This is a genomic window from Mesorhizobium escarrei (assembly GCF_935825525.1).
Lineage (GTDB): Bacteria > Pseudomonadota > Alphaproteobacteria > Rhizobiales > Rhizobiaceae > Mesorhizobium > Mesorhizobium escarrei.
In genome coordinates this window covers 130,568-178,449 of record NZ_CAKXZT010000136.1, presented here as the reverse complement: position 1 = coordinate 178,449, position 47,882 = coordinate 130,568, and the positions used below count along the sequence as shown (strand labels likewise).

General features: G+C 62.3%; 50 protein-coding genes and 1 pseudogene (1 of these 51 cut by a window edge). 25 read left to right on the top strand and 26 right to left on the bottom strand.

Annotated features, from left to right (window positions below; translation table 11 throughout):
• Positions 1-201: 201 nt before the first annotated feature.
• Positions 202-1,008, bottom strand: coding sequence for a hypothetical protein (locus NMG80_RS21425; protein ID WP_254019952.1), 807 nt, complete (start codon positions 1,006-1,008; stop codon positions 202-204).
• A gap of 28 nt (positions 1,009-1,036) precedes the next feature.
• Between NMG80_RS21425 and NMG80_RS21420 the strand changes: the two genes are divergently transcribed.
• The 4 genes and pseudogenes from NMG80_RS21420 (at position 1,037) to NMG80_RS21405 (ending at position 2,903) form a co-directional block, all read left to right on the top strand.
• Complete coding sequence (locus tag NMG80_RS21420; RefSeq protein ID WP_254019951.1) at positions 1,037-1,348, top strand: c-type cytochrome; 312 nt, start codon at positions 1,037-1,039, stop codon at positions 1,346-1,348.
• 132 nt (positions 1,349-1,480) lie between these two features.
• Entirely contained in the window at positions 1,481-1,870 is a 390-nt protein-coding gene (locus tag NMG80_RS21415) for a PepSY domain-containing protein (protein ID WP_254019950.1), read from the top strand.
• A gap of 72 nt (positions 1,871-1,942) precedes the next feature.
• A pseudogene (locus tag NMG80_RS21410) lies at positions 1,943-2,697 on the top strand (COG4280 domain-containing protein).
• Positions 2,694-2,903, top strand: coding sequence for a hypothetical protein (locus NMG80_RS21405; RefSeq protein ID WP_254019949.1), 210 nt, complete (start codon positions 2,694-2,696; stop codon positions 2,901-2,903). The pseudogene NMG80_RS21410 and the gene NMG80_RS21405 overlap by 4 nt, the downstream one beginning before the upstream one ends.
• 86 nt (positions 2,904-2,989) lie before the next feature.
• On the opposite strand, the gene NMG80_RS21400 is transcribed toward NMG80_RS21405, so the two are convergent.
• The 5 genes from NMG80_RS21400 to NMG80_RS21380 all read right to left on the bottom strand — a co-directional run bounded on the left by NMG80_RS21400 (position 2,990) and on the right by NMG80_RS21380 (position 7,343).
• A complete protein-coding gene (locus NMG80_RS21400; protein ID WP_254019948.1) occupies positions 2,990-3,757 on the bottom strand; it encodes a COG4705 family protein in 768 nt (255 codons plus the stop codon).
• Between the two features lies 1 nt (position 3,758).
• Positions 3,759-3,986, bottom strand: coding sequence for a hypothetical protein (locus NMG80_RS21395; protein WP_254019947.1), 228 nt, complete (start codon positions 3,984-3,986; stop codon positions 3,759-3,761).
• Between the two features lie 428 nt (positions 3,987-4,414).
• Positions 4,415-4,954, bottom strand: a complete 540-nt coding sequence (locus NMG80_RS21390) for a cytochrome b (RefSeq protein WP_254019946.1) — start codon at positions 4,952-4,954, stop codon at positions 4,415-4,417.
• Positions 4,955-5,440: 486 nt separating this feature from the next.
• On the bottom strand, positions 5,441-6,286 hold the full coding sequence (locus NMG80_RS21385; protein WP_254019945.1) for a fumarylacetoacetate hydrolase family protein: 846 nt from the start codon (positions 6,284-6,286) through the stop codon (positions 5,441-5,443).
• Positions 6,287-6,356: 70 nt separating this feature from the next.
• The gene (locus NMG80_RS21380; RefSeq protein ID WP_254019944.1) at positions 6,357-7,343 is read right to left on the bottom strand and encodes an aldo/keto reductase; all 987 of its coding nucleotides are present in this window, start codon (positions 7,341-7,343) and stop codon (positions 6,357-6,359) included.
• 161 nt (positions 7,344-7,504) lie between these two features.
• On the opposite strand from NMG80_RS21380, the gene NMG80_RS21375 reads away from it, so the two are divergent.
• The 5 genes from NMG80_RS21375 to NMG80_RS21355 all read left to right on the top strand — a co-directional run bounded on the left by NMG80_RS21375 (position 7,505) and on the right by NMG80_RS21355 (position 12,181).
• Entirely contained in the window at positions 7,505-8,725 is a 1,221-nt protein-coding gene (locus NMG80_RS21375) for an ABC transporter substrate-binding protein (RefSeq protein WP_254019943.1), read from the top strand.
• A gap of 87 nt (positions 8,726-8,812) precedes the next feature.
• Complete coding sequence (locus NMG80_RS21370; RefSeq protein ID WP_254019942.1) at positions 8,813-9,694, top strand: branched-chain amino acid ABC transporter permease; 882 nt, start codon at positions 8,813-8,815, stop codon at positions 9,692-9,694.
• Positions 9,691-10,731, top strand: a complete 1,041-nt coding sequence (locus NMG80_RS21365; RefSeq protein WP_254019941.1) for a branched-chain amino acid ABC transporter permease — start codon at positions 9,691-9,693, stop codon at positions 10,729-10,731. Before NMG80_RS21370 ends, NMG80_RS21365 begins: the two co-directional genes overlap by 4 nt.
• On the top strand, positions 10,728-11,453 hold the full coding sequence (locus NMG80_RS21360; protein ID WP_254019940.1) for an ABC transporter ATP-binding protein: 726 nt from the start codon (positions 10,728-10,730) through the stop codon (positions 11,451-11,453). The genes NMG80_RS21365 and NMG80_RS21360 overlap by 4 nt, the downstream gene beginning before the upstream one ends.
• Positions 11,450-12,181, top strand: a complete 732-nt coding sequence (locus NMG80_RS21355; RefSeq protein WP_254019939.1) for an ABC transporter ATP-binding protein — start codon at positions 11,450-11,452, stop codon at positions 12,179-12,181. Before NMG80_RS21360 ends, NMG80_RS21355 begins: the two co-directional genes overlap by 4 nt.
• 8 nt (positions 12,182-12,189) lie before the next feature.
• Here NMG80_RS21355 and NMG80_RS21350 read toward each other — a convergent pair whose 3' ends face one another.
• A complete protein-coding gene (locus tag NMG80_RS21350; protein ID WP_254019938.1) occupies positions 12,190-12,936 on the bottom strand; it encodes a FadR/GntR family transcriptional regulator in 747 nt (248 codons plus the stop codon).
• Between the two features lie 108 nt (positions 12,937-13,044).
• Between NMG80_RS21350 and NMG80_RS21345 the strand changes: the two genes are divergently transcribed.
• Positions 13,045-13,971, top strand: a complete 927-nt coding sequence (locus NMG80_RS21345; protein WP_254019937.1) for an NAD(P)-dependent oxidoreductase — start codon at positions 13,045-13,047, stop codon at positions 13,969-13,971.
• An 83-nt stretch (positions 13,972-14,054) separates the two neighbouring features.
• Here the strand turns inward: NMG80_RS21345 and NMG80_RS21340 are convergent, their stop codons facing one another.
• Together NMG80_RS21340 and NMG80_RS21335 are read right to left on the bottom strand one after the other, a co-directional pair.
• Positions 14,055-14,858: a FadR/GntR family transcriptional regulator gene (locus NMG80_RS21340; RefSeq protein ID WP_254019936.1), complete on the bottom strand. Its 804-nt coding sequence runs from the start codon at positions 14,856-14,858 to the stop codon at positions 14,055-14,057.
• A 3-nt stretch (positions 14,859-14,861) separates the two neighbouring features.
• On the bottom strand, positions 14,862-16,304 hold the full coding sequence (locus tag NMG80_RS21335) for an FAD-binding oxidoreductase (RefSeq protein WP_254019935.1): 1,443 nt from the start codon (positions 16,302-16,304) through the stop codon (positions 14,862-14,864).
• 161 nt (positions 16,305-16,465) lie between these two features.
• On the opposite strand from NMG80_RS21335, the gene gloA reads away from it, so the two are divergent.
• On the top strand, positions 16,466-16,876 hold the full coding sequence (gene gloA / locus NMG80_RS21330) for a lactoylglutathione lyase (protein WP_254019934.1): 411 nt from the start codon (positions 16,466-16,468) through the stop codon (positions 16,874-16,876).
• An 86-nt stretch (positions 16,877-16,962) separates the two neighbouring features.
• On the opposite strand, the gene NMG80_RS21325 is transcribed toward gloA, so the two are convergent.
• From NMG80_RS21325 to NMG80_RS21310, 4 genes are all read right to left on the bottom strand, one after another.
• Complete coding sequence (locus NMG80_RS21325) at positions 16,963-17,931, bottom strand: ABC transporter permease (protein ID WP_254019933.1); 969 nt, start codon at positions 17,929-17,931, stop codon at positions 16,963-16,965.
• A 4-nt stretch (positions 17,932-17,935) separates the two neighbouring features.
• The gene (locus NMG80_RS21320) at positions 17,936-19,438 is read right to left on the bottom strand and encodes a sugar ABC transporter ATP-binding protein (protein WP_254019963.1); all 1,503 of its coding nucleotides are present in this window, start codon (positions 19,436-19,438) and stop codon (positions 17,936-17,938) included.
• A gap of 5 nt (positions 19,439-19,443) precedes the next feature.
• Positions 19,444-20,427: an ABC transporter permease gene (locus tag NMG80_RS21315; RefSeq protein ID WP_254019932.1), complete on the bottom strand. Its 984-nt coding sequence runs from the start codon at positions 20,425-20,427 to the stop codon at positions 19,444-19,446.
• A gap of 159 nt (positions 20,428-20,586) precedes the next feature.
• Entirely contained in the window at positions 20,587-21,669 is a 1,083-nt protein-coding gene (locus NMG80_RS21310; protein WP_254019931.1) for a sugar ABC transporter substrate-binding protein, read from the bottom strand.
• Positions 21,670-21,869: 200 nt separating this feature from the next.
• Between NMG80_RS21310 and NMG80_RS21305 the strand changes: the two genes are divergently transcribed.
• From NMG80_RS21305 to NMG80_RS21275, 7 genes are all read left to right on the top strand, one after another.
• The gene (locus NMG80_RS21305) at positions 21,870-23,519 is read left to right on the top strand and encodes a GMC family oxidoreductase (protein ID WP_254019930.1); all 1,650 of its coding nucleotides are present in this window, start codon (positions 21,870-21,872) and stop codon (positions 23,517-23,519) included.
• Between the two features lie 33 nt (positions 23,520-23,552).
• The gene (locus NMG80_RS21300; protein WP_254019929.1) at positions 23,553-24,599 is read left to right on the top strand and encodes an aldo/keto reductase; all 1,047 of its coding nucleotides are present in this window, start codon (positions 23,553-23,555) and stop codon (positions 24,597-24,599) included.
• Between the two features lie 61 nt (positions 24,600-24,660).
• On the top strand, positions 24,661-24,813 hold the full coding sequence (locus NMG80_RS21295; RefSeq protein ID WP_254019928.1) for a hypothetical protein: 153 nt from the start codon (positions 24,661-24,663) through the stop codon (positions 24,811-24,813).
• Positions 24,814-25,089: 276 nt separating this feature from the next.
• Positions 25,090-25,536 carry a thiosulfate oxidation carrier protein SoxY gene (locus NMG80_RS21290; protein WP_077376537.1) on the top strand — a complete coding sequence of 149 codons (447 nt, stop codon included), beginning with the start codon at positions 25,090-25,092 and terminating at the stop codon, positions 25,534-25,536.
• Positions 25,537-25,551: 15 nt separating this feature from the next.
• Positions 25,552-25,878: a thiosulfate oxidation carrier complex protein SoxZ gene (gene soxZ, locus NMG80_RS21285; RefSeq protein WP_254019927.1), complete on the top strand. Its 327-nt coding sequence runs from the start codon at positions 25,552-25,554 to the stop codon at positions 25,876-25,878.
• Positions 25,879-25,932: 54 nt separating this feature from the next.
• Positions 25,933-26,283: a c-type cytochrome gene (locus NMG80_RS21280; protein WP_254019926.1), complete on the top strand. Its 351-nt coding sequence runs from the start codon at positions 25,933-25,935 to the stop codon at positions 26,281-26,283.
• Positions 26,280-27,548 carry an NAD(P)/FAD-dependent oxidoreductase gene (locus NMG80_RS21275; protein ID WP_254019925.1) on the top strand — a complete coding sequence of 423 codons (1,269 nt, stop codon included), beginning with the start codon at positions 26,280-26,282 and terminating at the stop codon, positions 27,546-27,548. Before NMG80_RS21280 ends, NMG80_RS21275 begins: the two co-directional genes overlap by 4 nt.
• An 8-nt stretch (positions 27,549-27,556) precedes the next feature.
• On the opposite strand, the gene NMG80_RS21270 is transcribed toward NMG80_RS21275, so the two are convergent.
• From NMG80_RS21270 to NMG80_RS21235, 9 genes are all read right to left on the bottom strand, one after another.
• A complete protein-coding gene (locus tag NMG80_RS21270) occupies positions 27,557-29,683 on the bottom strand; it encodes a heavy metal translocating P-type ATPase (protein WP_367185982.1) in 2,127 nt (708 codons plus the stop codon).
• Positions 29,684-29,739: 56 nt separating this feature from the next.
• Positions 29,740-30,468 (bottom strand): sulfite exporter TauE/SafE family protein, encoded by a 729-nt coding sequence (locus NMG80_RS21265; RefSeq protein WP_254019923.1) that lies wholly within the window; start codon positions 30,466-30,468, stop codon positions 29,740-29,742.
• Between the two features lie 30 nt (positions 30,469-30,498).
• A complete protein-coding gene (locus NMG80_RS37070; RefSeq protein WP_023798301.1) occupies positions 30,499-30,621 on the bottom strand; it encodes a hypothetical protein in 123 nt (40 codons plus the stop codon).
• Positions 30,622-30,774: 153 nt separating this feature from the next.
• The gene (locus NMG80_RS21260) at positions 30,775-30,999 is read right to left on the bottom strand and encodes a hypothetical protein (protein ID WP_254019922.1); all 225 of its coding nucleotides are present in this window, start codon (positions 30,997-30,999) and stop codon (positions 30,775-30,777) included.
• A gap of 151 nt (positions 31,000-31,150) precedes the next feature.
• Positions 31,151-32,815 carry a cbb3-type cytochrome c oxidase subunit II gene (locus tag NMG80_RS21255; protein WP_254019921.1) on the bottom strand — a complete coding sequence of 555 codons (1,665 nt, stop codon included), beginning with the start codon at positions 32,813-32,815 and terminating at the stop codon, positions 31,151-31,153.
• Positions 32,812-34,254, bottom strand: coding sequence for a cbb3-type cytochrome c oxidase subunit I (locus NMG80_RS21250; RefSeq protein WP_128168550.1), 1,443 nt, complete (start codon positions 34,252-34,254; stop codon positions 32,812-32,814). Before NMG80_RS21250 ends, NMG80_RS21255 begins: the two co-directional genes overlap by 4 nt.
• 126 nt (positions 34,255-34,380) lie before the next feature.
• Complete coding sequence (locus tag NMG80_RS21245; protein WP_254019919.1) at positions 34,381-34,845, bottom strand: c-type cytochrome; 465 nt, start codon at positions 34,843-34,845, stop codon at positions 34,381-34,383.
• 11 nt (positions 34,846-34,856) lie between these two features.
• Positions 34,857-36,002 (bottom strand): metallophosphoesterase family protein, encoded by a 1,146-nt coding sequence (locus tag NMG80_RS21240; RefSeq protein WP_254019918.1) that lies wholly within the window; start codon positions 36,000-36,002, stop codon positions 34,857-34,859.
• Between the two features lie 90 nt (positions 36,003-36,092).
• A complete protein-coding gene (locus NMG80_RS21235; RefSeq protein ID WP_436798647.1) occupies positions 36,093-36,758 on the bottom strand; it encodes a hypothetical protein in 666 nt (221 codons plus the stop codon).
• 343 nt (positions 36,759-37,101) lie between these two features.
• On the opposite strand from NMG80_RS21235, the gene NMG80_RS21230 reads away from it, so the two are divergent.
• The 4 genes from NMG80_RS21230 (at position 37,102) to groL (ending at position 41,039) form a co-directional block, all read left to right on the top strand.
• Entirely contained in the window at positions 37,102-37,587 is a 486-nt protein-coding gene (locus tag NMG80_RS21230) for an SCO family protein (RefSeq protein WP_254019916.1), read from the top strand.
• Between the two features lie 80 nt (positions 37,588-37,667).
• Positions 37,668-37,910 (top strand): hypothetical protein, encoded by a 243-nt coding sequence (locus NMG80_RS21225; RefSeq protein WP_254019915.1) that lies wholly within the window; start codon positions 37,668-37,670, stop codon positions 37,908-37,910.
• A 173-nt stretch (positions 37,911-38,083) separates the two neighbouring features.
• A complete protein-coding gene (gene hemA / locus NMG80_RS21220; RefSeq protein ID WP_254019962.1) occupies positions 38,084-39,340 on the top strand; it encodes a 5-aminolevulinate synthase in 1,257 nt (418 codons plus the stop codon).
• 55 nt (positions 39,341-39,395) lie between these two features.
• On the top strand, positions 39,396-41,039 hold the full coding sequence (gene groL, locus NMG80_RS21215) for a chaperonin GroEL (RefSeq protein ID WP_254019914.1): 1,644 nt from the start codon (positions 39,396-39,398) through the stop codon (positions 41,037-41,039).
• A 544-nt stretch (positions 41,040-41,583) separates the two neighbouring features.
• Here the strand turns inward: groL and NMG80_RS21210 are convergent.
• Positions 41,584-42,360: an alpha/beta hydrolase gene (locus NMG80_RS21210; protein ID WP_254019961.1), complete on the bottom strand. Its 777-nt coding sequence runs from the start codon at positions 42,358-42,360 to the stop codon at positions 41,584-41,586.
• 431 nt (positions 42,361-42,791) lie between these two features.
• On the opposite strand from NMG80_RS21210, the gene NMG80_RS21205 reads away from it, so the two are divergent.
• On the top strand, positions 42,792-43,193 hold the full coding sequence (locus tag NMG80_RS21205) for a hypothetical protein (protein WP_254019913.1): 402 nt from the start codon (positions 42,792-42,794) through the stop codon (positions 43,191-43,193).
• Positions 43,194-43,309: 116 nt separating this feature from the next.
• On the opposite strand, the gene NMG80_RS21200 is transcribed toward NMG80_RS21205, so the two are convergent.
• Complete coding sequence (locus NMG80_RS21200; RefSeq protein ID WP_254019912.1) at positions 43,310-43,744, bottom strand: DoxX family protein; 435 nt, start codon at positions 43,742-43,744, stop codon at positions 43,310-43,312.
• A gap of 208 nt (positions 43,745-43,952) precedes the next feature.
• Entirely contained in the window at positions 43,953-44,576 is a 624-nt protein-coding gene (locus NMG80_RS21195; RefSeq protein ID WP_254019960.1) for an SDR family NAD(P)-dependent oxidoreductase, read from the bottom strand.
• Positions 44,577-44,972: 396 nt separating this feature from the next.
• Here NMG80_RS21195 and NMG80_RS21190 point away from each other — a divergent pair, with 396 nt between their 5' ends.
• Complete coding sequence (locus NMG80_RS21190; protein ID WP_254019911.1) at positions 44,973-45,953, top strand: LysR family transcriptional regulator; 981 nt, start codon at positions 44,973-44,975, stop codon at positions 45,951-45,953.
• Between the two features lie 186 nt (positions 45,954-46,139).
• On the opposite strand, the gene NMG80_RS21185 is transcribed toward NMG80_RS21190, so the two are convergent.
• Positions 46,140-47,054, bottom strand: a complete 915-nt coding sequence (locus NMG80_RS21185; protein ID WP_254019910.1) for a LysR family transcriptional regulator — start codon at positions 47,052-47,054, stop codon at positions 46,140-46,142.
• Positions 47,055-47,168: 114 nt separating this feature from the next.
• On the opposite strand from NMG80_RS21185, the gene NMG80_RS21180 reads away from it, so the two are divergent.
• Positions 47,169-47,882, top strand: the 5' portion of a protein-coding gene (locus NMG80_RS21180) for a pirin family protein (protein WP_254019909.1). Its footprint extends 192 nt past the window's final position; the window shows 714 of its 906 coding nt (coding positions 1-714); it begins with the start codon at positions 47,169-47,171; its stop codon lies off the right edge, out of view.

The window sequence follows — 47,882 nt, the reverse complement described above, 5'->3', positions numbered from 1 at the left end:
GGGGCGCATTGCCGCCCGCCAGCCTTTTGGGGCCGGGAGCAGATGGTCGGCTATGGAGCGAGCTTGGTAGATAGCCGACGTTCGGCAAACGAAATCAACTCGGACATTCCAATGTCTATTACGGGTTCACAAGAGCCTCCGCTCGTAACGCAACGGCCTCCTGCAGGATGAGTCCGTTTCTGGAATATCCTCCCAAGAGAGTTATGTGTTTGAATAGATTGCAAACAGCTCGCGAAAAAATCGATCATAGCTTGCTGCACGAGGATCCCGCTGCACCGATGCTCGAAGGCTAATGATTCGCTGGCCCGCGACACGCCTTCGCCTGGTGCCATAACTTCGAGACCACCTGTCTCCCCAAACTTCACCGACAACGGAAACGGTGTTCGCATCGAGTGCAACGTAGCACCAGACTTGGGCCCAGACGTTCGGCCACAGATTCGTCGGAACTATCATCCTGCTGTTCTTAATCTCGACGATTACCACCTTCGACAGCTCAACGTTATGGTAAACTAGGTCAGGCGACACCCGAAGCGGAACACCATTGACCCGCAGGTGTTCGATTTCGAAATACGGAGCTGATCCTTCTGACTGTGGTTGAATGCCGTTATGAACCAGCCGCCAATTTAGCTGCATTGCGCGCAGAAAACTGCTGTCATTACATGACGCGGCGCGTCGCCTTCGCTCCAGGACCTCCTGCTCGACTTCCTTCCCGCGTTCTCGATCGTCCGCATCACCATACGCACCGCCGTACAGCGAATATATCCAGGCGGCGAATCCGGACGCCGTCGCGAGCGCTTCCATCGGTCGATTCCCGCATGCCTTCGCCATGAATAGCGATGGCACGAGCTGAAGTGTTGCCGCGCCGGCGGTGCTCAACGCTATCTTTGCCGCAACTGGCCAGCGCGTCCGCGACTGCCGGTCAAGAACCACAAGTTTGAGAACATCTAAGGCCGTCACCTCGGCCCAATGAGGAAACATGCGACTTCGATCGCTTGCCTTCGCCGCCATTGCATTGGCTCTTCCCGCTTCGCCCGCCATGGCGGACGGCGACGCAGCCCGCGGTCAAAAGCTGTTCACGCGATGTAGTGGCTGCCACACCACCACTGGCGAGAACAAAGCTGGTCCTTCTTTGGCTGGCGTGTTCGGGCGCGCCGCCGGCAAAGTCGACGGCGCCAGATACTCGCGTGCGATGGCAAGCTCCAACATCGTCTGGGACGACGTTTCGATCGACGCCTACCTCGCCGGTCCGACCAAATTCCTTCCAGGCACAACGATGGCGATCGGCGTGCCGAATGCCAGCGATCGCGCAGACATCATTGCATACCTGCGCTCGCTCGGCCCCGGTTAGGATTACCGGCACGTGCCACCGCCCAACGCGACATTACCGAACCGTATTGTTCCGGACAGGCGCTCGACAGGGTGCGCGGTCACCTTCCAGATCGAGCGGAGCGTGGTGCTCCCTCGACCAAGGAGACAGTGAATGAAGTACAATATCCTCTGCGGCACGCTGCTCGCCACCAGCCTTGTCGCGGGCGGCAGCGCTTGGGCCGAGAACAATGGCGGAGGCGACGAAGCGGCAGACGCGAACGCTTTGCTCGCAGCTAAGGTCACCGCAGTCCAGGCCGCACAGGCCGCGGAAGCCAAAATCGGCGGCAAGACATCCTCCGTGTCCTTCGAGAGGCACGCGGGAACGGCCACCGCGCCCTTCTTCCACGTCGAGGTGGTGACACCCGACGGTGCGCAGCAGGAGGTTGCCGTCGACGCGGCTTCCGGCGAGGTCGTGAGGGTCCTCGCGCTCGAGCATGACGAGAACGGCGAAGCCGGGGATGGCGAAGGTCAGGACCCGGACGGCGACGGCATTGCCGATTAAGAGGTAGTGCCTATATCAGAGCGAGGCGCCGCATCCGCGGCGCCTCGTTTTTGTTCTTGCTTTCGCGAAATCATGACGAGCCTGACGGCGGTATTCTCCACGGTCACCGCGGCCTTTCTCGCTTCGTTCGTCGAAGTGGTCGAGGCCTTCACGATCGTGCTCGCGGTAGGCGTCACCCAGAGCTGGCGGCCGGCCCTGATGGGACGGGCGCGGCGCTGGCGGTTCTCGCCGCCCTGGTCATTGCGATGGGACCGTTGCTCGGCCTGATACCCATCCACGTCATGCAATACGTCATCGGCGTCCTGCTGATCCTGTTCGGCATGCGCTGGCTGCGCAAGGCAATCCTGCGTTCCGTCGGGGTCGTGGCCCTGCATGATGAAGAGAGGGCCTTCGCCGAAGAAACCGAGGAAAGCCAGCGGCGCGCCAGAGACCAGCGCGCCGACTATCTGGCCGGCATCGCGGCGTTCAAGGCGGTGCTGCTCGAAGGCGTCGAGGTCGTCTTCATCGTCATTGCTGTCGGAACCGCGCACCAGATGACCGGCTACGCCGCCCTCGGCGCACTCGCGGCAGCCATCCTTGTTCTCGCAGTCGGGTTCGCGCTGCGCCGCCCGCTCTCGCAGGTGCCTGAAAATGCGCTCAAGTTTGTCGTCGGCCTGATGCTGACGGCGTTCGGCGTTTTCTGGACGGGCGAAGGGATCGGAGTCGAGTGGCCGGGCGCGGACCTGTCGCTGATCGGCATCTTCCTGTTTTTCACGGCCGTAGCCCTGGCGCTGGTACGGGTGTTGAAGAGATCGGCGGCCATCGACCAAGCGGAGGTCGCGCGATGAACATGCTGCGTCTTGCCTTCAGGGAGATCGTCGGCATGTTCGTCGACGACGGAGCCCTTGCGCTTCAGTCGCTGCTGCTGATCGCCGTCGTCACGATCGCGGTCGAGGTCCTTGCCGCCCCCAGCGGTTGGGCCGGCGCCGCGCTGATCGGCGGATGCGCTGCCATCCTCGCGAGCAGTGTTTACCGCGCCGCGCGCCGCCGGTAGCGATCACAACGGAAATAGCTGGATCGACGTCCGAGACGCCAATCCAGCTATGTCGGAATTTGCCCGCCACCGGCGGGCGCGACAGGTCATGCGTTCAAAGGCTTTAGACTTCTCGCTCTGCGAATGCGGGACGAGAGCAGTACAACCGCCACGAGCAGGCCCATCGCGACGAGGGACGTCTCCAGCGTTCCAAGTTCAAGTCCGCCCCTGGCGTGCTCCTTCGTGAGGAAATTCCCGAACGTCGCGCCGAAGGGCCGGGTGAAGATGAACGCCGCCCAGAAGAGAAGGACGGAGTTGATCCTGGTGAGGTAGTGCAGCAGGAGCACGACACCGATTACACCTGAGCAAACCACCGCGCCCTGCACGAAGCTCATCCCGATCGGATCGATCAAGGCGTCGCCGAATGCAGTGCCGAGACTGTTGGAGAACACCACGGCAATCCAGAACAGCAGTTCGCTGTCCTTCTCGACGATCGGTTCAACACTGAGTGTCCGCTTCCGATAGTACCAGATGGCCAGCGTCGCGGCCAATCCGGCGAACAGGACGCTCGAGCCGAGTACGTATCCGAACCCGAAAGTCCGATCCATCATATCGGAGATCTCTGTGCCAGCCGTCGTCGTCGCGACGATCGCTGCCCAGAAGAGCGTCGGATGATAGGCGTTGGCCCGAATCTGGACGACCAGTATGCCGACCAGGAGCACCACCGTCACGAAGAAGCCGACGACGTAACCAAGGCCCAGCGTTTGGGCTATGAAGTCGCCGCCGGTCTCACCGAGTGTCGTCGCGATGATTTTCGCTATCCAGAAGGACAGAGTTATCGCCGCGACTTTATTTAGAGTACGAGATTCAATCATCTTAGCTGACCTTGAATGTGCCCTTGGGCGAAAGCGCAACGTCCACGTTGCGGTTGATTGGATTGGCTCCTGTGACCTCGGCTAATTGCTGCCGAGGCCCCTTGGATTGGAGCGTGGAAAGCGAGCCTTCGCCTGGGAAGGCAGGCTCATTCGCGTCGGCCGCCTTTTGCGGCGCCTTGGATGCTGTCTGTCCGTAGGATTTTCGTAGCGCCGCGATCAGTGCTGCCAAGGCCGTGCTGGGATCGGCCGCATCAGGTTGACATAGGCCGAATGGCGGGTGCGACGACGGGGAGGCAAGGATAGGGAGGCGAGGGGCTTTTTCATTGTGATCTCCTGTTTAGCGCAGATCGACGATCTCACGCCTGGAGACGATGCCAGCTCGGCCTTGCAACGACTTTGCCGTCTGCATACAAATCCGTAAGTGGCCGAAATATCTACGTGCGGGACGTGTCGATGTCTGCTTGTAACGGTGGTGGACTTGCGCCATCGCGCGCTCGAATGCGGAAAATTGCCGCGACGAGCGCTGTTGAGCACAAAGCGGACCTTCGATTGCCCCGCCTTTAGCCACTGGTGACCGCGTGACGCTTGGCACCCGATGCGGAAAACTTGTAGTGCGAGGATGGTCGTGAACGGAAGTTGAGCGAGGACGTAAGTTCGCTAGTGGGCTTCTGGCAGCATCCGCTCCAGGATGTCGTCTTTTCGGATGAAATGGTGCCACAAAGCAGCCAAGGAGTGAATTCCAGCAAGGATCAAAATCCCGTTGGCGCAGAGGCCATGAAGCTCCTGGATAGTTCTCGCGGTATCTTTGTCCTGCTGGAACGGGGCCGGTATCGTAAACAGGTCAAAGAAACTCAGCGGATCGCCCCTCAGCCACGTCAGAAGAATTCCCAGAATAGGGATTGCAATCAGCAGCGTGTACAGCGCCAGGTGGCCAACCTTAGCCAAGGTGCGCTCCATACTTGTCATGGATGTTGGAAGCGGAGGAGCTCCTTTCCTAAAACGCAACAAGACGCGCCAAACCACCAAACCTGCTAGCAGCAGGCCGAACGAGATGTGAAGCCACCAAATAGTGGTTCGATTTGGATCGCCTCGCTCGAACAAGGCCTCCCCGTAGGTGAGTCCATAGAGGCCCAAAACCAAAATGAATAGCAGCCAATGCAGCGCTTTTTGCGTTGATGAATAGGCATTGGCCGACATCGGGGTAGCTCCAGTTTGTTATCGTGATGCACACCTCCCGGCCAAATGCTGGGTGAAGCCGCGGCCCGTGGCAACAGCTTTTTTCTTACGGATTCGTAATGCTGAGACGCCTGCCTGCGGGTAGTCCGCCACTGGAGTGCCCCGTTCGCAAAAGAAGCCCATATCGGACTCTTTATGTCATGCGGGAACCAGTCGATCGAAGCTCCTGGATCGTTGTAGTGGGGCGCTCGGATGTCCCTGATCGAGCTTCGATCACCTTGTCGATAGGTCAAACCTTCGAAGAGCCGCGATGCCCATTATTTAGTACTGGCCATCGACCCTTCATCACACTCTCCTTTTCCATGACGCTTGATTTATCACAACGTCCGGAGAGGTGAATGTAAAGTGCCATCGGCATGGCGTAGGGCGCCAGAGTATAATGGCGTGCAATTCGGCGGGTCGCCGAGTGCCTTATCGAGTGACACAAAAGCCTCGCGAGGGAGAGCCCTACAAATCCGCCTTGAACGCCTGCTTCTGTTGGCCGAGCCCCTCGATGCCCAATTCCACCACATCCCCCGCCTTGAGGAATACCGGCGGCTTCATGCCCAGCCCAACGCCGGGCGGTGTGCCGGTCGAGATGATGTCGCCAGGATGCAGCGACATGAACTGGCTGAGATAGGAAACCAGATAGGCGACGCCATAGACCATGGTCCTGGTCGAGCCGTTCTGCATCGTCTTGCCGTTGACCTTCAGCCACATAGGGATGTTCTGCGGATCCTGGACCTCGTCCTTGGTCACCAGCCACGGCCCGATCGGCCCGAACGTGTCGCAGGACTTGCCCTTGGTCCACTGGCCCTGGCGCTCGGCCTGGAAGGCGCGCTCGGACACGTCATGCGCGACGCAGTAGCCGGCGACATAATTTAGCGCCTCGGCCTCGGTGACGTACTTCGCGGTCTTTCCGATGACCACGCCAAGCTCAACTTCCCAGTCGGTCTTGACCGAGCCGCGCGGGATCAGCACGTCGTCGTCGGGGCCGATAATGGCCGAGCTTGCCTTCATGAAAATGATCGGCTCCGGCGGCACGGTGGCGCCGGTCTCGGCGGCGTGGTCGGAATAGTTGAGCCCGATACAGATGAATTTGCCGGTGCCGACGACGCAGGCGCCGATGCGCGGCTTGCCGGAAACCGCCGGCAGCGATTTCGGGTCGAGCTTCGACAATTTATCCAGCGAGGCCGGATGGAGCACCGTGCCGGCAATGTCGGCGACATAAGCGGAGAGGTCGCGGATCGTCCCATCCGCATCGAGCAGGCCGGGACGTTCGCTCCCCACCTCGCCATAACGCAGCAGTTTCATGCAGTCTTTCTCCTGATTACTCGGCGAACAGGCAGCAAACTGCCCTATCGATTGCGGACAGGGGTGTTGATCACCAGCGTTGATGCACGTAGGGCTTGATATCCCGATCGTAGATGTTCCGGATCTCGCCCATGAGTTCATCGGACAGCGGTGGAAGGTCCGCGGCCTCGGCATTGGAACGCGCCTGCGCCGGATTGCGCGCGCCCGGTATGACCACGGTGACAGCGTCGAACATCAGGATCCAGCGCAAGGCAAATTTCGCCATCGTCGCGTCGCCTGAAACAAGTGGCCGGATGCGCTCGACCGCCGCCAGGCCGACCTCAAAAGGCACGCCCGAAAAGGTCTCGCCGACGTCGAAGGCTTCGCCGTTGCGGTTGAATTTGCGGTGGTCGGTATCCTCGAATTTGGTGTCAGCTTTGAACTTTCCCGACAGCAATCCGCTCGCCAGCGGTACGCGGGCGATGATCGCCACATTGTTCTTCTTGGCCAGGTCGAAGAACAGCTCCGCCGGCCGCTGGCGGAAGGCGTTGAAGATGATCTGCACGCTGACGACGCCGGGATATTGCATCGCTTTCAGCGCCTCTTCGACGTGCTCGACGCTGACGCCGTAGTTGCGGATCTTGCCTTGCTCGACGAGACGGTCGAGCCGCTCGAACACTTCCGGATGATAGTAGAGGTCGGTCAGCGGGCAATGCAACTGCACCAGGTCCAGCGTGTCGGCCTCGAGATATCTCAGGCTGCGATCGATCCAGTCGGTCAGGTTCTCCTGAGAGAAGCCTTCGACCGTCTGTGTGGGTAACCGTTTTCCGGCCTTGGTAGCGATGAACGGCCGCTCGCCGCCGCGCTCCTTCATCACCCTGGCGATGAGCTTCTCGGAGCGGCCGTCGCCGTAGACGTCGGCGGTGTCGATGAAGGTGACGCCGGCGTCGAGGGCTGCATGAAGGGCGGCCACCGCTTCGTTGTCATTGACCTCGCCCCAGGCGGCGCCGATTGCCCATGAGCCAAAGCCGATCTCGCTGACCTCGCGGCCAGTGCGGCCGAATTTCCGTGACTGCATGTCTTGTTCCTCATTCTGGCTGCGTGCGATTCGCATCCTGTCCGCGGCATCTAGCCGAATGATGACGCGATTGACATCCGCTCTCGATAGATTTAACAGATTACAGGGTTGTATGACAACCCGGTAAGACTGCAAGGTTTTTGGAGTCGGGAGGATCTCAAATGAAAACCGTTCTGAAAATGGGCGTGTCGGCAGCATTCTGCCTTGGCACGCTTGCCAACCCCGCATTCGCGCAGGATGCGGACAACATCGTCAAGATCGGCGTCGTCGCGGCGGAATCAGGCTCGTTCGTCTCCGCCGGCCACACCTTGCCGGCGGGTGTCGGGCTCGCCGTGAAGCAGATCAACGACGCCGGCGGCATCAAGGTCGGCGGCAAGGTCTACAAGCTGGAAATGGTCAAACGCGACGATCGCACCGACATCGCAACCGCCATCGCCGCCACCCAGGAACTGGTACGCGACGTAAAGGTACAGGCGATCTTCGGGTCGGAGACTCATGACTTCACCCTGGCGATGGCCAAGATCACGCAGCCGGCCAAGATCGTCCATTTCGCCGGCAATTCGACACTGGCAAAGATCCTGACGCCGGATACGGTGAAGGCGGGCGGCGAGGATCACTATCTCTTCCAGTCGGAGCCGCAGGAGTTCCAGCGCTCCGGATCGACCGCGCGTGGCGTCTTGACCTTGCTTGAACCATTGCTCGGCTACAAGCCGAAGAAATCGGTCATGATCGTCGGCAACGACGCCACTGGCCAGTTCCTGTCATCCTATTATTTCAAGGCCCTCAAGGCCGAGGGACAGGACGTTCCAGACATCATCTTCTACCCGCCTGATACGACCGACTTCTCGCCTTTCCTGACCCGAGCCAAGAGCCTCAATCCGGATATCATCCATTTCTGGTACAATGGTGATTCAACGCTGACCGCATTGCCGCAGGCGCTCGAATTGGGTGCTGCCAAGAGCTACTTCCTGTTCGGCGTCGATCCTGGCATCTGGAAGGAAAAGGCGCTTTCGGCCGACGTGCCGGTAGCGATGAGCTGTGTGCCGGTCTGCTGGGGCGAGTCGTCCAATCCGAAGGCCAAGGCCTATTTCGACGCCTATTTCGCGGCCGGCGCTCCCCACGGCGTGACCTCGTCGGTGTCGCTGCTCTACCACGACTACGTCCACTTCCTGGCCGAAGCATGGGAAAAAGCCGGCAGCTTCGATCCGGACAAGACGGTGGAAGCCTTGCTGTCGATCCACCACCAGGGCGTGGTCTCGGACGATTTGACTTTCAACCCGACCCACCAGGTGACTCACGCCACCGAGGTCTGCGCCGCAGCCCCCGGCGGCGACATCTCCTGCTCGATGCAGCAGCCACCGGCGGATGCACCGAAGAGCTGACCTCCGAAGTCGTATTGGCGGTACTGGTTGCGCCGCCAATACTGACTGCCGGACAAGTCTGACCGCCGGCCCCCACGTCAACAGCGGATGCGCGCCGTGGACATCTTCATACAGCAGATACTCAACGGGCTTTCGATCGCCAGCGTCATCACGCTGATCGCCGTTGGTGTGACCCTGATCTTCGGCCTGACCGGCATAATCAACTTCGCCCATGGTGAATTCCTGATGATCGGCGGCATCGTCACCTGGCTGGCCGTCAGCGCCGGCCTCAGCTTCCCGCTGGCGGCCGTGCTGGCAATACTGGCGGTAGGGCTGATGGGCTATGGGCTCGAGCGCGGCATTTTCCGCTTTACGCTGGAGCGACCGACCAATGGCTTCATCGTCTCGCTCGGCCTCATCGTCGTCCTGCAGCACGTCGTCGTGCTGTTCTGGAACCCCAATCAGAAAAGCATCCCGCGTCCGCTCACGACTGTCTGGGAAGTCGGCGGCGTACGCATCGCTTCCGTGCGCGTCATGGTCATCCTGATCACCATCGCCGTGGTGGCGCTGAGCTTCAGGATGATCACGGCCAGCCGCTACGGCCGGGCGCTGCGGGCAAGCGTCGAGGACCGCGATACCGCGGCATTGATGGGCATTCCGGTGCGCCGCTACATCACCGGCGTTTTCGTGCTCGGCAGTGCGCTGGCCGGGCTCGGCGGCGCGCTGTTGATCGCGCTGTTTCCGATCACGCCGTTCACCGGCGGCACCATGGTCATGAAGGGATTCGCGGTCGCCCTGATCGGCGGGCTCGGCAACATCTATGGCGCGGTCGCCGCCGGCCTCATCCTCGGCATCGTTGAAGGCTTCAGCGCCGGCTACGGCTTCTCGCAGTGGACCGACGCCTATTCCTTCGTCCTCATGATCCTGGTGCTTCTCTTCCGGCCGCACGGCCTTTTCGGCGGCACCAGCGGACCCAGGATGGCGTCATGATTGCAGGCGCACAGCCAAACGGCCCGGCAAACGCCGCCTTGCGATCCCTGCTGCCGGTGCTGGCAGTGCTGGTGCTGATCGCCCTTGTACCGCTGCTTTCGCCCAGCAACCGCTTCCTGTCGCTGGCGATCTCGGCCGGCATCAACGTCATTGCGCTTTACGGGCTGTCGGTGCTGTTCGGTCAGACCGGCATCCTGTCGATGGGCCATGCCGCCCTCGTCGGCGTCGGCGCCTACACCGCGGCGATCCTGTCGCGCGACTATGGCATCGGCTTCTGGCTGGCGCTTCCGGCAGCAGCACTTGCCAGCGCCGTGTTCGCGATGATCGTCGGCATTCCGTCGCTGCGGGTCGGCGGTCATCATTTCGTCATCATGACCTTCGCCTTCGGCCAGTTGCTTGCCATCGTGCTCACCAATGGCGGCGACTATACGGGCGCGGCGACCGGCCTCGACCTGACTGGTCCCGTCACGCTGTTCGGCGCCGATATGAGCGACTTGACGCGCTATTACCTGATGGTGGTGGCTTTCGTGGCCGCCGCAGCGGTGGCGAGTTGGGCGATCATCAATTCGCCCTATGGCCGAACGCTCCGCGCCATCAGGGAGAACGAAAGACTTGCCGCCTCGCTCGGCATCAATGTCGGCCGGCACAAGATCGGCGCCTTTGTCGTAAGCGGCGTCTTTGCCGGGATTTCCGGCGTTCTGCTAGCGCATTTCCTCGGCCACATCTCGCCAACCCAGTTCGCGTCCTTCCCCAGCATCTACCTGGCGCTGATGGTGATGATCGGCGGCGCTCGCCTGATATCAGGTCCGCTCGCCGGCGGCATTCTCGTCGCCTTCCTGCCGGAGGTGCTCAATCTAGACCCGGTGCAGTCGCGCATCGTCTACGGCGCCTGCCTGATCGCCGTCATCCTGCTTCTCCCGGAGGGGCTGATCGCCGGCGCCGTGCAGGCATTTCGCCGGCTGCTGGCGCGCAAGCCCAAGCAGGAGCGGGAAGACCCCGACACGACGTGCACGACGCCCTCGGAGGCACGGCGATGAGCCCGATCCTCGAAATTCGCGGGCTGAGCAAGCAGTTCGGGGGCGTCACGGCGCTGTCGGGCGTCGACCTCGCTATCGAGGAAGGTGAAATCCTCGGTGTCGTCGGCCCAAACGGTTCGGGCAAGACGACCTTGTTCAACGTCGTCACCGGCGTCCACAAGCCCAGTGGCGGCAGCGTGTCGTTTCGCGGGCACGACATCACCGGTCTGGCGCCGCATGCCATATCGCGGGCAGGCATCGGCTACACGTTTCAGCAGGCGATGGCTTTCGCCGGGCTATGCGTGCTGGAGAACGTGCAGATCGCGGGCGAGCATGTGCGGGTGAACGCAGGCGCCGGCCAACCCTGGTCGACGCCGCAGGCACTGCTCGACTTCGTCGGCCTTGCTGCGCTTGCCGATGAGAGGGCAGGGGTGTTGCCGTTCGGCAGCTTGCGCCTGCTCGGCCTTGCGCTGGCGCTCGCCACGCAGCCAGCGCTGCTGCTGCTCGACGAACCCGCCGCCGGCCTCAACGATCGGGAGACCGCCGCTCTCGTCGGGCTCGTCCGCCAGCTTCCCGGCCATGGCATCACCGTGTGTGTCATCGACCACGACATGAAGCTGATGCAGATGCTGTGCCGGCGCCTCGCCGTGCTCGACTTCGGCTCCAAGATCGCTGATGGCCCGACCGGCGCGGTGCTCGCCGATCCCAAGGTCCTGGAAGTCTATCTGGGAGGCGATTTGTGAGCCTGCTCGCCGTTTCCGAGATCGTCACCGGCTATGGTCCGACGATCGTCAACCGCAACGTCTCGCTGACCCTGGCCAAGAGCGAGATCGTCACCATCCTCGGCCCGAACGGCGCCGGCAAGTCGACGCTGCTCAAGGCGATCGCCGGGCTGGTCAGGCCGCGTGCTGGAAGCGTCAGTTTGGATGGCACGGACGTGACAGGGCTTTCCGCCGATGTCATGGCCAGGCGCGGCGTCGTGCTGGTGCCGGAGGGCAGGAAGATATTCGTCGACATGACGGTCGAGGAAAATCTCCGTCTCGGCGCCTATTCGCGCAACGACGATGACGCCGTCGAGGCTGATTTCGCCACCATGCTGGCATTCTTCCCGATCCTCGCCACCAAGCGGCGCGACAAGGGCGGTTCGCTGAGCGGTGGGCAGCAGCAGATGCTGGCCATCGCGCGCGGGTTGATGACCAGGCCGCGCGTGCTTCTGCTCGACGAACCATCGCTCGGCCTGTCGCCGCTGCTGGTCAAGGAGATCAAGGCGATCATTCTCGGCATCGGCGAGCGTTTCGGTGCCTCGGTCCTGCTGGTCGAGCAGAATGCCGGCCTTGCGCTGGCCGTCGCTTCGCGCGGCTATCTCATGCAGAACGGCCGCATCGTCGTCTCCGGGCCGATCGCCGAACTGCGCGACATGTCGTTGATGCGGGATCTCTATCTCGGCGGCGTCGCGGAAGCCACGACATGAGCCGGTGTTCATTCGTGTCCGGCCTTGTCGCGCAGCTTCTCGAAGCGGGCATAGCTCTTGGTCAGATGGCTACGCATGGCACGGCGCGCGGCATTGACGTCCCTGGCCTCGATCGCGGCGAGAATGGCACGGTGCTCATGCTGCATGCGGGCCAGGTATTTTTCCCGCTCGGCATCGGTCATCCGGTCGAGGCGTGTCCATTGGCGCGGGATCATCGCACTGCCAAACGTGTCGAACAGCCGCGTGAAATTGGGATTTTGCGTTGCGGCGAGAATGGCGCGGTGGAAACCGAAATCCTCCTCCGAGCCGGACCCGCCGGCGCGAATCGCAGCTTCCAGCGCATTGAGGCGCGAACCCATCTGCTCGAGCGCGGTGTCGCTGCGCCGTTCGGCGGCAAGACCGGTCGCTTCCACCTCGATGCCCATGCGCAGTTCCAGCACGCGCAGCACCTCGTCGATCGATTCGAGATCGTCGGGCAGGATGGAAAAGGTCCTCGGCAGCGGGTCCTTGGCGACGAAGGCGCCGAGGCCCTGGCGCGTGGTGATCAGGCCCCTGGCGCGCAGCGCGGCAAACGCCTCGCGCACCACCGTGCGGCTGACGCCGGTCGCCGCGACGATCTCCTGCTCGGTCGGCAGCCGCTGGCCCGGCGCCAGATCGCCGGATTCGATCTGCGCGATCAGCGTGTTGATCAGCCCGGTCCTCAGATTGGGCGCTTGCGGTATGGCGTCGAAAAGCATCGTCTCGTGATCCGCCATCGGGGGATGCAATCTCCGATTCTCTGGCGAAGGATTGCATCGACGCATGCTCGCCGCAAGGTGACGAAATGCGGACCTGCAGGCGCAGGATCGTGATTGGAGGGTTGCATGAAGGAATGCATTGGCTTCATCGGATTGGGCAGCATGGGCGCTGGGATGTCCGCCAATCTGCTCGAAAAGGGCTGGCCGCTGACAGTCTGGGTGCATCATAGCCGCGATGCCGCCGACCGGCTGGTCGCGGCTGGCGCCACGGAGGCAGACAGCCCCCGCGCGCTCGCTGCCGCCTGCGACATCGTCATCCTGTGCGTTACCGGTTCGCGCGAGGTGGAAGCGCTGGTGAAGGGGCGGGATGGTCTTGCCGCCGCTGCGGACGGACGAGCCGCAGCCAGCAAGCCGCTGCTCATCATCGACTGCTCGACCTCCAATCCGTCTTCGACCACGGCACTTGCGGCCGAGCTCGCTTCCCAAGGTGTGACGCTGATCGACGCGCCGCTGGCGCGGACGCCGAAGGAAGCGGCCGAAGGCAAGCTCGATGTCATGGTCGGCGGTCCGGCCGACGCTGTCGCCCGGGCGCGGTCGGTACTCGAAGCCTTCGCCGCGCGCATCGTGCATACCGGGCCGACCGGCAGCGGCCACACCATGAAGCTGCTCAACAATTTCGTCTCGATGGGCTATTCAGCCATCTATTCGGAGGCGCTGACGCTTGGCGCGAAGGCCGGGCTGACGCCGCAGGTGTTCAACAGCGTCATCTCGGGCAGCCGCATGGATTGCGGCTTCTACCAGGCGTTTTTCGATTTCGTGCTGAACCGCAACGAGAACGCGCAGCGTTTTGCGATCGTCAACGCGTTGAAGGACATGACCTATCTCGCGTCCTTCGCTCAGGCGGGCGGTGTCGCCAATCCGATCGGCGCCGCGGTGCGCAACGGCTTCGCCACCGCGGTCGCGACCGGCCATGGCGAGAAGTTCGTGCCGGCATTGTCGGATATCGTCGCCGGCCTGAACGGCGTCTCGCTGGTCGAGCCGCTGAAGATGTGAAATCGCGTATGGCGCTCCCCGGCGCTGCTATATGCGATTAGCCCGGTTGAGCGCGTATTACAGATAAAGGCGGAGCGAAATCGCTATCCGGCGGCCTGCTTGCGGATAGCCTTCCGCAGCCTTGAATGCCGTACCGGAGAGGCTGCCTCCGGCACCGGAGCTGGCTCCGCAACCGCATCACTCTCGTGCAGTCCAACGCGCAGCGCAGCACCGGCCAGATGGTCGCGCATGGCCATTTGCGCCGCCTCGGCGTCGCTCGCGCGGATGGCGGCCAGGATGCGTTCGTGCTCGCCCAACGTGATGCGCGCCATGTCGTCCGATTTCTGCTGGTTGCCCGCCGCCAGAATGCTTTCGCGCACGCGCTCAGACACGAAAACCAGGAACTGGCCCATATAGGTGTTGCGCGTCGCCGCCGCGACGCTGCGGTGGAACTCGAGGTCGCTGCGCAGCCAGGCGACGCTGCCATAGGGTGCGGCCCGCATGCCGGCCAACGCCTCGCCCATCGCGGCGAGATCGGCATCGCTGCGGCGCCTCGCGGCAAGTGCGGCGGCCTGCACTTCGAGGATGCCGCGCAACTCGAACAGGCTGCGGAAGGAATCGGCCCGCTGCAGCGCCTCGTAGTCGATCGTCAGCACGGTCGGGTTGTTGGCATCGGTGACGAAGGCGCCGCGCCCCTGCTGCGACCAGATGCGGCCTTCCGAGCGCAGCCGCGCGATCGCCTCGCGCACGACGTTGCGGCTAACCCCGAAAGTGGTCGCCAGCGCCTGCTCGGTCGGCAGCTGGTCGCCGGGCTTCAGCCGCCCCTGCGCGATCTCCCGCGAGATCGAACTCGCGACCAGAGTGGAGAGATGCGGACCACGATTGACCTTGTCGAGCTTCAGCGTCATCGCTCACCTATAGTCCAGCGAGGATTTCGGCGCCAGAATGCGGCCATTGCTCAAGATGTGGCGCGGGTCGAGCGCGTCCTTGATGCCGGCCGCAAGGTCGAGCGCCACGGGATCGATGCGTTCGAGAAATGCCTTCTGCTTGACCCGGCCGATGCCGTGCTCGGCGCTGATCGAGCCGCCATAGCGATCGACGACCGCGAAAATCAACGCTTCCGCCTCCTCGAACAGATGCTCGACCTCTTCGGGGGCCATGCCTTCGGGCGGCACGACGTTGAGGTGGATGTTGCCGTCGCCGACATGGCCATAGGTGACGGCGAGCGCATTGGGGCGAGTTCGCTCCAGCTCAAGCAGCGCATCAGTGACAAAATCGGCGAGCTTGGAGATCGGCACCGAGACATCGGTGCGCAAATAGCGGCCGCCGCGTCCCTGGCGCTCGACCATGATCTCACGGTAGAGCCATAGCCGCTCGCCCTGCGCCCGCGTTGATGCCACCACGCCATCCTCGACGAGGTCGTTGGCGCCGGCCAGAAAATCCAGCAGCATGGCGGACAGGTCGATCAGCCCGCCGGCGGAGACCTCGACCAGGACGTAGACCGGGTATGGCCTAGCGAGCGGATCGGCGAAGTCCGGCCGGGCCTGCAGCGTGATCTCGATACCGCCGCGCAGGATCAACTCGAAGGCGGTCAGCAGGTCGCTGCAGTCGCGCCGCGCCCGAGCGTAGAGCGCCATGGCGTCCTCTACCGAGCGCAGCCCGATCAGCGCGGTTTCGATCTTGGTCGGCTTGGGATAGAGCTTCAGCGCCGCCGCGGTGACGATGCCGAGCGTGCCTTCGCTGCCGATGAAGACCTGCTTGAGGTCATAGCCGCGATTGTCCTTGCGCAGCACCTTTAGTCCGTTCCACACCCGCCCGTCAGCGAGCACCACCTCCAGCCCAAGCACGAGGTCGCGCGTCATGCCGTAGCGCAGCACATTGAAGCCGCCCGCATTGGTGGCGACGTTGCCGCCGATGCGGCAGCTTCCCTGAGCCCCGAACGTGATCGGCAGCAGGCAGTCGTTTTCTTCCGCAGCGCGCTTGGCGTCTTCGAGGACGCAGCCGGCCTCGACCACCATGGCGAAATCGATCGGGCTGACGGAGCGGATCCTGTTCAAGCGTTCCAGCGAGATCACCACTTCACCGCTGTCGGCTGCCACCGCCGCGCCGACGAGACCGGTCAGGCCGCCTTGCGGCACGACCGGAATGCGCTCCTCGTGGCAGCGCCGCATCAGCGCCGACATCTCCTCGACCGAAGCCGGACGCGCTACCGCCAGCGGGCGGCCGAAATGGTCGCCCGACCAGTCGCGGCTGTAGCGCGCCAGGTCTTCCTCCTCGGTCAGCAATCCGCCATTCGGCAGCACGCCGGCAAGGGCTGATATCAGCGATGCGGAAGTGGGCGGCACGACATTCATGAATTGACTCTGAACACCAGGGGAAAACGACTGGACAACCACCGTTCTTGTCGTGTTATCATACAACCCTGATTTAGAACATCAAGCGAAGCCATATCCCCGCCAACCGTTTGATGGGGATGGTCAGACCAGCAAATCACTGAATTCGGAGGACTTTCCCAATGAGCGACGCCCGGGGCTTTCGCTATATGCACACCATGATCAGGGTTCTCGACCTCGACAGGTCGATTGCCTTCTACACCGAGGTTCTCGGCATGACCTTGCTGCGCCGCGACGACTATCCCGGCGGCAAGTTCACCAATGCCTTTGTCGGCTACGGTCCGGAAGACAAGGAGGCCGTCGTCGAACTGACGCTGAACTGGGGCAGGGAAGAGCTCTATGAGATCGGCACCGGTTTCGGTCATCTGGCGCTCGGCGTCAACGACATCTACGCCGTCTGCGCCGAACTGGAAAAGCGCGGCGCCAAGGTCCCGCGCAAGCCCGGGCCGATGCAGCATGGAACCACCCATATCGCTTTCGTCGAGGACCCGGACGGCTACAAGATCGAACTGATTGGCCTCGACACGATGTAGGGACTTCAGGCGGGACCGCATCGGCTTGGTGCCGATGCGGTCCCGTCCTGTCCGCGCTTGCTTGGGAGGCGGTGCGGAAAGCTCTGTCACTTGATGACCGCCATCTTGCTGCGGTCGATGGTGATGGCAACGGCGGCGATGAGCACCGCGCCGAACACCATGTTTTCCAGGAAGATGTTGACGCCGACGAAGGTCATGCCGATGCGCACGATCGAGATGATCAGCGCGCCGACCGCCGTGCGCGCGACGCCGCCCAGCCCGCCGGTGATGGCCGTGCCTCCGACGATGACGGCGGCGATGGCCGGCAGCAGCAGCTGATTGGCTAGAACCGGCGAGCCGCTCGACAGGCGTGCCGCCAGCACGACGCCGGCGACCGCGGCCAGCATGCCGGACGCCGCAAAAGCGATGATCTTGGTGCGGTCGACATTGATTCCCGCCGCCCAGGCTGCGGGTTCGCCGGCGCCGACGGCGATCGCCTGGCGGCCAAAGCGCGTGTAGCGCAGCGCCAGAAAGGCGGCGATGCCGATGACCGCCGAAATCAGCACCACCACCGGCAGGCCGGCGATCGTTGCATTGATCCAGGCGGTGTTTTCGCGGCCGCCTTCCTCGATGGTGATGGCGCGCCCGTCGGAGACCCACAGCGCGATGCCGGTGACGACGCCGCCGGTGGCCAGCGTCGCCACGAAGGACGGCACGCGCAGCTTGACATGGACGATGCCGCTCAACGCGCCGAAGGCGAGCCCGGACAGGATCGCCACCGGAAAGGCGGCGAGGCCGAGCGAGGGCAGCAATTGCGCCAGGATCACACTCGCCAGCGAGGCGACCGCCTGGATCGACAGGTCGATGCCGCCGAGCAGGATGGCGAAGGTAACGCCCGTCGCCAGGATGAAAAGCACGGCGGTGTTGGCGAACAGCAGAGCCACGGTCTCGCCGGTGAGAAAGCCGGGCGCGGCGATCTCGATGATCAACAGCAGGGTAACAAGCAGGACCAGCGGAATGGCGCCTTGCGTCCACTTGCCTTCGAAGATGCGCTTGATGGAAAAAGCTTCATTCATCGGCTCACACCATGGCCCGCAAAAGATCGACCTGGTTCGGCTTGTTGCCCGGGCTGGCATCGAAGCGCGCGGTGATCTCGCCGTCGCGCATCACCAGCACCTGGTGCGACAGGCCGATGGTTTCCTCCAGTGTGTCGGAAATCAAAAGGATCGCGACGCCTTGCGCGGAGAGGTCGCGCACCAGTTCGTAGACCTCCTCCTTGGCGCCGACATCGAGACCGCGCGTCGGATGGTCGAGCACGAGAATGCGCGAACCCGCCGTCATCCAGCGCGCCAGCACCACCTTCTGCTGGTTGCCGCCGCTGAGCTTGCGGCAGGCGGCGTCAGGGCCCGGCGCCTTGATGCGCAGCCGCTTGATCCAGTCGGCGGCGAGACGGCGCTCCTTGCCATAGTCAATCGCACCATGGCGCATGACGCTCGACAGGTCGGCCAGCGAAATGTTTTCCGCAATCGACAGGAACATCACCAGCCCTTCGAGCCGCCGCTCGCGCGGCACATAGCCGATGCCCTTGCGCACTGCGGGTTCCGGCGAGCCGAAACGCACCGTGTCGCCGTCGATTTTCATTTCACCCGCATCATGCTGAAGGAAGCCGCCGATCGTGCGCGTCACTTCCTCGCGCCCGGAGCCGACGACACCGGCAATGCCGACGATCTCGCCAGCCCTGATCTTGAGATCGACGCCATGATAGGCGCCGTTCGCACCCAATCCTTTTGCCTCGACCATGACCGTCTCGCGCGGCGCCTGCTGGCGGACCTCGCGGTAATACTCCGCCTGCAGTCCGCGCCCGACCATGATCTCGTGCAGCTCCGGCGCGGTGACATCTGCCGCGCGATGTTCGGCAACGACCGCACCGTCCTTCATCGTGTAGACGCGGTCGGAGATCGCCAAGACCTCGTCGAGACGGTGCGAGACGAAGACGAAGCTGGCGCGCGATTTGAGCGATCGCACGCGCGCGAACAGCACCTCGATATCGGCGGCGTTGAGCACCGAGGTCGGCTCATCGAGCAGGATGAGCAGCGGCCGCTCGACCATCTCCTCCAGAGTTAGCGCCTTGGCCAGCTCGACCATCTGGCGCGCCGCGAAGGTGAGTTCGGAGGTGCGCGCCGTGACATCGATGTCGATACCGATCTTGGCCAGTTGGCGGCGCGCCGCCGCGTTCATGGCGCGCCAGTTGACGATGCCGAAGCGGGTAAAGCGGTCTTCCTCGCCGAGATAGATATTTTCGGCGACCGTCAGATTGAGCACCAGCGACTGTTCCTGGAACACCATGCCGATGCCGTGCCGTGCCGCGTCGCGCGGGCTGCGCATGCGCAACTGCTCGCCGTCCAGCGTCAGGCTGCCGCCATCCGGCCGGTAGCTGCCGGCCAGCACCCGCATCAGTGTCGACTTTCCGGCGCCGTTCTCGCCGATCAGCCCTACCACTTCGTTCGGCCGGACCTCGATGCTGACGTCGCGCAAGGCATGCACGCCGGGAAAATTCTTGATGATGCCGGATGCCTTTAGCATGACGTTCACTTGACTATCTTCAGGCGCATGCGGTCGAGCGACAGCGCCACCGCCGCGATGATCATCAGGCCCTGGACCGTTTGCTGGATGTAGGGCGAAATGCCGAGCAGGATCATGCCGTTGGCGAGCACGGTGACGATCAGCACACCGATCAGCGTGTTGACGACACCGCCTTCGCCGCCGGTCAGCGCCGTGCCGCCGACCACGACGGCGGTGACCGCGGCGAACAGCCTGCCGTCGCCGATGACGGCGTGCGACTGACCGAGCTGGGCGGCGGCAAGAACGCCGGCTATGCCAAAGAAGAAGCCGGCCAGCGCGAAGGCGGTGACGCGCACTCGCGCGACATTGACGCCGGAGAGCTTGGCCACGTCCTCGTCGCCGCCGATCGCCAGGATATGGCGGCCGAGCCTGGTGTAGTACTGGATGATGGCGGCGACCAGGAATGCCCCGGCGGCGACCCAGACCGCCAGCGGCAGGCCGAGCAGCCGGGTGAGCGCCAGCTCGCGGATCGAGGCGTCGTTGAGCCGGATCGCCGAGCCGCCGAGCATGTAAACCGAGAGCCCAAGGCCGATAAACCACATGCCGAGCGTCGCCATGAAGGAAGGAATCCGCAGCACGGTCTGCACGAGGCCGCTGACAAGCCCCATGGCGGTGCCGGCCGCAATAGCCGCCAACACGGCCAGCCAGCCATAATCATTGCCGTTGCTGTCGTTGGCGGCGAGCAGCACCACCACCATCGCCGCCACCGACAGCGTGCCTTCGACCGAAAGGTCGATGCTGCCCATCAGGATGATGAAGGTCAGCCCCATTGCCAGCGTCAGCGGCACGGCCGCGGAATTGGCGACGCGCACCAGGTTGCGCAACTCGATGAAATTGGGATTGGCGATTGTGATCAGCACGCATAGTGCGATCAGCACCGCCAGCGGTGCCAGGCTGCGCCAGCGCCTGCCGCCGAACAGGGCGGCGATACGGCCGGGGAGGAGTGTCATAAGCGTTGTCCGCTCGATGTCCGAAACGGACTTCAGGGGTTCTGTACTGATTGTCAAGAAACCGCTTCCTGTCTGGGTGATGACAGGTGCCGAATGCAATGTACGACACCTGAAAAAGGGGAGCGGGCTGCCAGGGAGAAAGCAGGCCCGCTCCGGTGGTCAGGTACGGATGGCTCCGGTCACCCGACCCCATAGGTCGTTCCAGTCCACTGTCGGCTGTGCCTCAACATTGGTCTTGTAATATTCCTCGACATTGTCGCGCGAGATCAGCACCGCCTTGCCGTAGAATTCGCGGTGCTCCGGCGGCTCCTTGGTGGGATCGAACTTGCCGATCTTGGCGTTGTAGCCGATGGCCAGTCCCATGCCGCCCTGCCAGAAAGGATCCGAGGTCACGGTGCAGGCGAACTCGCCCGTGCGCACCGCGTCGACCGCCGTCTTGATGCCGTCGACGCCGACGATCGGCACCTTGCCGGCAAGGTTTTCGGCGCGTAGCGCCTCCAGCGCACCCGAGCCCATGTCGTCATTGGCTGCCCAGATGCCCTTGATGTCGTCGCCGAAGCGGGTGAGCAGATTGCCCATCAGGTCGAAGGCTTCGGTCGATTTCCAGTTGGCGACCTGGAAGTCGAGCAGCTTGATATCAGGGTTGGCGGCGAGCGCTTCGTCGAGGCCCTTCTTGCGCTCGATCGCCGCGGTGGTCGAGATCAGGCCGCCGAGTGCCACGATGCCGCCCTTGCCGCCGATCGTCTTGAACAGGATCTCGGCGATGGTCTTGCCGCTCGAGATGCCGTCAAACTCGATATGGGAAACATAGTTCGGATTGAAGTCCTTCGGGTGCAGGTCCGGCGGCTTGTTCCATTGCGTGACGACATAGGCGCCCGCCTTGGCGCAGGCTTCGACGATCGGGCGCGCGTCCGGCGTGTCGTTGGGATCGGAATTGAGCACCATGTTGCCGCCGGTCTTGGCAAGCATGGCCTTGATGTCGGCAATGCCTTTCTCGCTGTTGCCTTCCGAAACCAGCGTCACGTGCTCCAGCCCGACAGCCTTGGCGTAGGCCTCGGCGCCGGTCTTCCAGACGGCATGGTAAGGGTTGGATAGTGAGCGGATCGACGTCACCAGCGTCGGGTTGTCCTGCGCCCGCAAAACTTTGGGCATTGCCAGCGCCGCCACTCCGGCGGTGGCGCCCATCATCAGCGTCCGGCGGGTGACCATGCCGGAACGCGTGGAAATTGTCCTGTCCTTCATTCTTGAACCTCCCAGTTGAAATTGGTGTTTTCCGATCGGCGACATGCGCGGGGAGCGCCGGGCTCTTCGGCAGGGGGTTGCTAAGTTCCTCCACTTGTACGACAACCCTTCAACAAGGCAACCATACCCTTTCTCTTGACGCGACACAAGGGACTTGAAATCGTCATGCGCTCGAAGACCGGGGAGCAACGGGAGGAGAAATGCCGGATTATGTCATTGTCGGCGGCGGCTCGGCTGGCTGCGTTCTTGCCGCGAGGCTGAGCGAGGACCCGGACCTGTCGGTCGTCCTGCTGGAGGCCGGCCCGCCTGACACCGACCGTTACATCCATTTGCCCGTAGGCTTCTTCAAGATGACGTCCGGCCCGTTGATCTGGGGCTACGAGACGGCGCCGGGCAGGGCGATCGACGGGCGCACCATGGTCTATCCGCAGGCCCGTGTCCTCGGTGGCGGTTCCTCGATCAACGCCCAGGTGTTCACCCGCGGCTGTCCGCAGGACTATGAGGGATGGGCGACCGACGACGGCTGCGTGGGGTGGAGCTATGCCGAGGTACTGCCGTATTTCCGGCGCTCCGAGGGCAACGACACCTTCGCCGGCCCGCAGCATGGCATCGATGGACCGCTCGGCGTTTCCAGCGGTGCGCCGCATCCGCTGACACGTGTCTTCGTCAGGGCGGCGCAGCAGGCCGGCCTTCCGTTCAGGGCCGACTTCAACGCCGGCCAGCAGGAAGGCACCGGCTTCTATCAGACGACGACACGCAACGGCAAACGCAGCAGCACGGTGGTCGCCTATCTCAAGCCCGCGCTTGGCCGCAAGAACCTGACGCTGCGCACCGACGCTATGGTCAGCCGTGTCGTTGTCGAGAGCGGGCGTGCCATCGGCGTCGAGATCATCGTGGGCGGCCGCACCGAACTGCTGCGCGCCGAGCGCGAGGTGATCGTCACCGCCGGCGCCATCGGCTCGCCCAAACTGCTGATGCTGTCGGGTATCGGTCCGGCAGCCCATCTCGCCGCGCACGGCATCAAGGTCGGCCACCATCTGCCCGGTGTTGGGCAGAACCTGCACGATCATATGGATGTCGACGTCATCGCCGAGCTCAATGGCCCTCACGGCATCGACCGCTATAAGAAGAAGCGCTGGCAGGCGGTCGCCGGCCTCGAATACGCGCTGTTCGGCAAGGGGCCGGTGGCGTCCAACATTGTCGAGGCCGGCGCCTTCTGGTGGGGCGACCGCACCGAAAAAACCCCCGATATCCAGTTCCACTTCCTGCCCGGTGCGGGCGTCGAGGAAGGTATCGGTTCGGTTCCCGGCGGCAATGGCTGCACGCTGAACTCCTATCATGTCCGCCCTCGCTCACGCGGCAGCGTGACTCTCAGGTCCACCGACCCGCGCGAGCCGCCGGTCATCGATCCCAACCCGTTCGCCGAACGCTACGATATCGAGCGTGCCGTCGAGGGCATCGAGATCAGCCGCGAAATCCTGTCGCAGCCGGCCTTCGCAAAATACATAAGCCGCGAGCACCTTCCGGGTGCAGCAACAAAAGGACGCGCGGCGCTCGAAGCCTTTGCCCGCGAGCACGGGCGCAGCGCCTATCATCCGGTCGGCACCTGCCGGATGGGTAGTCACTCGGACAGCGTTGTCGCCCCCGACCTTCGCGTGCGCGGCTTGCAAGGTCTGCGCGTCTGCGACAGTTCAGTGATGCCCCGCATCGTTTCCTCGAACACCAATGGCGCAGTGATCATGATCGCCGAAAAGGCGGCGGATCTGATCGCCGGACGCGGCCAGCCGCCGGCGCAAGAAACTCACTCGTCCGGGAACGTGGAATGTGGCGGAAAGTACCTGCGGGCGTAACGTATTTTCAGACACGGAGCACAGGAAGAATCAATGACAGAAATCGAGTTCAGGGCTGTCGGCGAGAGCGGGCTGAAGGTGACGACGATCGGGCTCGGCGGCACCGGGCTGGGCAACATGTACCGCGCTGTCGACACGGACGCAGCGGTCAACACGGTTCACGCGGCCTACGACAACGGCATCCGCTATTTCGACACTGCGCCGGTCTATGGCTTTGGTGTGAGCGAGACCCGGCTTGGGCTGGCGATCAAGTCGCTGCCGCGCGCCGACATCGTCATCTCGTCGAAGATCGGCTACGATCTCGTCCCGATCCCGCCTGAAGAGCTCAAACCGGCTTTGTGGGACCACCCCGGCCCTTTTCGTGCCGAGTTTGACTATTCCCGTGATGCTGTGATGCGTTCGCTCGAGGGAACGCTGAAGCGTCTCGACACCGACTATGTCGACATGGTCTCGATCCACGATCCCGACGAGGCCATTCATTTCGGCCCCGGCGAGGATCCCTATGCCAGAAGCCGCTTCCGGGAAGCGATGGACGGCGCCTATCCGGCACTCGACGAATTGCGCTCGCAAGGTGTCATCAAGGCTGTCGGCGTCGGCATCAACCAGTGGCAAATGCTGTCCGATTTCGTCGTCGCCGGCGAGTTCGACTACTTCCTGCTTGCAGGCCGCTATACCTTGCTTGAGCAAGAGCCGCTGGCGACTTTGCTGCCGCTTTGCGAGCAGCGCGGCACCAGGATCATCATCGGCGGTCCCTATAATTCCGGCATCCTGGCAACGGGCGCCGTCAAGGGCGCTACCTTCAACACCAGGCCGGCGCCGGAACCGGTGCTCGAGCGCGTCCGTCGCATCGAGGCGGTCTGCGCTCGTCACAAGGTTTCACTGCCAGCGGCGGCGCTGCAGTTTCCTCTTGGACATCCCCTCGTGTCGAGCGTCATCCCGGGCGCGCGATCGGTCGAAGAGCTGAAGCAGAATCTGGTTTACCTGCGAGCAAATATTCCCCCGGCCCTGTGGGCCGATCTCAAGCAGGCCCGACTGATTGAGATCGGCGCACCCCTACCTGGGGAGAGGAAGGCGGCTTGAAAGGGTAAGCGGTGCTGCACTTCTTGGGTCCGCGCTTACCGCCTGTTGCAGGCGCTTTCGGGTGTTGCTGATAGCTGCAAGTCCGCTGGAAGACTGGGGTCGACTGGAAACGGCCGAGGCCGTGGCCAAGCTGTTCGCCGAGCTCGGCGGCGGCTTCGGCCAGGGGCTGCGTTGGGAGTGGCAGCTTCTCGGGCTCAAGGAAGGCACGCGATAAGGCACACGATCTTCGCGATGCCGCGGCGCGCCGAAGGCACGCGCTTCTATTGGTTTTCGGCCCGCCGCAAACTCCATCGTACAAGTTGAATATCGTTGCTGAACAGAATGCATTGGTTTCAAGGGCGTCCATGGGCACTTCCGCGAGATTGCTCCCAGCGGGTGTCGGTGCTAAATTTGGTAGAAGCTGCCGCACTGATGTGTCCGAGTGCGCCGCCTGCCGCCGCCGATGTGTTCTTGGAGTGGCCTAGAGGTGGCAGGTTTGGAGACCGGGACGATGAGCTTGACGCGCCGCGATGTTTTGATCGCCGGGAGTGCGGGATTTGCCGGAGTCGCGCTCTTCTCGCCGCCGAGCGCGCGTGCGAACGATGAAGCGTTGGATCTCGTCGAGCAACTCATCGGACGGAAGGCCACGATGTCAGATCGCCTTCATCTGATTATGCCGGCGGACTTCCCGACCGGCTACACCGTGCCCATGAGTCTTTACATCGACAGCCCCATGACCGAGGCCGACCATGTGAGGCAGATGCGCGTGTTCGCGCCGCGGAACCCGCTTATCGAAGTCGCCAGTTTCCATTTCGTCCCGCAACGCAGTCTACCTCGCGTGTCGACACGCATCCGGCTTGCCAAACCGCAACACGTCGTCGCTGTCGCTGAAATGAATGACGGCGTCTTGCTGATGACCACGACGTGGGTCCGTGTCGCCACGGATGGCTGTGCCTGAGATCGGAGAGAGACAGTGACCACCCCGACACCCCGCGTGATCGTGCCGAGCGCCGCGGCGAAGGGAGAGATTTTTCAGGTCAAGACCATCATCAGCCATGAGATGGAAACAGGGCTACGCCACGATGATCAAGGCAACGTGATCCCGCGCAAGATCATCAACAAGTTTGTCTGCCGCTACAACGAAACCGTGGTGTTCAGTGTCGATCTCCACGAGGCGATTTCGGCCAATCCGTTCTTCGAATTTTCCTTGCGCGCGACGGAGAGCGGCCGGCTCGATTTTGTCTGGGAAGAAGACGGCGGTGCCGTCTATATGTTGTCGCACCAGTTCACGGTCGGTTGAGGTGGCGACGCAATCGAGCTGCGCGAATAATAGCGTGACAAGTTGAGTGGGAGCGTGACCGCAAAACTGCGAAACAGACGGGTATTCAGCATGCGCCCCGTCGCGAGATCTGCGATTGCCACGGGCCTCGTGCTGCTCTTCAGCCAATCCGGCGCGGCGGCGGGGCCCGATCAAGGTGCTCAACTCGCCGCGACCTGTGCGTCCTGCCATCGTCTCGATGGCGGCGGCACAGGCATTCCCAGCATCATCGGGCTTGGTGAGGAGAGGCTCACCAATGCCCTGCTTGCTTACCGGGCGAGCGAGAGTCCAAATCACATCATGCACGTTATCGCGCTGTCGCTCAGCGACGAGGAGATCGCGAGCGTCGCGCGCTATGTCGCGAAGCAGGGAAGTAACCCGCGATGAAATCCTGGACTCGTCGCGAGTTCGGCCGCCTCACCGGAGCAGCGTTGCTAACGGCGCTCAACCAGCCGAAGGCGCGGGGCCAGGCTAAGGCGCGTGTCGTCGTGATCGGCGGCGGCATCGGCGGCGCAACGGTCGCCAGATATCTCGCCGCCAGCGCCACGGCTATCGAGGTGACCCTGGTTGAACCGCGGCAGAGCTACGCGACCTGCTTCTTCAGCAATCTTTATCTCGCCGGGCTGCGCCCGTTCGAATCGCTCAGTCATGGTTATGAAGCGTTGGCAAAACAAAATGGTATCATCGTCGTTCATGAGTCCGCCGCGGCGATTCACCCGGCGGCGAAAACCGTTGCGCTGAGCAACGGTTCAAAGCTCAGCTACGACCGTCTCGTTGTTGCGCCAGGCATTGCGTTCAGGGATCGGGCGCTTGAGGGCTATGACGAAGCGGCGATGGAGATCATGCCGCACGCCTGGAATGCAGGGCAGCAGACCAGGCTGTTGCGCCAGCAACTGGAAAGCATGGAGGACGGCGGGCTGTTCGTGCTCGTTGCTCCGCCGAATCCGTTTCGCTGCCCGCCCGCCCCCTACGAGCGCGCTTCGCTCGTCGCATCCTATTTCCAGCGCCGCAAACCCAAGGCCAAAATTCTGATCCTCGATGCGAAAGACAGCTTCAACGCGCAGGACCTGTTCCAGGACGCTTGGAACCGCCATTATCCGGGAATGATCGAATGGCTACCGGCCCAGTTCACCGGCGGGGTCACGGCAGTCGACGCGAAGACCCGGTCGGTGATCACCGCGGGAGCAACATTCAAGGCCGCGGTGGCCAATGTCATCCCGGCGCAAATGGCCGGGCGCTTGGCGCAGCAGGCAGGGCTCGCCAATCGGTCGGGCTGGTGTCCGGTCGATCCGGTCACCTTCGAATCGGCGCTGCAGCCCGGTGTCCATCTGGTCGGCGACGCGATCATCGGCGGGGATATGCCGAAATCCGCCTTCTGCGCCAACAGCCAGGCCAAGGCCTGCGCCTTTGCCATCGCGGCCGATCTCACCGGATCAGCGCGTTTGCCGGCGCATTTGTTCAACACCTGCTACACCTATCTCGCCCCCGACGATGCGTTCAGCAACGCCATCAGCTTCAAACCCGTCGACGGGAAGCTCAAGAGCGTCATCAGCTTCGTCAGCAAGGTCGAGGAAAGCTCCGAGGTCCGCCGGCAGGCTGCGCGCGCGGCGGAAGGCTGGTATGACGCCTTCACGCACGACGTGTTTGGCTGAAACGAAACTCAACTCCGCTCGACGGCCGGGCCGGCCATTGCGGAAATGCCGGCGCCATTGTAGGTACGCTCCGCCTTGGTGCCGGATCGTTGCTCCGGGATCAGCGCTGGAACAGGATCCGGCAGCCGCTCCAGCCGCAGCGAATTCACCACCACGAGGATGCTCGAGCCGGCCATGACCGCCGCCGCAAGGATTGGCTGCAGAAGGCCGAATGCTGCGAACGTCAGGGCGACGAGGTTGTAGCCGAACGCCCACATAAGGTTGGTCAAGATTGTCCTGCGGACCGCGCGGGCGACGTCGACGATCCAGGGCAGCATCCACAATCCGTCCGCAGGCAGCACGAGCGCCGCAGTCTCGCGGGCGAGATCGGTGGCGGAGCCGACGGCAATACCGACATCTGCGGCGGCCAGGACCGGTCCGTCATTCAGTCCATCGCCGACCATCGCCACCGAACCGTGGTCATGGCGGAGCCGATCCAGGGCCAGCCGTTTGGCCTCCGGCGAAAGGCCCGCTCGGACGTCCTTGATCCCGACCAGGGCCGCGATCCGCTCCGCAGCTTGCGCCAAGTCGCCGGTCAACAGCGTGGCGTCGAGCCCGCGCTCACGCAGAGCCGCGATCGCGGCCTGCGCCTCGGGAAGCGGTGAATCATCGAGCGACAGCACGGCGTGAACCTGCTCGCCCCAACCGACATAGACCACCGAATGACCGCTCGCCTCCAGCGACCGCGCACGCTCGGTCAGCGAAGGGGGTAGCGGCCAGCCCAGATCATTCATCAATCTGCCGTTCCCTGCCGCCACGGGCCGGCCTTCGGCGCTGCCGCGGATGCCACGGCCGGGAACCGTCCAGACATCGCGGGTGACGAGCGGCGTGATGCCGCGCTGAGCGGCGGCTGCCGCGATGGCCCGCGCCAGACCATGCTCGGAAAGGCGCTCCAGACCGGCGGCGCGCGCCAGTACTTCGTCGATGCCGCCCTCCTGGCAGTCGACGCCGACGAGACGCGCTTTGCCCGCCGTCAGGGTGCCGGTCTTGTCGAAGGCGAGCAACCGGACACGAGCGAGGGTCTCGAGCACGCCCGGGTCGCGGATCAGGCAGCCGTGCCGTGCCAACCGGCCGATGCCGAGTGATGTCGCCATCGGAGCAGCGAGGCCGACGGCACAAGGACAGGCAACCACCAGTACTGAGAGGCCAATCAGCAACGCCCGATCGAACGGCAATGACTGCGCCCAGTAAACAATCGTCAGCCCGCCGAGGGCGAGGACGAGCGGCACGGACACGCCAACGACGCGATCGGCAAGGCGCTGGGTTGGACTGCGACGGCCCAGCGCTTCGCGCACCGACCGGCAAATCCGCGCCCAGCGGGTTGCAGTCCCGTCACCGCTGCTTTGGATCAGGAGCGGGCCATCGATATTGATACTGCCGGCAATCACCTTGGAGCCGGCGTCCTTTGTCACCTGCCGGCTTTCTCCGGTAATCACGGCCTCATCGGTGTTCGATTCCCCTTCGACAACCACGCCGTCGACCGGAATGCGCTCGCCTGGCCGGACCCGCACCAGCATGCCGGCCGATACCTCCCGCACCGGACGGCGGACCTCTGCCTCGCCATCGACCACGGTCGCGCTATCGCTTTCTGCGGCCAGAAGAGGTTCGAGGTCGCGCGCCGCCCTGGCGCGGCCAACAGCCTCGAGATAGCGGCCAACGGTGAATAGCATCAGCACCATCACGGCGGTGTCGAAATAGACATGCGTGCTGCCCTCGAACACGGCAAATGCCGAATAGAGGTAAGCGGCAGCGACGCCAAGCACGATGAGTGCCGACGACGTCACTTGTCCCTGAATGCCATTGAGCCACATTTCGCGCAGATAGGGTCCACCGAGAATCACCACCGCCGGCGTCGCGAAGATCCAGAGCAAAAGGTGGATCCACGGCAGCACGCCCGCATCGACGCCGGTGAACGCGTCCGAATAGAGGAGGAGGCTGAACATCATGATATTCATGGAGAGAAAGCCTCCCACGCCGAGCTGGATCAGAAGCCAGGCGGCTTCCCATTCTTCGTGTCTGCCGCTCTTTACCTGAAAGGCGATGCAACAGCCGTAGCAGCAGAACACGCAAGCCTCACCGTTGAGCCTGCGCTCCATCGGGCGCAGGCCGACGGGCAGCGAACAATGGCTACAGAGGATATCGCCATGCGCAGTCATGCGGGATGTCCGCCCAGCCAGGCAAGGCCGATATGCGCGTCGGAAGGCAGGAGACCACGGCCGAGCGTGATGAGACCGAGCAAAAGAATAAAGCCACCAGCCAGCCGCACGCCGCGCCGCCGCCAGGCTGGCCCAAATATCCGGCCAACGCCGCCCATCATCAACATCGCGGGGAAGGTTCCCAGTCCGAACCATGCCATGACGAGAAACCCGGGAAGCGCTCCGGCGGTGCTCGCCGCCTGGGCGGCGAAGGCATAGACCAGGGGACATGGCAGGAAGCCGTTGAAAACGCCAAAGGCAAGCGCTGCGGCGCTGCTCCGAGCAGTCAACAGACCGCGCAGGGACAATGCAAACGTGCTGCCGCCAAATCCGATCGCAAGGCGATGGAAGACCTGCAGCAAGCCGAAGAACTGCAATGCCATGGCAATCATGAGCAGGCCAGCGACGATCGCGAGAATTCGTTGGGCGGTGTCGAGGGAGCCGTTCAAGAGCGGCGCCGCCGTTAGACCTTGCGTGGTGCAGATGACCTGACCGATCGCACCCGCGAGCCCGCCCAGAAAGCAATAGGTTGTCAATCGGCCGGTATTATAGAGCAGGTGGCGAAGGACGGTTGCGCCTCCGCCTCGCTGATCGTGGCCCAGCGCGCAGGCAAAGCCGCCGCACATGCCGATGCAATGAAAGCTGCCTGCAAATCCAGCGGCGAAGATCACGAGGTAGTAGATCATTGGCGTTTTCGAAGCGCCGCGTCCGCGTCGCTATTGCCGCACAAGATAGACAAGAAAGATGATAAAGCCGACGGTGCAGCCGCCATAGATGAGGAAGCCGAGCATCTGTGGCAAGCCGGCGTCAGCGAGCTTGAAAACCGTGTCCTGTAGCATCCGCTGCTCCTATGTCAGCCGAAATAAAGACGAAGCACGTTTACCGCCACCTCGAAGGCCAGGAAAAGGAGGTTCAATGCGGCGACCCCAAGGAGAATTTTGGCTACCAACATCTCCATCACTCCTGCCTTACCAGTTCTTGCGACAGTCTTCTTAGAACAGACGGCCGGGGCCGAGCCCGCCCCAATAAGCATACATGTAATACAGGCCCCAGGCGAACAGCAGCACGTAGACGACGAGAAGCCATAACGGAATGAAGCCCACGCGCGCCTGTATCAGGCCGCCGGCATAGTCCTCTAGTTCAGGGTGCGAGCTTTGACGTACATCCAGTTCCGGGTGCCTCGGGCTCTCCGGATCGCTGCTCTGCAGATCGCTCATTCTCCATCTCCCTTTCAAAAAAGCCGTGGGCGGCTTTGTCGGTGCCGCTCAACGCGCCGGATAGGACGCCCCAGATGAACAAGAACAGGGCCGCCAGGCTCATCATCATGGCGCCCGCATATGGTCCAGTGACTTCAAAACCGAGCATGCGCTAACCTCCGGCGGGTGCCTGTTTCTCGCCAGGCGGCGCTGGCGGGCCGGACGCCGGCACCGACGGATCGGGCACATAGGCTCGCTCAGGCTTGTCAGCGACCAGTTCCAGATCGTTCAGTGCCGCGCGGGCCTCCTTCTTGATCGACAGCGGCTGCAGCGAGAGCGGGTCTTTATAGGCGGAAAGCGCCACCACGAAATAGGAAAGCGCCCACCGGTCCTCGTCCGGAAAAGAATCCCGATACGACGGCATCGGCGTGCCGCTGAGGCCGGTAGTTATCGTCCGGAAGATGTCTTCGACGGCCGGGCCAGACTTGAACTGGCCGCTGGTGAGGTCGGCCGGCACGGTGGCGAACCCGAGATCATCCTTGAGGCCGGCAGCCTTCTGGCCGTCGCCCTTGCCGCCTTGGCCGTGGCACTCCCAGCACTTCGCCACCTGCCAAACCTCCTTACCTCGGTCCAGCAACGTCTGAGACGGGGTCGGTGGGCGCCCGATATACAACGGTGGGCCAGGCGGTTCCTCGACGAAGAAAGCGTAAGGACTGGCGGGATCGGAACGGTCAACCGCTAGCTCATATTTGATGTATTGGATCACCGCCAGCCGATCATTGAGCGGCAGTTCGTACCAAGGGGGCATTGCCGTGCCGCGGATGCCGCGAGTAATGGTGCGCAGCATGTCGCCGTCCGTGGGCAGGGGCTCCTTTGTCAACCTGAACTTGAAGACTGCGGACGTGAAGTCCCTGGGCCGCTGGTTAAACATAAAGGTGGCGGCCGGCCCGTTGCCGTCGCCTTTGGCACCGTGGCAACCGATGCAGCGGCGCTCATAGACTTCCTTGCCATAAGCAATCCATTCCTCGGAGCGCGGCATCGTCGCATCCATGACCTCCAGGCTTTGCGGCTCGAAAAGATCGCGCCATTTACCCCGGTTCGTGCCGAGCTTCTGGACGTAGGAAACGAGCGCCGCCACCGATTCCGTCTCCGCCGCGATGCTGACGGTTTCTCCTGTGTATTCGTCGTTCGGCGTCAGGATGATCGGCTTTCTTTCGCGCGCCTTCAACGGCACGAACAGCAACCCGTTCGCATTCGGCGTCAACTGGATCGCTTGCTGGCTGTCGAAGTCGAACAGACCTTTGGTGACCTCTGTCCTTTCCAGGGTCCGATTGCCAGCGCCGTCGTCAACGATACGGACGGCTGCATCGGGCTCGTGGAAGAGGCCGCGATACGGCGCCATTATCGAGTCCGGCACCAGCATCCGCGGATTGTAGAAGTGCGCCAGGTGCCATTCGTCGCTGTATTTCAGGCCGACACGCGTCAGGTCCGGCCCGATCCGGCGTGTGCCTAACAGGTGCGGCACGTCATAGGCGTATTCGCCTGCCTCGCTGACCGGCCCCCAGCGGCGGATCTCGCCGGTCACCGGCCGCACGAATTGCGAATGGCAGTACCAGCAGCCTTCGCGCAGGTAAATGTTGCGGCCGCGACGCTGCTGCTCGGTGTAGTCCGTCGCCTCTGAAACCGTCCATTTCAGCTGGCCGAAATCCGTGCGCACCACCGAGGTCACGCGCGTAGTTCGCGAGGACGGCTCCACGAAGGGCAGCACGCCCTGCGTGATCACCGCAAGGGTGATGCAGAAGACGCCGGCGAACAGCGCGAAGAAGCGAACGTTCACTGCGCGGGCCCTCCCGCCGGGGCCGGGATAGGCGCCTCCACCGGCCCGCGGACGCGTCGCGCCTCAGCCGCCGGGCTGGTCAGTGCGGTCAGCATCAGATTCACCACCAGCAGCGACATACCGATATCCATGCTGATGCCTGCCAGGGTCCGCGCCAGCCAGTAGGGCTTCACCCAGACGAGCGAGTCGAGCCATTCGACCCCATTCATCCATTGATAACCCTGCTGCAGCCCGCCCGCTGTGAGGACCAGGCCCATGGTCGTGATGCCGACGGTGATCAGCCAGAACGACCAGTTGCCGAGCTTGAAGGACCAGAGTTCGCGCCCGAACAGCCGCGGCCAAGTATAGACGAGGCCCCCCATCGCCCAGACGACGAAGGTGCCGAACACGGTGAGATGCGAATGCGAGATGACGAAATCGGTGAAATGGGTCGGCTGCTGCAGCTGCCGCAGCGCCTCGGTCGAGCCCTGGAAGCAGCCGACGAGATACATGAGCGAGCCCATGATCAGGAACTTCGCCGGCAAGTTCCTGCCGAACTCATGCCACTTGCCCATCATGGTGCCGAAGAAGTTCACCAGCACCGTCCACACCGGAATGATCAGCAGCATCGACGTGACGACGGCCAAGGTCTCGGCCCAGTCCGCGATCGGGCTGTAGAGGTAATGGTGGATGCCGACGAACGGGTAGAACAATGCCAGGGACCAAAAGCCTACCAGCGAGAGCTTATGGGCATAGAGCGGATTTCGCGCGCTGATCGGCAGGAAATAGTAGATGATTACGTAGCCCGCGGGCGTTAGCCACAGGCCGACGATGTAGTGGAGATAGAGGCCATGGAAGGCTGCGCTGTTGATGCCCGAGATCGTGTACGGCAGGATGAAGCTTCCAAGCACGAAGTTCATCGTCGTCCACACGAAAGTGGCGATCAAGTACCATAGCGCGACATAGATCGCCGGCTCGAGCCTTCGACTGATCGTGATCAGGAATTGCGCGGTAGCAACAGCCACTACGATGAAGAATGCGACCTTCGCATAGAGCGGAAATTCTCCGGCTTCCAAACCGTCACTGTCGCCGAACAGCAAGCCGACCAAACCGGCAAGCGTTGCGACGTTCCAGACCCATGCGAGGAGAACCGACCACTCCGACCATATCACCCGCACCCCCGACAGACGCGGCACGAGATAATAGCAAAGGCCGATGAAAAGCGTCGAGAAGGCGCCGAAGATGACACCGTTGACGTGGACCGGCCGCAGCCGGCCGAAGGTGAGCTCTAGGTTTCCCGATCCAAGATAGTCGGGGTAGTTGAAGGTGCTCGATATCAGGACGCCGACGGATGGCGTCACCATCAGCCAGAACATGCCGAAATAAAGCCAGGTCCGCACGACCCGGTTGTCGACCAGCGCATCCAGGTCCACATTCGCGAACTTGCCGCGCAGCTCCATCCCAGTCTCTGCCAACGCATAGACCTCCCCGCGCGGTTCCCGGGCCGCACCACTGCTTCAAGCCCACCCTTCCCGATGGGACTCGCTTCGCGCTCCCGTGAAGCCGGTGCCCGGCTATCGACGAGACTAGTACTTGCCTGGCACCAACACCGAGCCGGTGTTCGACCAGGTGATGTACGCCTCGAGCGCCTTCATCGCCTCCGATTCGGGATCGATCTTCTCGCCCTGGTTCGGTTTCTCGATGCACCAGTTGATCATGTCGCGCAGTGTCGCGAATTTGGCCATCGACTGCTGGAACTTGGGGAACGCATGCGGGTGGGTATCGGAGGCCATCGGATGGCACATGGCGCAGGCCCACCCGGTGGTCGACAGCTTCACGCCCAACTGCTCCGCCATCGCCGCATCACCGTGGAACAGGAGGTCTCCCTTCCTGACCTCCTCCATGAACGCCTCTTGATAGAGTTTCAGCTGCTTTGGCGTCACCGGATCCTTGTTGGCACTGGCCGGCCCGACGACGACGGCAGCTGCGACGATCGCTCCAGCGACGGTGGAACGCCTCAGAATGCAGAGGAATGTCGATGTGTTTATCATAGCCACCCCCTTTATGGATTTGCCCACGGGTACTGATTGTCGGCGATGCGTGGCCGTATGACCTCCTCAATGCTCTTGTCGTGGTCCTCCGGCGTCTGGACGAACACCTCCTTGCGCCCCCACATGATGTACTCGACATCGACCTTGTCGTCGGCGTTGACGTTCACGGTTTCCCAACCGACCCCGTCGAAGTGATCGCCCGGATCGACACGGATCATCGGCTTGGTCAGCTTTGGCACGCCTTCCGGCGCATACGGCCACGGCCAGGAGGTCGCCAGCATGCCGATCGAGCGCATGCTGCCGATCTCGTTGTAGAGCACCTGGTGAACGTGACCGTGGATGTTGGTGACCTTAGTATAAGGCTTCAGCACGTCATTCACTTCGCGCCAGTCGCGTACCCAGAAATTCCAGGGCGGGTAGTACTCGTACAGCGGATTATGGCTGAAGATGACGATCGGCTTGGACTTATCCCAGTCGGCGAGTGTCTTCTGCATCCAGTCGAGTTGCTCGCGGCCGACGCCGGCCCACGCGCCGGCAACCGTACCGTCGAGGGTAGCCATGTGGCCCATGCGCTCCTCTGGCGTCATCTTCTTCGCTGTCCAGTAGTCCGGTCCCCGGCTGACCGTATCGAGCCCGATGAAGCGCACGCCTTTGTGATCGAAGGTCCAGTTGGGTTGGCCGAACAACTCGCCCCACTTCTTGCCCATATCCAGATACCAGTCATGCTCGCCCGGGATGTAGTACTTCTTGATCTTCAGATCCTTGAGGAGCTCAACGCCAAGCTCAAGTTCCTCGATCTTTCCGAGCTGGGCCAGGTCGCCGCCGAAGATCAGGAAGTCGGCCGGCGGATCCATGGCCTGGACCTCTTGCACGGCGCGCACCACCTTGTCGACGAAGCGCGTGTTGAGGGATCTCTCGTAGAGATGGGTGTCCGAAATCCAGGCAAACTTGAAGGGCGCTTCGGCGGCGTGAGCGACGTCGATAGTGTTGAGCAGCGGCCACCACGCGAAGGTCTGGCCGACGGAAGCAGCGCCGAACAGCAGCGATCTGTGAATGAAGGTGCGGCGGGTGATTTGGAGCGAGTCGTCGGGCCGTACTCCAGGCGGCTGCAGCACCGCATGCATTTCGCGCCGAATGCGGTCAAGCTCGTCAGACATCACGGTTCCTCCTCAGTGCAGACCGTTTCTTAAAGCGTCGGTCTTCTCGCAGGAGCGCGACCCTGTTGAATCAGTGGGTCGCCCATTTTCTTATTTTTTCAGTTCAATCGTCAGACTGGTGGCCTTATTCTCCTCTACCGTTACGGGCTGCTCGATGGGCCCGGTGAAGGGGTGGATCGCCACGAGCTTGTAGTCCCCAGGCGGAACATCGGTTATGCTGAATTTGCCGTCGACGCCGGTGACAGCGTAGTAGGGATTGTCCACCACATAGACCCAGCCTTCCATCCAGCCATGCGCGTCGCAGTCGACGCGGACAGTGCCGGCCCGCTTCAGTTCGACGGGTATGCGCTGGCCCTTATTAGGCAGCGCCAGGTTGAAGGCGGTGCGCTTGCCATAATACCCGTGGGTGTTGTGGAGCATTGGGTCGCTGTTGACCACCTCCAGCGAACCGGCGGGTATCATCTGAACCGCGGGCTCAAAGCGACATTTGAGGTTGTTAAGCTCAGGCGGCTTTCCGGGCTCCGGCCAGGCCTTTCCCTGTGCCACGTCGACCAGCTGCACCGCCGCGTTCAGCACGGCCTGATCGCTGCCGACTTCGATCAGCGGCTCCTCGCGGGGCTCGCCGCACACCTCGATATCCTTGGTGGGGATGATCTTTGTTGTCGGCACGTCGCCGCGGTAGACGATCGTACCCTCGATCGTTCCGCCTCCCGTGACCGGACCCACTTCGTAGGCTTGCGCAGGCGCGGACATCATCGCAACGACAGCGATCACCGCCAGCCCGCTAATCAATTCGCGAATGGTCATGGACGCCACCTCCTTCATTAGGGTGAGGGGCAACTTTTAAAAATAGGGCCAAACCAGCACCATGTCTAGCCATTCAGCAAAAAAATATGATAAGGTTCGGCAGTTTAGGCGAGTTTGCTAGTTGCAAACGTTGCGGGGTTTTGGAGCGTCTTTCTCGAGGTACCGGAGGTACTTGATGAGCCGACGGCATGAACTCCTCGCTCCGGGCCTACGGTCCCCCATATCCCGCTTCTGCATCATATTCGCAGCGGCCCTGTCGATCTGCCAACCGCTCGCGCGGAGTGACACATCCGTGACGGTCGGCGGCTCATTCACGCTTACGGCGCCGGACGGAACGACAGTCACCGATGAGACTTATCGCGGCAAATGGCTGCTGGTTTTCTTCGGCTATACTTCTTGTCCCGACATCTGTCCGACGACGCTGTCATCAATCGCCGCGGCGATTGAGGAACTCGGCCCCGACGCCGCAAAACTGCAACCGCTCTTCATCACTGTCGATCCCGAACGCGACACGCCTGAGGTGATGGGAAGCTTTACCGCGGCCTTCGATCCGCGCATCGTGGGACTGACGGGCAGCCCGCAACAGATCGCTGAGGTTTCGGAGGCATATGGCGCCTACGGTGTGGCGCGCCAGGGCGAGGCGGGCGGTGACGACTACCTAATGGATCACGGCACCCACATCTACATCATGAACCCACAGGGGCAATTCGTGGAGGGGCTAGACTCTGACACACCAAGCAGCGGCATTGCCGCTACGTTGGGTGAACTGGTGCGATGATACGAGCCCTGGGATGACGGACATCACGATTATGCAGTTGATCGATCCATAGAAAGTTGTCATCCGGAAGGAGAGCGACCATGCAAAGACATATAAAGGAAGCATCGGAGCTTAAGGCATTGATCCTCGCGGATCTTCATAAGGAGCCGGGATGCGAGCACGTCACTGATTTCGTGATTCAGCGGCTCGAAACCAAGGAGAACGGGGCAAACTGGACTGTCAAATATCTGGATCCTAATCAAGATAAGGTCTGCGAGACAATTCTGATAAATATAGCGCGAATGTTGCAGCTCAATTTCGACCTTTCTGAACGCGGGTCGTGAGGAACGATGCGAGCGGGATCGGCGCGCATCGCTCTTCGACATAATTCGTATGCAAGCAGGGGAATCGGGCGATGGCGGAACCCACAGCGTTGCACACCGGCAAATCTGGCGGCGTAAAGAACGTCATTGCGCCGCGGCGATTTGGACCTCCGATGACCGGAGATGCGGGCGATATGGCCGATGGGCAACGCCGTATCTTGGAGCCAGGCAATACGAGTTATGACGGTTTCTTTGCAGATGCGATCGCGCGTCTGCAGGAGGAACGGCGCTACCGTGTGTTCGCGGACCTTGAGCGCATCGCCGGACGCTTTCCCAAAGCCGTGTGGCATTCCCCGCATGGACCGAAGGACGTCGTGATCTGGTGCTCCAACGACTACCTCGGGATGGGACAACACCCAAAAGTGGTCGCCGCCATGGTGGAGACTGCTACCCGCCTGGGAACGGGGGCCGGCGGGACGCGCAATATCTCCGGCACCAGCCATCCGCTCCTAGAGCTCGAGAGCGAGCTTGCCGATCTCCACGGCAAAGAAGCGGCACTGGTCTTTACGTCCGGCTATGTTTCGAACCAGACTGGCATCTCGACCATCGCCAAGCTGATCCCCGGTTGTCTGATCCTGTCCGATGCGCTCAACCACAATTCGATGATCGAGGGCATCCGCCAGTCCGGCACGGAGAAGAGCATTTTCCGCCACAACGACGTCGATCATCTCGAGGAATTGTTGAAGGCAGCGGGTCCGGATCGGCCAAAACTCATCGTCTTCGAAAGTCTCTATTCGATGGACGGCGACGTCGCGCCAATCAATCGCATTTGCGAAATCGCCGATCGTTACGGCGCAATGACCTATCTCGACGAGGTCCATGCTGTGGGCATGTACGGCCCTCGCGGCGCCGGCATCGCCGCGCGCGACGGCGCCATGAACCGGATCGATGTGATCGAAGGCACGCTCGCCAAGGCCTTCGGCTGCCTCGGCGGCTATATCACGGGAAGTGCTGTGCTGATCGATGCGGTTCGGTCCTATGCTCCGGGTTTCATCTTCACCACCGCGTTGCCGCCGGCGATCTGCGCCGCGGCCACAGCGGCGATCCGGCATCTGAAAACCTCGCAGTGGGAGCGCAAGCGCCAGCAGGACCGCGTCCGGCGGGTCAAGGCGGCGCTGGGTGCCGCTGCGCTGCCGGTCATCCTGAGCGACACCCATATTGTTCCGGTGGCAGTCGGCGATCCGGCGCATTGCAAAGCGGCGAGCGACCTGCTGCTGAGCGATCACGACATCTATATCCAGCCGATCAATTATCCGACCGTGGCGAAGGGAACTGAGCGGCTGCGCATCACGCCGACACCCTGTCATGAGGACATCATGATTGATCGGCTCGCGGCAGCTTTGTTCGATATCTGGAATCGGCTCGGGCTGCCACGGGACAATCTCGCCTGAGCGGCCGAATGAAGCTTCGCCGTTCCCCGAAGATTAGGTCTTAAGGATCAAGGAAATGGCTGCCAAGGAGATCATGTTTTCGTTCGAGGCTCGCGACAGAATGCTGCGCGGCATTGACACCCTGGCGAATGCGGTGAGCGTCACGCTTGGCCCGCGGGGGCGCAACGTCGCGATCGGCAGGGAGCACGGCGCGCCGCGGGTCACGAAGGACGGCGTGACCGTCGCCAGGGAAATTGAACTCGACAACAAGTTTGAGAATATGGGCGCCCAGATGGTGCGCGAGATAGCAACAAAAACCTCCTATCAGGCCGGCGACGGCACGACCACCGCCGTCGTGCTTGCGCATGCGATCGCCCGGGAGGGCGCCAAGGCGGTGGCCGCCGGCATGAATCCCATGGACCTGAAGCGCGGCATCGATCTCGCGGTCGAAGCCGTCGTCGCGGAACTCAAAAACAACGCCACGAAGGTCACCTCGAACGTCGAGATTGCGCAAGTCGGCACCATCTCGGCCAACGGCGACAGGGAGATCGGCCGTTGCCTCGCCGACGCGATGAAGAGGGTCGGCAATGACGGCGTGATCACTGTCGAGGACGGGACGTCGCTCGAAACCGAAGTCGAATTCGCCGAGGGCATGCAGTTCGACCGCGGCTATATCTCGCCCCATTTCATCACCAATCGCGCAAAGATGCGGGTCGAGATGCAGGATGCCTATGTCCTCATTAGCGAGACGAAGCTGTCCAGTCTGAACGAAATACTGCCGCTGCTGGAGAAGGTGGTGCAGGCCGGCAAGCCGCTGCTCATCATCGCCGAGGATGTCGAGAGTGAGGTGATGGCGGCGCTGGTGGTCAACAAGTTGCGCGGCGCTCTCAAGGTTGCAGCCGTGAAGGCGCCGGCCTACGGAAATCGCCGCAAGGCGATGCTGCAGGATCTCGCGCTGATGACCGGCGGAACAGTGATCTCGGAGGATTTGGGCATCAAGCTCGAGCATGCTTCCCTCGATATGCTCGGGCGCACCAAGAAGGCGATGATCGACAAGGCAAACACCACGATCGTCGGCGGCGCCGGCAAGCGGGAAAGAATCGAGGCCCGCATCGCCGAGATCAAGCTCGAGCTTGCGGAAACCACCTCCGATTTCGACCGCGAGAACCTCCAGGAGCGGCTGGCCAGGCTCGCCGGTGGCGTCGCCGTTATCCGGGTCGGCGGTGCAACCGAAGTCGAGGTCAGGGAGAAGAAGGACCGCATCGATGACGCGATGAACGCGACAAGAGCCGCGGTTGCAGAGGGCATTCTCCCCGGCGGCGGGGTCGCCTTGCTGCGCGCCGGCAGGGCGCTCAAGAAGCTCAAGGGCAGCAACGAGGACCAGCAGGTCGGTATCGCGATCGTCAGGAAGGCGATCACCTGGCCGGCTCGGCAAATCGCGATCAATGCCGGCCTGGAAGGCTCGGTCGTCATCGCCGGGATCCTCGAAAACGACGACAACGCCTATGGCTACGATGCCCAATCGGGCGTGTACGGTGATCTGGTGTCAAAGGGCATCATCGACCCGGCCAAGGTGGTGCGAACGGCGCTCCAGGGCGCAGCCTCGGTGGCAGGCCTCCTCATCATGACGGAGGCCATGGTGGCCGAAGTGCCTGGCCCGCCGCCGCCGGAGCTTCCCGGTCACGAGCATCATCATCACGATATGGATTTGGATTTTTGACCGCTTCGCGGTCGTAATCCGGGCTCGCGGCAATCAACAATGATCTCGTCCGCTATCGAGGTGAGACAAATCGTCGAGGATCACGGTATCCAAGGTCGGCTCATGGCGCGAAGTTGCCGACCGAGATGGGTCAAAGCGGCATAATTTGCCATCTGGAGCTGGGGCGAAGTCAACAGAAATGCGGCCATTGAGAGAAATATCTCTAGGTCGCAACCACTGTGACAACTTTATCATTTCTCGGATCATGCTTGCCTAATATCCGAGGTTTTGTAACAATTTGCCCGTCTCCCAACAATCGGAGCCGATTGCAGATCTGTCTCGTTGGCCAAGCTCAGTTAATGCCCGAAACTATCGCGCTTGAACATGGCGCGATAGCTTCTGGCTGCCTTTACTAAATATCCGGCTGCTGCGCTTTCACCGGCCGGACTTTCCGCTGACGGAGGTCAGGGCCAGGAGCAAGCTTCGCGCGTCCGGCCAGGTATGTCTGTCGGCGCTGCTCCTGAGGCGGCTGAATTCCATGCCGCCCCAGAGCTGGCCATAGCCGCTAGCTGAGCTGTCCGGCTTGCGAGATCAGCCCGGCGATCTCGTGCGGGTGAGAGATCAGTGACAGATGGCTCGCCTTCACCTCGATGGTCTTTGCCTTCATGCGCTTTGCCATGAAGCGCTCGAGATCCGGGTTGATCGTGCGATCCTCGGTCGAGACTGCATACCAGCTTGGCTTCGAGCGCCAGGCCGCCTGCGTTGTCTTTCCGGTGAACAGCTTGTCGGAGATCGGCCCCTGGACGGTATAGAGGATGCGCGCCTTCTCACGAGGAATGCCGCCGGCGAAATCCCGCAAGAAGGCCTCTTCGCTGAGCTTGCCGTAGCCTTGGGACCAAACAAGCCCGGCGGAGGCGGGCGGCGGCGCAAAAGTCTTGGCGAGCGCCGTGTAGTCTTCACCAGCATCCGGCGCACGCGCCGCGACATAGACGAGCGAGGAAACCTTCGGATCCATCCCTGCCTGGCTGACGATCATGCCGGCAAAGGAGTGTCCGACAAGAATCGTCGGTCCATCCTGGAGAGCGATCGCACGGCGCGTCGCCTCGACGCCCGCCTCCAGCGTGGTCAGCGGGTGCTGGACGACGGTTGCCTTGAAGTCGGCCTGCTGCAGCCGGCCAACCACTTCCGACCAGCACGAGCCATCCGCATATGCGCCATGGACCAGGACGACATTGCGAGCCTTGGGGCTCGTCTGCGCTCGCGTCTTGTCTGAGCCGGCCAATATGCTCGTAGCCACCCCAGCGGCGAGCGCGGTAGAGAAAGTACGCCTATTCATCATGATCCTGGATTCCTTGAGAGGTTGGTCGTTTCGTGCCGAAATTTCGGCCGAGACGCGCCGCAATGTGTTGCGCGGCGCTCACGTCCAGTCTTCGCAGCCCACCCGGTCCTCGTTACAGCCGTCACCGCTTCGTGATCGCCTGTCTCGCACTCCGGCGGAGCAACTTGGCCCAAAGGTCCGAATCATCGGGCTGACGCGGCAGGCGGCGGACGCCGAGGCCAAGCTCACGCGCTTGAGCTTGGCGATTGGCTGACCCTGTACAGCGGCCCCGCGTCGCGGGGCCGCTGTACCAACAAGGAGCAGGACGATGCGCCTAGAAAAGAAGGATTTCCCGCTGATCAGGGTCCGGGAGCATCTGGAGACCGGACCGATCGTCCTCATGGCGTCCCATCATAAGGGCTACTCCAACAATCATGACGATGGGTTGGCACACGATGATGCAGTTCTCGCCAGCGCTGCTTGGCTGCTACATCTGGGACGGCACCGTAGCCATTCTGCCATCGGCGAAAGCCGCGATGCGTGATCAACGTGCCCACCTCGATCAAGTGGTTGCAATCGGCAACAGTCATGCCGAGCAGGGCGACACATTCGCGGCGACGGGTCTCACTCCCGGCAAAGCCCAGCGGCCACGGCGCCGCTCATCGACGAATGGCTACGCCAGCTTCGAGTGTCGTCTCTTCGACGATCGCATGGTGGACGAGTACGGCTTCTTCATAGGGGAGCGTCAAAGCGCATGTGGCGCAAATCGATACACCGCGGACACTCCACAATCGCGGCCAGGGATCCTTCATGGTGGCGGGAAGGGAGGTCGACTTTCGAAGGCAGTTCAGGTCTGAGAATTTGTAAATCGGGACCCACGGTCGGAAATCCGTGGCCGGCTCATCTGCTGCGGCTCAGAAGAAATGCTCGGGCTTATGTAACCCGAGCATTGATGGCTGGGAACCGACGCAAATCAACGTCGCGCGTCCAGGCTGTAGCGGCCGGCCCCGAAGGCGGCGACCTGCAGCAAGCCTCCGGCCATGGCGATGTTCTTGAAGAAATGGATGAACTCGTTGAGGTCGGCGAGATTGGTGTGAAAGCTCAATGCCGTTGCCACGCTGAACAGGGCGAGACCGAACGCCACCAGACGGGTCCGATACCCGACGATGAGCGCAAGGCCGCCGAGGACCTCGACGATAACTGCTGTGCCATAGGCCAGGGGCGCGAAAGGCAGGCCGACCATCTGGATGTAGCCGATCGTGCCGGCTGGATCGGCGAGCTTGCTGAAGCCGGAGAGAAGAAAGATCGCGCTGATGAGGATACGGCCGCCGAGCGGCAGAATGCCCTCAAAGAGTGGAGACGTGGAGAGCCTTTCGATGCGTTGGGCAACGGTGGCAGAGGTGGACATTGTGGTGCTCCTGTCAGAGAGGCAGTCACCGTGGCCGCCTCGATGATTTGACGATGCCATCGATCGATCAGACAAAATAGCTGGATAAGTTCATAGATTATCATCGATTATCTCGAATAGAGAGATAGGCAAAAAACCTGCGGCTCTCCGGCGCGGACTCGATTCGACGCAAGCAGGTATGATCGGATGGTGTCGCCCATCTCCGTTCTCAGAACTCGAATCCGCCGATGGTCATGCCTCCATCAACGACCAGCATTTGCCCAAAGACGTAGCTTGATGCGCTTGAGCACAACCAAAGCGCGGCTTGGGCGATTTCGCTTGGCTGGCCGCCCCGCTTGGCGGGAATGGCGTTGGTCGTCTGGGCGGCGAAGGAAGGATTCTGAGCGCTGGCTGTGATGACCATCGGGGTCTCGGTCCAGCCCGGTGCGAGGGCGTTCACCCGAATCCCATGGGCAGCGTTCTCCATTGCCGCGACCCGCGTCAAACCATGAATGCCGTGTTTTGATGCCGCGTAGGCGCACATGCCGCCGGGGCCAGTGAGAGCGGCAACCGATGCAGTGTTGCAGATGGCACCGCCACCGCTCCGCTTCATGAGCGGAACCTCGTGCTTCATGCACAGAAAGACGCTGCGCAGATTGATGCGCAAAACCCCGTCGAATTCATCCGTTGGATAGTCCTCGATCCGATGCGCGCCACCGGTGATTCCTGCATTGTTGAAGGCGACATCCAGACGACCCGCCTCAGCGTCGATGCGCGAGAGAAAGGCTGAAACATCCTCCTCAGAGGAAACATCAACGCGGCCTATGTGCGCCCTGCCGCCAGCCTGCGCGATAAGGTGCTCAGTCTCCCCAAGACCCTGCTCGTTCAGATCTGCGCCGAAAACAAGACCCCGCGAGCAGCAAACGCCAAAGCCGCTTCGCGTCCGATGCCCGAGCCGGCACCAGTAACCAGGATCACCTTGCCATCGAAATCGTTCAGCATCATGCGCGCCTCCTCGCTGCAACGGAGACCCGTATTGGCAGGGCTCGCGCCGCCTCTGCCTGATCTGCTCGCCGGTGGTTGCTCAACTGATGGAAACCTGTCCCAAATGAGTCCTTCGCTTCCAGCCGGATTCGGTCGATCAGGACGTTCGAGCGAATAGGCATGTGGCGCGCGACGCATCGCCCCGTTCGTAGAGCTAATGACATGTCGCCGAAACCTGAATAATCTCGCCTTCGAGGAAATCGGTATGTCTGATCCAGGTACGCCAACGTTCGACCAATTGCGGGTGTTTCTCGCGGTCGTCGATGTTGGCAGCTTCGCCGGCGCGGCGCGTCAGCTCAACCGAGCGACTTCGGTCATCAGCTACACGATTGCCAATCTGGAAGCGCAGTTGGGTGTCACGCTTTTCGAGCGGGATTCCACCCGCCGCCCCCAACTCAGCGGCGAAGGGCGCGCCTTGCTGACGGAGGCGCGCAACGTGGCGTTGGGTTTCAACCGCTTGCGTGCGAAGGCCAAGGGGCTTCATCAAGGCATCGAATCCGAAGTCCACCTCGCTTTCGACGAGATGCTGCCCGCCGCTCGCGTGGTCGAAGCTCTGCGGAATTTCCAGGATAAGTTTCCGACTGTCCCGCTTCGGCTGAGAGCTGAGGCGCTAGGCGCTGTGACCCAGCTGGTCCTTGATCGGACTTCGATGATTGGCGTTCGCGGTCCGCCCGACATCGAAATCGACGGTCTGGAACGCATCGGCGTTGGTAGCGTCCACCTTGTTCCGGTCGCGGCGCCCTCCCATCCCCTGGCAAGCAGCGTGAACGAGCTTGGCGCGGGGCGTCATCACGTTCAGCTGGTATTGACCGACCGATCACCGCCTGCCGCAGGTTCGGACCTTGGGGTGATGGGCACCCACACTTGGCGAGTAGCGGACCTCGCAACCAAGCACATGCTGCTTCGAGAAGGCATCGGCTGGGGGACGATGCCGGAACCCATGATCCAGGAGGACCTCGCGTCGGGCAAGCTTGTGCTGTTGGACCTGCCGGATTTCAAGGGCGGTCACTATCGCTTCTTTGCGATTCACCGAACGGACATGCCTCCCGGCCCCGCTGCGTCGTTCCTGATCAATCAGTTCTTGCGCCAATCGCATGGCATGGACGGTGGTATTTTGCGGGCCTTCGCTCCGACTGCCGCCGCTTCTCCAATTCATCTTCGTGATGCCATGCAAGGTGGAGGCTAGCGTTGTCTACGCGAGGTGGCCCCGTTAAGATTCAACAGGGAAAGTGCTCACCCGGAAAGCCAATGGCCGGTGCTTGTACTTCAGCTCCAGGTCTTCGTGCCGCATCCTAGATTGACTTGGTTGAACAGCCCGCAGGATCGAAATAGGTCAGATCGCCCGTTGTCCGTCTGTGCGTTTGCCGTGATCTCAACGTGCCACGTCGGCTTTGGCCTGCGCCTCGAACCGTTTGATCAGCCATGACGCAGCGGGCCCAGGCGGGGTATCCGACCGGTAGATCGCGTCAAGCGTATAGTCGCCTCCCGGTGCATCAGGCATATGCAGGTGAACGAGCCTGCTGGACTTGAGGTCCTCGCTGATCATCGGCACCGGCATGTTCCCCCAGCCAATCCCAGCTTTCAGCAGCATGTGCTTCGACCCGAGGTCAGCCAGACGCCACGTGCGGCTGCTCACCACAGCAAAATCGCGTCCCTGTGTGAGTGGCGACCGATCGGTGAGCACCAGCTGAATGTGCTCGCGGCTCGCGCCCGGCGCGTTGTGTCCGGAAAGCGCAAGAGGATGGCCCGGCGCAGCGACCGGGATCATTTTCACGCTGCCGATCGATATCCGTTCGATCTCCGCTCTTTTGCCATCGAGCGGACCGCTGACGCCGATGGAAGCGACCCGATCTAGGACGAGCTTGGTGACGGCACCGAGGGTCTCGATATGCAGATGCAGTGACACAGTCGGAAACTGCTCGCGAAAGCTCGTCAAGGCATCGACCACACGCTCTTCGGGTAGAAGAACGTCGAGCACGAGGTGTAGTTCTGCCTCGAGGCCCTGCAGCATGCCCTTGACCTTCGCCCTCAGACCGTCGATGCCGCTGGCAACCGTCCGCGCTTCGGCGAGCACCATCCGGCCAGCCTCGGTCAGTTGGGGCTTTCGCGTCGATTCCCTGTCAAACAGGGTCATGCCCAGTTGCGACTCGAGATTGGCGATCGAATAGCTGATCACCGACGTTGCGCGGTTGAGCTTGCGCGCCGCGCCGGCGAAGCTCCCGGCTTCGACGACCGTCAACAGGACTCTCAGCTGATCGAGAGTCGGGGTGCCGGGCTCGGAAGTCATATCGAATTCCTCGAATATAACGACCTATTTTATGCCGGTTTTCTAGGGTGTCCAGCACGCATAGGTTTCTCGTCGAAACAACCGCCCAGGCCCGGATCGGCGAGGCACCAAATCATGACCCTTCAATCCAACACAGTGCCGGTGGAGCAGGTACTCCTGCCTGCGGTTCGTGACCTCGGCGACTTTGCTGTTCGGCGCGCACTGCCATCGCCACTTCGCCGGATGGTCGGCCCATTCATCTTTCTCGACAGTTTTGGTCCGACAGTGATCCGCGCCGGTCAGGGAATCGATACCCGCCCCCATCCGCATATCGGCTTGGCGACCGTCACGTATTTGATCGATGGCGAGATGGTGCATCGAGACAGCGAGGGCTATGTCCAGACGATCAGACCGGGCGAGGTAAATCTGATGACCGCCGGCCGCGGCATCGTTCATTCCGAGCGCAGCGGTTCTGAATGGCGCGCCGATGGTGGAACGATGTTTGGCTTCCAGGCCTGGCTCGCCTTGCCGCTGGCGCTGGAGGAGACCGATCCTGGCTTCCAGCATATCGATGCGACCGCGCTTCCCCGGTTATCGGATGCAGGCGTCGACGCGCGGCTCCTCGCGGGGAGCCTCGGCGGCGCACATTCGCCGACGCGCATTTTCTCCGAGACGCTCTATGCAGATGTCAGCTTGGCTGCTGGTGCCCGCTTCAAGGTCGAAAGCGACCATATCGAACGGGCCGCCTATGTCGTCGAAGGGGAGATCGAGATCTCTGGTCAGAGTGGTCACTTTTTGAAGGATCAGTTGGTCATCTTTCGTCCGGGCAGCGAGATCATCGTTCACGCC

Bases quoted from the DNA above. Each gene is read 5' to 3' on its own strand.
- NMG80_RS21260 (WP_254019922.1), bottom strand. From the start codon at position 30,999: ATGAGCGATCTGCAGAGCAGCGATCCGGAGAGCCCGAGGCACCCGGAA.
- NMG80_RS21375 (WP_254019943.1), top strand. From the start codon at position 7,505: ATGAAAACCGTTCTGAAAATGGGCGTGTCGGCAGCATTCTGCCTTGGC.
- NMG80_RS21335 (WP_254019935.1), bottom strand. From the start codon at position 16,304: ATGAATGTCGTGCCGCCCACTTCCGCATCGCTGATATCAGCCCTTGCC.
- NMG80_RS21245 (WP_254019919.1), bottom strand. From the start codon at position 34,845: ATGATAAACACATCGACATTCCTCTGCATTCTGAGGCGTTCCACCGTC.
- NMG80_RS21225 (WP_254019915.1), top strand. From the start codon at position 37,668: ATGCAAAGACATATAAAGGAAGCATCGGAGCTTAAGGCATTGATCCTC.
- NMG80_RS21250 (WP_128168550.1), bottom strand. From the start codon at position 34,254: ATGGAGCTGCGCGGCAAGTTCGCGAATGTGGACCTGGATGCGCTGGTC.
- NMG80_RS21420 (WP_254019951.1), top strand. From the start codon at position 1,037: ATGGCGGACGGCGACGCAGCCCGCGGTCAAAAGCTGTTCACGCGATGT.
- NMG80_RS21240 (WP_254019918.1), bottom strand. From the start codon at position 36,002: ATGTCTGACGAGCTTGACCGCATTCGGCGCGAAATGCATGCGGTGCTG.
- NMG80_RS21270 (WP_367185982.1), bottom strand. From the start codon at position 29,683: ATGGAGCGCAGGCTCAACGGTGAGGCTTGCGTGTTCTGCTGCTACGGC.
- NMG80_RS21315 (WP_254019932.1), bottom strand. From the start codon at position 20,427: ATGACACTCCTCCCCGGCCGTATCGCCGCCCTGTTCGGCGGCAGGCGC.
- NMG80_RS21350 (WP_254019938.1), bottom strand. From the start codon at position 12,936: ATGGCGGATCACGAGACGATGCTTTTCGACGCCATACCGCAAGCGCCC.
- NMG80_RS21405 (WP_254019949.1), top strand. From the start codon at position 2,694: ATGAACATGCTGCGTCTTGCCTTCAGGGAGATCGTCGGCATGTTCGTC.
- NMG80_RS21385 (WP_254019945.1), bottom strand. From the start codon at position 6,286: ATGAAACTGCTGCGTTATGGCGAGGTGGGGAGCGAACGTCCCGGCCTG.
- NMG80_RS21365 (WP_254019941.1), top strand. From the start codon at position 9,691: ATGATTGCAGGCGCACAGCCAAACGGCCCGGCAAACGCCGCCTTGCGA.
- NMG80_RS21340 (WP_254019936.1), bottom strand. From the start codon at position 14,858: ATGACGCTGAAGCTCGACAAGGTCAATCGTGGTCCGCATCTCTCCACT.
- NMG80_RS21415 (WP_254019950.1), top strand. From the start codon at position 1,481: ATGAAGTACAATATCCTCTGCGGCACGCTGCTCGCCACCAGCCTTGTC.
- NMG80_RS21275 (WP_254019925.1), top strand. From the start codon at position 26,280: ATGAAATCCTGGACTCGTCGCGAGTTCGGCCGCCTCACCGGAGCAGCG.
- NMG80_RS21305 (WP_254019930.1), top strand. From the start codon at position 21,870: ATGCCGGATTATGTCATTGTCGGCGGCGGCTCGGCTGGCTGCGTTCTT.
- NMG80_RS21200 (WP_254019912.1), bottom strand. From the start codon at position 43,744: ATGTCCACCTCTGCCACCGTTGCCCAACGCATCGAAAGGCTCTCCACG.
- hemA (WP_254019962.1), top strand. From the start codon at position 38,084: ATGGCCGATGGGCAACGCCGTATCTTGGAGCCAGGCAATACGAGTTAT.
- NMG80_RS21185 (WP_254019910.1), bottom strand. From the start codon at position 47,054: ATGACTTCCGAGCCCGGCACCCCGACTCTCGATCAGCTGAGAGTCCTG.
- NMG80_RS21325 (WP_254019933.1), bottom strand. From the start codon at position 17,931: ATGAATGAAGCTTTTTCCATCAAGCGCATCTTCGAAGGCAAGTGGACG.
- NMG80_RS21345 (WP_254019937.1), top strand. From the start codon at position 13,045: ATGAAGGAATGCATTGGCTTCATCGGATTGGGCAGCATGGGCGCTGGG.
- NMG80_RS21380 (WP_254019944.1), bottom strand. From the start codon at position 7,343: ATGCAGTCACGGAAATTCGGCCGCACTGGCCGCGAGGTCAGCGAGATC.
- NMG80_RS21205 (WP_254019913.1), top strand. From the start codon at position 42,792: ATGATGCAGTTCTCGCCAGCGCTGCTTGGCTGCTACATCTGGGACGGC.
- NMG80_RS21370 (WP_254019942.1), top strand. From the start codon at position 8,813: ATGCGCGCCGTGGACATCTTCATACAGCAGATACTCAACGGGCTTTCG.
- NMG80_RS21320 (WP_254019963.1), bottom strand. From the start codon at position 19,438: ATGCTAAAGGCATCCGGCATCATCAAGAATTTTCCCGGCGTGCATGCC.
- NMG80_RS21360 (WP_254019940.1), top strand. From the start codon at position 10,728: ATGAGCCCGATCCTCGAAATTCGCGGGCTGAGCAAGCAGTTCGGGGGC.
- NMG80_RS21300 (WP_254019929.1), top strand. From the start codon at position 23,553: ATGACAGAAATCGAGTTCAGGGCTGTCGGCGAGAGCGGGCTGAAGGTG.
- NMG80_RS21400 (WP_254019948.1), bottom strand. From the start codon at position 3,757: ATGATTGAATCTCGTACTCTAAATAAAGTCGCGGCGATAACTCTGTCC.
- NMG80_RS21190 (WP_254019911.1), top strand. From the start codon at position 44,973: ATGTCTGATCCAGGTACGCCAACGTTCGACCAATTGCGGGTGTTTCTC.
- NMG80_RS21265 (WP_254019923.1), bottom strand. From the start codon at position 30,468: ATGATCTACTACCTCGTGATCTTCGCCGCTGGATTTGCAGGCAGCTTT.
- NMG80_RS21390 (WP_254019946.1), bottom strand. From the start codon at position 4,954: ATGTCGGCCAATGCCTATTCATCAACGCAAAAAGCGCTGCATTGGCTG.
- NMG80_RS21235 (WP_436798647.1), bottom strand. From the start codon at position 36,758: ATGATGTCCGCGCCTGCGCAAGCCTACGAAGTGGGTCCGGTCACGGGA.
- NMG80_RS21310 (WP_254019931.1), bottom strand. From the start codon at position 21,669: ATGAAGGACAGGACAATTTCCACGCGTTCCGGCATGGTCACCCGCCGG.
- gloA (WP_254019934.1), top strand. From the start codon at position 16,466: ATGAGCGACGCCCGGGGCTTTCGCTATATGCACACCATGATCAGGGTT.
- NMG80_RS21290 (WP_077376537.1), top strand. From the start codon at position 25,090: ATGAGCTTGACGCGCCGCGATGTTTTGATCGCCGGGAGTGCGGGATTT.
- groL (WP_254019914.1), top strand. From the start codon at position 39,396: ATGGCTGCCAAGGAGATCATGTTTTCGTTCGAGGCTCGCGACAGAATG.
- NMG80_RS21425 (WP_254019952.1), bottom strand. From the start codon at position 1,008: ATGGCGGCGAAGGCAAGCGATCGAAGTCGCATGTTTCCTCATTGGGCC.
- NMG80_RS37070 (WP_023798301.1), bottom strand. From the start codon at position 30,621: ATGCTACAGGACACGGTTTTCAAGCTCGCTGACGCCGGCTTGCCACAG.